Annotated in this window: 38 protein-coding genes and 4 tRNA genes (1 of these 42 cut by a window edge); 12 read left to right on the top strand and 30 right to left on the bottom strand. The window is 57.0% G+C overall.

The genetic code is table 11. The features are described from left to right. Both H598_RS0120265 and H598_RS0120270 read left to right on the top strand, forming a co-directional pair. On the top strand, positions 1–2,434 hold the 3' portion of the coding sequence (locus H598_RS0120265; RefSeq protein WP_156897126.1) for a TolB family protein. It extends 395 nt beyond the left edge of the window; the window shows 2,434 of its 2,829 coding nt (coding positions 396–2,829); its start codon lies beyond the left edge, outside the window; it ends in the stop codon at positions 2,432–2,434. Between the two features lie 108 nt (positions 2,435–2,542). Beyond that, positions 2,543–2,923 carry a hypothetical protein gene (locus H598_RS0120270; protein WP_156897127.1) on the top strand — a complete coding sequence of 127 codons (381 nt, stop codon included), beginning with the start codon at positions 2,543–2,545 and terminating at the stop codon, positions 2,921–2,923. A 39-nt stretch (positions 2,924–2,962) separates the two neighbouring features. Here H598_RS0120270 and fabV read toward each other — a convergent pair whose 3' ends face one another. From fabV to tig, 8 genes are all read right to left on the bottom strand, one after another. Then, the gene (fabV, locus tag H598_RS0120275) at positions 2,963–4,165 is read right to left on the bottom strand and encodes an enoyl-ACP reductase FabV (protein ID WP_028114640.1); all 1,203 of its coding nucleotides are present in this window, start codon (positions 4,163–4,165) and stop codon (positions 2,963–2,965) included. Positions 4,166–4,380: 215 nt separating this feature from the next. Beyond that, a complete protein-coding gene (locus tag H598_RS0120280) occupies positions 4,381–6,240 on the bottom strand; it encodes a SurA N-terminal domain-containing protein (RefSeq protein ID WP_028114641.1) in 1,860 nt (619 codons plus the stop codon). Positions 6,241–6,339: 99 nt separating this feature from the next. Next, positions 6,340–6,416 (bottom strand) — tRNA-Asp (locus H598_RS0120285). A 48-nt stretch (positions 6,417–6,464) separates the two neighbouring features. Further along, on the bottom strand, positions 6,465–6,737 hold the full coding sequence (hupB, locus tag H598_RS0120290) for a nucleoid-associated protein HU-beta (protein ID WP_028114642.1): 273 nt from the start codon (positions 6,735–6,737) through the stop codon (positions 6,465–6,467). 291 nt (positions 6,738–7,028) lie between these two features. Beyond that, complete coding sequence (gene lon / locus H598_RS0120295) at positions 7,029–9,377, bottom strand: endopeptidase La (protein WP_028114643.1); 2,349 nt, start codon at positions 9,375–9,377, stop codon at positions 7,029–7,031. A gap of 151 nt (positions 9,378–9,528) precedes the next feature. After that, entirely contained in the window at positions 9,529–10,809 is a 1,281-nt protein-coding gene (gene clpX, locus H598_RS0120300) for an ATP-dependent protease ATP-binding subunit ClpX (RefSeq protein ID WP_028114644.1), read from the bottom strand. A gap of 71 nt (positions 10,810–10,880) precedes the next feature. Continuing rightward, positions 10,881–11,498 carry an ATP-dependent Clp endopeptidase proteolytic subunit ClpP gene (gene clpP, locus H598_RS0120305; protein ID WP_028114645.1) on the bottom strand — a complete coding sequence of 206 codons (618 nt, stop codon included), beginning with the start codon at positions 11,496–11,498 and terminating at the stop codon, positions 10,881–10,883. A 91-nt stretch (positions 11,499–11,589) separates the two neighbouring features. Then, positions 11,590–12,900, bottom strand: coding sequence for a trigger factor (gene tig, locus H598_RS0120310; protein WP_028114646.1), 1,311 nt, complete (start codon positions 12,898–12,900; stop codon positions 11,590–11,592). Positions 12,901–13,308: 408 nt separating this feature from the next. Here tig and H598_RS0120315 point away from each other — a divergent pair, with 408 nt between their 5' ends. Then, positions 13,309–13,593 (top strand): hypothetical protein, encoded by a 285-nt coding sequence (locus H598_RS0120315; protein ID WP_028114647.1) that lies wholly within the window; start codon positions 13,309–13,311, stop codon positions 13,591–13,593. Between the two features lie 71 nt (positions 13,594–13,664). On the opposite strand, the gene H598_RS0120320 is transcribed toward H598_RS0120315, so the two are convergent. The 3 genes from H598_RS0120320 to H598_RS0120330 all read right to left on the bottom strand — a co-directional run bounded on the left by H598_RS0120320 (position 13,665) and on the right by H598_RS0120330 (position 14,083). Beyond that, positions 13,665–13,740: transfer RNA gene (locus H598_RS0120320), tRNA-His, on the bottom strand. A gap of 7 nt (positions 13,741–13,747) precedes the next feature. Then, positions 13,748–13,824 (bottom strand) — tRNA-Arg (locus H598_RS0120325). A gap of 182 nt (positions 13,825–14,006) precedes the next feature. Next, positions 14,007–14,083: transfer RNA gene (locus H598_RS0120330), tRNA-Pro, on the bottom strand. Positions 14,084–14,293: 210 nt separating this feature from the next. Between H598_RS0120330 and folD the strand changes: the two genes are divergently transcribed. Next, a complete protein-coding gene (folD, locus tag H598_RS0120335) occupies positions 14,294–15,148 on the top strand; it encodes a bifunctional methylenetetrahydrofolate dehydrogenase/methenyltetrahydrofolate cyclohydrolase FolD (RefSeq protein WP_028114648.1) in 855 nt (284 codons plus the stop codon). A 94-nt stretch (positions 15,149–15,242) separates the two neighbouring features. Here folD and cysS read toward each other — a convergent pair whose 3' ends face one another. Continuing rightward, complete coding sequence (cysS, locus tag H598_RS0120340) at positions 15,243–16,613, bottom strand: cysteine--tRNA ligase (RefSeq protein ID WP_028114649.1); 1,371 nt, start codon at positions 16,611–16,613, stop codon at positions 15,243–15,245. Positions 16,614–16,817: 204 nt separating this feature from the next. On the opposite strand from cysS, the gene H598_RS0120345 reads away from it, so the two are divergent. From H598_RS0120345 to H598_RS0120355, 3 genes are all read left to right on the top strand, one after another. Then, positions 16,818–17,312, top strand: coding sequence for a peptidylprolyl isomerase (locus H598_RS0120345; protein ID WP_028114650.1), 495 nt, complete (start codon positions 16,818–16,820; stop codon positions 17,310–17,312). After that, positions 17,302–18,060, top strand: coding sequence for a UDP-2,3-diacylglucosamine diphosphatase (locus H598_RS0120350; RefSeq protein WP_051252912.1), 759 nt, complete (start codon positions 17,302–17,304; stop codon positions 18,058–18,060). The genes H598_RS0120345 and H598_RS0120350 overlap by 11 nt, the downstream gene beginning before the upstream one ends. 270 nt (positions 18,061–18,330) lie before the next feature. Next, positions 18,331–18,930 carry a Yip1 family protein gene (locus H598_RS0120355; RefSeq protein ID WP_028114652.1) on the top strand — a complete coding sequence of 200 codons (600 nt, stop codon included), beginning with the start codon at positions 18,331–18,333 and terminating at the stop codon, positions 18,928–18,930. Positions 18,931–19,013: 83 nt separating this feature from the next. Here the strand turns inward: H598_RS0120355 and purF are convergent, their stop codons facing one another. The 10 genes from purF to fabB all read right to left on the bottom strand — a co-directional run bounded on the left by purF (position 19,014) and on the right by fabB (position 30,531). Further along, a complete protein-coding gene (gene purF / locus H598_RS0120360; protein ID WP_028114653.1) occupies positions 19,014–20,528 on the bottom strand; it encodes an amidophosphoribosyltransferase in 1,515 nt (504 codons plus the stop codon). Positions 20,529–20,582: 54 nt separating this feature from the next. After that, positions 20,583–21,071 (bottom strand): CvpA family protein, encoded by a 489-nt coding sequence (locus tag H598_RS0120365; protein WP_028114654.1) that lies wholly within the window; start codon positions 21,069–21,071, stop codon positions 20,583–20,585. A 135-nt stretch (positions 21,072–21,206) separates the two neighbouring features. Continuing rightward, positions 21,207–21,746, bottom strand: coding sequence for an SPOR domain-containing protein (locus tag H598_RS0120370; protein WP_028114655.1), 540 nt, complete (start codon positions 21,744–21,746; stop codon positions 21,207–21,209). Positions 21,747–21,749: 3 nt separating this feature from the next. Beyond that, positions 21,750–23,003: a bifunctional tetrahydrofolate synthase/dihydrofolate synthase gene (gene folC / locus H598_RS0120375; RefSeq protein ID WP_028114656.1), complete on the bottom strand. Its 1,254-nt coding sequence runs from the start codon at positions 23,001–23,003 to the stop codon at positions 21,750–21,752. Next, a complete protein-coding gene (gene accD, locus H598_RS0120380) occupies positions 23,003–23,869 on the bottom strand; it encodes an acetyl-CoA carboxylase, carboxyltransferase subunit beta (protein WP_028114657.1) in 867 nt (288 codons plus the stop codon). Before accD ends, folC begins: the two co-directional genes overlap by 1 nt. Before the next feature lie 222 nt (positions 23,870–24,091). Then, positions 24,092–24,883: a tRNA pseudouridine(38-40) synthase TruA gene (gene truA / locus H598_RS0120385; protein WP_028114658.1), complete on the bottom strand. Its 792-nt coding sequence runs from the start codon at positions 24,881–24,883 to the stop codon at positions 24,092–24,094. A 260-nt stretch (positions 24,884–25,143) separates the two neighbouring features. Further along, complete coding sequence (locus H598_RS0120390; RefSeq protein ID WP_169629321.1) at positions 25,144–26,874, bottom strand: FimV/HubP family polar landmark protein; 1,731 nt, start codon at positions 26,872–26,874, stop codon at positions 25,144–25,146. Between the two features lie 197 nt (positions 26,875–27,071). Next, a complete protein-coding gene (locus H598_RS0120395) occupies positions 27,072–28,088 on the bottom strand; it encodes an aspartate-semialdehyde dehydrogenase (protein ID WP_028114660.1) in 1,017 nt (338 codons plus the stop codon). Positions 28,089–28,091: 3 nt separating this feature from the next. Next, on the bottom strand, positions 28,092–29,219 hold the full coding sequence (locus H598_RS0120400; protein WP_028114661.1) for a 4-phosphoerythronate dehydrogenase: 1,128 nt from the start codon (positions 29,217–29,219) through the stop codon (positions 28,092–28,094). A gap of 97 nt (positions 29,220–29,316) precedes the next feature. Then, the gene (gene fabB / locus H598_RS0120405; RefSeq protein WP_028114662.1) at positions 29,317–30,531 is read right to left on the bottom strand and encodes a beta-ketoacyl-ACP synthase I; all 1,215 of its coding nucleotides are present in this window, start codon (positions 30,529–30,531) and stop codon (positions 29,317–29,319) included. Positions 30,532–30,656: 125 nt separating this feature from the next. On the opposite strand from fabB, the gene mnmC reads away from it, so the two are divergent. Beyond that, positions 30,657–32,612: a bifunctional tRNA (5-methylaminomethyl-2-thiouridine)(34)-methyltransferase MnmC2/FAD-dependent 5-carboxymethylaminomethyl-2-thiouridine(34) oxidoreductase MnmC1 gene (mnmC, locus tag H598_RS0120410; RefSeq protein WP_035416339.1), complete on the top strand. Its 1,956-nt coding sequence runs from the start codon at positions 30,657–30,659 to the stop codon at positions 32,610–32,612. A gap of 26 nt (positions 32,613–32,638) precedes the next feature. On the opposite strand, the gene H598_RS0120415 is transcribed toward mnmC, so the two are convergent. Genes H598_RS0120415 through prmB form a run of 7 tightly spaced genes read right to left on the bottom strand, consistent with a single transcriptional unit; the run spans position 32,639 to position 39,021 of the window. Continuing rightward, the gene (locus tag H598_RS0120415) at positions 32,639–32,917 is read right to left on the bottom strand and encodes a YfcL family protein (RefSeq protein WP_028114664.1); all 279 of its coding nucleotides are present in this window, start codon (positions 32,915–32,917) and stop codon (positions 32,639–32,641) included. Positions 32,918–32,927: 10 nt separating this feature from the next. Next, positions 32,928–34,040, bottom strand: coding sequence for an ATP-NAD kinase family protein (locus tag H598_RS0120420; protein ID WP_028114665.1), 1,113 nt, complete (start codon positions 34,038–34,040; stop codon positions 32,928–32,930). A 7-nt stretch (positions 34,041–34,047) separates the two neighbouring features. Beyond that, positions 34,048–34,575: an elongation factor P hydroxylase gene (locus H598_RS0120425; RefSeq protein WP_028114666.1), complete on the bottom strand. Its 528-nt coding sequence runs from the start codon at positions 34,573–34,575 to the stop codon at positions 34,048–34,050. After that, positions 34,535–35,743 carry an MFS transporter gene (locus H598_RS27050; RefSeq protein WP_051252913.1) on the bottom strand — a complete coding sequence of 403 codons (1,209 nt, stop codon included), beginning with the start codon at positions 35,741–35,743 and terminating at the stop codon, positions 34,535–34,537. The genes H598_RS0120425 and H598_RS27050 overlap by 41 nt, the downstream gene beginning before the upstream one ends. A 28-nt stretch (positions 35,744–35,771) precedes the next feature. Beyond that, positions 35,772–36,974, bottom strand: a complete 1,203-nt coding sequence (locus tag H598_RS25125; RefSeq protein WP_051252914.1) for an MFS transporter — start codon at positions 36,972–36,974, stop codon at positions 35,772–35,774. Continuing rightward, on the bottom strand, positions 36,971–38,071 hold the full coding sequence (aroC, locus tag H598_RS0120440) for a chorismate synthase (RefSeq protein WP_028114667.1): 1,101 nt from the start codon (positions 38,069–38,071) through the stop codon (positions 36,971–36,973). The genes H598_RS25125 and aroC overlap by 4 nt, the downstream gene beginning before the upstream one ends. A 29-nt stretch (positions 38,072–38,100) precedes the next feature. Continuing rightward, a complete protein-coding gene (gene prmB / locus H598_RS0120445) occupies positions 38,101–39,021 on the bottom strand; it encodes a 50S ribosomal protein L3 N(5)-glutamine methyltransferase (RefSeq protein ID WP_028114668.1) in 921 nt (306 codons plus the stop codon). 121 nt (positions 39,022–39,142) lie between these two features. Between prmB and smrB the strand changes: the two genes are divergently transcribed. Then, positions 39,143–39,670 (top strand): endonuclease SmrB, encoded by a 528-nt coding sequence (smrB, locus tag H598_RS0120450; RefSeq protein ID WP_028114669.1) that lies wholly within the window; start codon positions 39,143–39,145, stop codon positions 39,668–39,670. On the opposite strand, the gene sixA is transcribed toward smrB, so the two are convergent. Next, positions 39,644–40,120, bottom strand: coding sequence for a phosphohistidine phosphatase SixA (sixA, locus tag H598_RS0120455; protein ID WP_028114670.1), 477 nt, complete (start codon positions 40,118–40,120; stop codon positions 39,644–39,646). The genes smrB and sixA overlap by 27 nt on opposite strands. A gap of 337 nt (positions 40,121–40,457) precedes the next feature. Here sixA and H598_RS0120460 point away from each other — a divergent pair, with 337 nt between their 5' ends. The 3 genes from H598_RS0120460 to H598_RS26815 form a co-directional block, all read left to right on the top strand. Beyond that, a complete protein-coding gene (locus tag H598_RS0120460) occupies positions 40,458–43,241 on the top strand; it encodes an insulinase family protein (RefSeq protein ID WP_028114671.1) in 2,784 nt (927 codons plus the stop codon). Between the two features lie 155 nt (positions 43,242–43,396). Beyond that, positions 43,397–47,701, top strand: a complete 4,305-nt coding sequence (locus H598_RS0120465) for an EAL domain-containing protein (RefSeq protein WP_035416340.1) — start codon at positions 43,397–43,399, stop codon at positions 47,699–47,701. A gap of 94 nt (positions 47,702–47,795) precedes the next feature. Further along, a partial coding sequence (locus H598_RS26815; RefSeq protein ID WP_035416344.1) for a hypothetical protein occupies positions 47,796–48,067 on the top strand: 272 nt, incomplete at its 3' end.

The raw sequence follows: 48,067 nt of genomic DNA on the forward strand, positions 1-48,067 counted from the left end.
GTCCCGTCCCTCCCGCTCCTCCCTGACTCAACTGTGGCAAGCACTGTACGTCGACTTCCTGCAGATGCCGCGCTGGGCCTCAGAGGGCTACGCCACCGTTATTGAGCATCAGCACAACGGCAAGGGGCGGCCAGCCAACCACCTGGTCAACGCCATTCTGCAGCAGTGGGCTCGTGAAGGGGCCCTGCCGAGCTATCAGCAACTGTCCGGCGATAACGACGCCTACCTGGGCATGAGCATGGCCTACCTGATGGGCTCCAGCTACCTGCTGTGGCTAGAGTCCGAGTATGGAGCCGACAGCCTGCCCGCGGTCTGGACTCGCATGGCCGCCAAGCAAGGCCGCGATTTTGAGCAGGCCTTCCAAGGGGTCTTTGGCCAATCTCCCCAGCGCCTGTATCGCCGTTTTGTGGCCGAGACCACCTACCAGGCTCTGGCCGCGGAAACCCACATGAGTGACCCACAGGCCAGTCTGTGGCTTGAGCATCAATGGGGACTGTCGCGACCCGCCCTGTCCGCCGACGGCAGCAAGCTGGCACTGCTGTTGAAAGAGCAACACAGCGACGGCCAACGACTGGTGATCTACCCCACCGCCGATGACCCAAAGGCCAGACAACAGTGGCAACAGCGCCAACAGGCGCGGCTGAGGCAAGATCCCGAAGACATTGCCGACATCGAGCCCAGGGTGTTTAACCCTACCCCCCTGCACCAGTTGCCAACCCGAAGCTGGCGCATGACCGCACCGAGGTGGCTCGACGACCACACCCTGATTTTCAGCCAGGCCCAACAGGATGCCGCCAACAACTGGCATTTCGATCTGTTCACCTGGCACCCCGACAGCAATAGAGTGCGGCGCCTGACCCACAACCAAAACCTGGTGCGCGTAGCTCCCCATCCTGACGGCACCCGGGCACTGGCGCTGCAGCGTCAATATGGCCACAACCGCATCGTCGAGATTGACCTGAGCAGCGGCACCCTGACGCCGGTCGTAGAAGCCCAGGGCAATGACCTGCTGGACTTCCCCGCCTATCGCCCCGACAGCGATCAAATCAGCTTCCTGAGGCACCGTCACGGCCAGTGGCAACTGATACTGGACCAGGGCGGTCAACAACAGCTGTTGGCGCTGAGCCAGGTTAATCAGGGCAACTTCGTCAGCTACCCTCTGTGGCTCGATAGCCAGACGCTGCTGCTGACCCTGGGCCAGGCGAATGGCGTTGCCAACTACCGCCTTGATCTTCACCAGCACCAACTCGAGCGACTCACCAGCCACAAGCTGCTGGCTACCGCCGCCACTGCCGATGACCAGCGGCTCTACTTTGTGGTCACCGACAGCCAGGGACAGAGCCTGTACCGACAACCCCTGAATCAGCGGATTGGTAACACCATCGCCCTGGCCGCCCCGAGCCAACCTGCCGATGCAACACCACAGCCACACCTGAGCCAGGATGCCCAACCCTACGGCACTGGTCCGCAATACCGCGCGCTGGCGTTTGGCGCCAACCTGTCGTCCTGGCAACAAGGGCTGGAGTTTGGCCTCAAAGGCGGCGACCCCATCAACCGCCTGCGTTGGCAACTGATGGCACACTGGGACCCCGATGGCCACCAGCAGGGGCTGATCGCCAGCCTGCGCTGGCAAGGCTGGCCCATACAGGTCCACGGCGATCTGTACTATCTGCAACAGGACTTTCAGGGTGTTGACGGCAGCCTGGCTCCCCAGCTGGATGAGCGGCGCAGCGGTGCCCACCTGGGCGTGGCGTGGCAACAACGCTGGAGCGATCTGATGTCGCTGCAGCTGAGTACCGGGGTCACCCTGAGCCAGATAGACGATCAGTCCCTGGGCCGCAATGGCATCGATCAGCGCAGCGTCTATGGCGATGTGGCGGTTAACGGCCGCTGGCAGCGCGGCCGCTGGAATAGCCACTATCAGCTCGCTGGCCGTGCCAGCAGTGGTGAAACCGACCAGCAACAATGGCACCGCTATGACACGGGAGTGGCAGCGGCGCTGGGCTATGGTGACTGGCAGCTGTCCGGAGGCTATCAGCGCCTCAGCCTGCTCGGGGCTCCCAGTCACTATGACCTGCTCCGCCTCGGTGGCAGCGACACCAGCCTGACCCCTTCCTGGCTGCCCTGGGGCCAGCACAGCAACCCCGCCCTGCCCCTGTCTGCCCTGGTGGGTCAGGAGCTGCAGCAGTGGCAAGCCGGATTGGGCTACCAGGCCATACGTGGCTTCTATCAGCGCTATCAGATGGACGATGGCGACAGCCTGCCGGTATACGGCATCGAGTATCAACTGCAGGGGCTGGGGCCCTACCTGGACGATGCCCTGCCGGAGCTGGATGGGCTCAACCTGCGTTTAGGCACCGGCTGGGCCGGAGACAACGGCGTCGACGATCCCCTCGGCTGGAGCGCCTGGGTCAACCTGTTCTACCAACTGTAGCCTTCACAGCCAAGCCCTGGGATTTCTCAGGGCTTGGTCATGAAAGAGGTTGGCGCACCGCCCCGGTCAGGCTACTCTGTGCAGGCGATGCAACCACAGGTTCGAACCATGACGCCTTTTTCCCCGGACGATCTGCTTAATCACTTGTTTGCCCTGCCGACTCAGACTCTTTCGTCCGAGCGGTTGAGTCAGGTGGTCGCCAGCCTGCTCGATCATCACAACCAGCCATGGCAACTGAAACTCGGTCATCAACGCCACCTTGGCGATACCCCGCACTACTGGGTCGAGTGGCAACACCTGGTGGTGGACTTTCGCTATCCTGGCCTCAGCCAGCCAGAGCAAGGGATTCGGCCTATCGCCGAGGTCGAAAGCGATTATCGACCGCTCCATACCGAATCCTTTACGCCTGTGCCCCTGGTGCTGCTGGCCAGCTTCTGCCGCAACGATCACGCCCACTTCGATCACCTTGCCGCCAAACCGCAGCCATAAAAAAACCGCCTGGCGGCGGTTTTTTCACTTGGATTCGACTTAGATATCGATGACGTCGAACTCCACCAGCGGGTTGACGTCAGCCTCGTAGTCGACACCGTCAATGCCGAAGCCAAACAGGTTGAGGAACTCCTCCTTGTACTGAACGTAGTCCGTCAGTTCGGCCAGGTTCTCATCCGTCAGCTTGCTCCACAAATCACGGCAGTGGGCCTGAATGTCTTCACGCAGCTCCAGGTCATCCAGGCGCAGGCGATTGGACTCATCCACCTCGGCAGCGCAGCCATCCGCTTTATACAGGCGTTCACTGAACATGCGATAGATCTGCTCCATGCAGCCTTCATGGACCCCCTCTTCGCGCATCTTCTTAAACACCATGGCGATGTACAAAGGCATCACCGGAATGGCGGAGCTGGCCTGGGTCACCACCGACTTCAGTACCGCCACATTGGCGCTGCCGCCAATGCTGCTCAACTGGCTGTCCAGCGCGTGCGCGGCACGGTCGAGGTCTTTTTTGGCATCGCCCAAGGCACCATCCCAGTAGATGGGCCAGGTGATCTCGGTACCGATGTAACTGTAAGCAACGGTCTTACAACCCGGTGCCAGAACGCCAGCGTCGGACAAGGCGTTGATCCACAACTCCCAGTCTTCACCGCCCATCACGGTTTTGGTGGCGGCAATCTCTTCGTCGGTCGCCGGCTCGATGGACGCTTCAAACAGGGTATCTTTGTTGGTGTCTACGGCGGTGGCGGTGTAGGTCTCACCCTTTGGCTTGAGCACCGAACGAACCACTTCACCGGTATCGGGCATCTTGCGCACCGGTGACGCCAGGGAGTAAACCACCATGTCGACTTGACCCAGGTCCGCCTTGATCAGGTCGATGGTCTTCTGCTTGGCCTCGTGGCTAAAGGCATCGCCGTTGAGGCTCTTGGCGTACAAGCCCGCCTCGTGGGCCAGCTTGTCGAAGGCAGCGGCATTGTGCCAGCCTGCGGTTCCTGGCTTTCTCTCGGTGGCCGGCTTTTCAAAGAACACCCCAATGGTAGCGGCATTGCTACCGAACGCCGCAGCGATTCGAGAAGAGAGGCCGTAGCCACTGGAGGAGCCGATGACCAAAACCCGCTTCGGGCCGTTGGCGATGGCGCCCTTGGCCTGGGTGTAAGCGATCTGCTCTTGTACATTGCGCTCACAGCCAACCGGGTGAGTGGTGGTACAGATAAAACCGCGAATTTTTGGCTTGATGATCATCCGATATTCCTTTGGTTTGTTCCTGCACATTGGCAGGCGATCGCGCCCCGTTCGGGCCACAGTAGAAAATTTTTCAGGCAAGCTTATCCAAAAGCGATGATAACGAAAAGGAAAAGCTGGCACATCCGACCATCCGCGCTGACCCGCAAACGAAAAGCGCAGCCGAGGCTGCGCTTTGTGGTTAACGGGTAACCGGCATCGCCGGGCCGCAAGGCTTACTCAGCTACAGGATAGCTGATATCGGCATTGGCACGCAGTGCCGCCACCAGAGCCTGGTAGCTGCCCTGGCCCATCATGCTGGCCATACGCAGCTTCAGGTTTTCGGCCACCTGAGTGTCGGCATCGCCGGCACTGACCTTATCCAGGGCCACAACGGCGTAATCACCACTACTCATCTGTAGCGCAGCGTAGGAGCTGTCTCCGGCTGGCTTAGCCATGGCAAACACCTGCTGAACCAGCTGGCCATCCACCTCGGCATTGCCCATGCGGCCCATGGCATCGACCGCCACCATGCCGTCCAGCTCGGTGCCAGACTTCAGCTCCGCCAACTTGGCTTCGGCGGCAATCTTGGCCTGGGCTGAGGCTTGTTCCGCCACCAGCTGAGCCTGAATCTGGTCACGAACTTCGGCCAGAGGCTGGGTACCCGCCGGCTTGTAGTCCTTGGCACGCACCACCAGCACGTGGCCACTCTCCAGCTCGATGATGTCGCTGTTCATGTTGTCCAGCACCACCGCATCGGAAAACGCCGCGTTCAGCACTTTCGGGTCGTTAAACGGCGCCGGGGCGTTGAAACGATTGAACAGCTCGGTGCTCTTCACCTCACCACCCACTTCCATCGCGGCATCTTCCAGGTTTTCAGGAACCTGGAAGCTGACGTCGGCCAGCAGTTGTTGCAGCTCGTAGAAACGGTCCTGGGCTTGCTCGGACTTAACCGCGGTCTCGATGTCACCACGAACTTCGTCCAGAGGCGCCACCGCACCGGTTTCTACGTCTTTTGTCAGCACGATCTGATAACCATAGTCGGTCTTCAGAACCTCGGAAACCTGACCCTTATCCTGACCAAACAGGGCCTGGTCAAATTCCGGATCCATCACACCTTGCTCAAACCAGTCCAGCTCACCGCCATTGTCGGCAGAGAAGTCGTCGGAGACGGCCTTCGCCACCTCGGCGAAACTCTCACCGCCGCGGATGCGAGCCAGGGCGTCATCCGCCTTCGCCTTAGCGGCGTCATCGTCACCTTCGATCAGGATGTGAGCCGCCAGGCGGCGCTCCGGCTTCTGATACAGGTTTTGATGACCGTCATAGTAGGCCTGAACCGCTGCGTCAGACGCTTGCACGTCTTTCATCAACTGTTCAACCGTCAACTCAACGTACTCCAGGCTCACCTGCTCGGCAGTGGCAAAGCGGTCAAGGTTCTTGTCGTAGAACGCCTGAATCTGATCATCAGTGATGGCAACATCGGCTTCGAAGTCGGCCTTAGCAATGGTCAGATAACGGAAATCGCGCTGCTGCTGTTGCAGTGATACTAGGCTCAGTGCCTGCTCGGTGGTCACAATTTCACTGCCCAGCAGGGTGCGCAGCAGTTGGTTACGAACCATGTCGCGACCGATCATGGTGGCCAGCTGATCCGGCGTCATGTTGACCTGACGCAATACCGCCTGGTAACGATCGTTGTTGAATACCCCGTCCTGCTGGAACTCTGGCATGGCAACAATGGCTTGCTTAATCTGCTCATCAGAAACGCGCAGACCCAGGTCTTTGGCTTTTTGATCAATCAGACGTTCGGCAATCATCCGCTCCAGCACCGACTGGCGCACACTGGCCATCCAGTTGGCGTCGGCAGACAAGGTATCAAACATCTCGCCCATCTGCTGGCGCAGACGGCCCTGCTCGTTCTGCAGCGCCTTATCCAAATCATAACGGGTAATATCTTCGCCGTTGACGGTCACAGCGTTGACCTGGCCATTGGAGCCTAGGTAGCTGTAAATGCCTGACAACGCGAATGAGAGAATCACAGCGCCCAAAATAATCTTGGCGGCGCCACCCTGTGACCCTTCACGAATTTTCTCTAACATCTGATGTCTCTTCTGGATCGAGCTAGAACGGGTAATACCAAATCGCAGCTTGGTACCTATAAAAAAAGCGCATCGTTGATGCGCCTTTTAATAAAAAACTGGCGGAGTAGACGGGACTCGAACCCGCGACCCCCGGCGTGACAGGCCGGTATTCTAACCAACTGAACTACCACTCCGAAACTAAAAAACGCTCACGATGTTGTCGTTGAGCGCTTTCTGGTTATTTAGTTTACCGCGTCTTTTAGCGCTTTACCGGCTTTAAATGCAGGGATCTTCGCCGCAGCGATCTTGATCTCTTCACCAGTTTGTGGGTTACGACCAGTACGCTCTGCGCGCTCACGTACTTCAAAAGTACCGAAACCTACCAGAGAGATTTTGTCGCCCTCTTTCAGAGTGTCGGTGATTGCTTCAATGAAAGAGTCCAAAGCACGGCTGGCTGCTGCTTTTGAGATATCAGCACCAGAAGCAATTTGATCGATCAATTGAGATTTGTTCATTTCATCCCCTTCAATTCTAATTTTGCGCCGTCGCCATTCCATCGCTAGCGCGGTCTGCGGAGAGTTTTATATCAAGCCTAAATTCAAAGTTCAAGCATTCAGAGAACCGCAATTTCCTAATCAGGATACCGCTCAAAGCCAGTCATGCCGCGCGTTATAGCGCACTGAGCCTTGGTTCAAAACATACACTACACATGCAAATCGAGATTGAAAAGCCCTTTTTTCGGTTTTTCGACCTAAAACAAAAATGCGCCCATAAAAAAGCGCATTTTTGTTGATTAATGGCCAAGATTACGCCACTGAAACAAAGCCTTCCGGCGGATTCTCCAGTGCCAGATTGAGAACTTCGTCAATCCACTGCACCGGATGGATAGCCAGATCCTTCTTCACGTTGTCTGGAATCTCTTCCAGATCACGCTCATTTTCCTTAGGAATCAGTACGGTTTTTATTCCACCGCGGTGTGCAGCCAACAGTTTTTCCTTCAAGCCACCAATGGGCAACACCTCACCCCGCAAGGTAATTTCCCCGGTCATGGCCACGTCGGCTTTGACTGGATTTCCGGTCAGACTGGACACCAGAGAGGTGCACATGGCGATGCCTGCGGACGGCCCGTCTTTCGGCGTCGCCCCTTCAGGAACGTGAACGTGGATGTCCCGTTTTTCATAGAAATCCGGGTTAATCCGCAGCTTCTCAGCTCGGGAGCGCACCACGGTCATTGCCGCCTGAATCGATTCCTGCATCACGTCACCCAGGGAACCGGTGTAAGCCAGCTTGCCTTTGCCCGGCACCGAGGTCGCCTCGATGGTCAACAGGTCGCCGCCCACTTCGGTCCAGGCCAATCCAACCACCTGACCGACCTGGTTATTTTGCTCGGCTTTTCCATAATCAAAGCGCTGAACACCCAGATATTCCTTGATATTATCGCCGTCCACCGTGACCGATTTCAGCTTCTTATCCAACAACAACTGCTTCACCGCCTTACGGCACACCTTAGAGATTTCACGCTCCAGGCTACGCACCCCGGCTTCACGGGTGTAGTAACGGATAATGCCGATGATGGCACCGTCATCGATGGTCAACTCACCCGGCTTGAGGCCGTTGCGCTTCAACTGTTTGGCCAGCAGATGCTGCTTGGCAATGTTGAGCTTTTCATCTTCGGTGTAACCGGACAGACGAATCACTTCCATGCGGTCCAGCAGTGGGCCCGGAATGTTCATGGAGTTGGAGGTGGCCACAAACATCACGTCTGACAGGTCGTAATCCACCTCCAGGTAATGGTCGTTAAAGGCGTTGTTCTGCTCCGGATCCAACACCTCAAGCAGTGCCGAGGCCGGATCGCCACGCATGTCGGAGCTCATCTTGTCGATCTCATCCAACAGGAACAACGGGTTTTTCACTTCAACCTTGGCCATCTTCTGAATCAGCTTGCCCGGCAGCGACCCGATGTAGGTACGACGGTGACCGCGAATCTCCGCTTCATCACGCACGCCCCCCAGTGCCATGCGAACGTATTTGCGTCCGGTGGCACGGGCAATGGATTGCCCCAATGAGGTCTTGCCCACCCCTGGAGGCCCTACCAGGCACAGAATCGGCCCTTTCAATTGCCGCACTCTGGACTGCACCGCCAGGTACTCGAGAATCCGGTCTTTGACCTTCTCCAGTCCATAGTGGTCAGCATCCAGAATCTGCTGAGCGCGGGCGATGTCTTTTTTGACCTTGCTACGCTTGGTCCAGGGCACGCTGATCATCCAGTCGATGTAGCTGCGTACCACGGTGGCCTCGGCAGACATCGGCGACATCATCTTCAGCTTATTCAGCTCCGCCTCGGTTTTCTCCTTGGCTTCGGCCGGCATACCGGCTTCATCTATCTTTTTCGACAGCGCTTCGAACTCGTCGGGCACGTCATCCAGCTCACCCAGCTCTTTCTGGATCGCTTTCATCTGCTCGTTGAGGTAGTACTCGCGCTGACTCTTCTCCATCTGCTTCTTGACGCGGCTGCGAATCTTCTTCTCCACCTGGAGAATGTCGATCTCAGACTCCATCATCGCCATCAGGTATTCCAGCCGCTCGGTGACGTTGCCCATCTCCAGAACGGCCTGCTTCTCTTCCAGCTTCAGCGGCATATGCGCCGCCATGGTGTCCGCCAGGCGGGCCGCTTCGTCGATGCCGTTCAGCGAGGTCAACACCTCGGGCGGAATCTTCTTGTTGAGCTTGATGTAGCCTTCAAACTGACCGATGGCGGTGCGAACCAGCACCTCCTCTTCCTTTTCATCCATCTGGTCGGTTGCCACGTAACGGGCATTGGCCACCAGAAACGGCTCTTCGTCGGTAAAGGTCTCGACTTCCGCACGCTGGCTGCCTTCCACCAACACCTTGACGGTGCCGTCGGGCAGTTTCAGCAACTGCAGGATGGAAGCCACGGTACCCATGCGGTACACGTCCTCGATGCTGGGTTCGTCCAGCTCCGCTTCTTTCTGAGCCACCAGCAGGACCTGCTTGTCCTGCTCCATTGCCGCTTCCAGACAGCTGATCGATTTTTCACGACCAACAAATAAAGGGATCACCATATGGGGGTAGACCACCACATCCCGCAATGGCAGAACCGGGATATGGATAAGGTCGGAGCGCTCTATTGTCATGGCTCTATTCCATTTCAGCTACCAGCCTGTGGGAAACAGGCTTCTGTAATTCAGTATATGGGGGCGTTACAGCCAGTTTCAATCGTTAATTAATACGTAAGGCATAAAAAAAAGGAGCCAAAATGGCTCCTTTTTTCAATGTGCTACCGACTTATTCGGCGGAGGCCGCTTGGGCGTCTGAGCCATCGTAAATCAGAATGGGAGCCGATTCGCCTTTAATCACAGACTCATCGATCACAACCTTGCTGACATTTTCAGTGGACGGCAGGTCGTACATGGTGTCCAGCAACACCCCTTCCACGATGGAGCGCAGGCCACGGGCGCCGGTCTTACGAATCATCGCCTTGGCGGCAATGGCACGCAGCGCATCGTCGCGGAACTCCAATTCGACGTCTTCCAGTGCCAGCAAAGCGCCATACTGTTTCGTCAATGAGTTCTTTGGCTCCTGCAGAATCTGGATCAAGGCTTCTTCATCCAGCTCACCCAGGGTTGCCACCACAGGCAGACGACCGATGAACTCAGGAATCAAACCGTATTTCACCAGGTCTTCCGGTTCAACCTGCTGGAAGGTTTCGGTCAACGACTGGGTGTCGTTCTTGCCGCGAACCTCGGCACCAAAACCGATACCGGTTCCGGTCAGCGCACGCTGCTCGATCACCTTATCCAGGCCGGCGAAAGCGCCACCGCAGATAAACAGAATCTTGGAGGTGTCCACCTGCAGGAACTCTTGCTGAGGATGCTTGCGGCCACCCTGAGGCGGTACCGCCGCCACGGTGCCTTCGATCAGCTTCAGCAGCGCCTGCTGCACACCCTCACCGGAAACATCTCGAGTGATGGATGGGTTGTCAGACTTACGGGAGATCTTATCAATCTCATCGATGTAGACGATGCCGCGCTGGGCTTTCTCTACGTCGTAGTCGCACTTCTGCAGCAATTTCTGGATGATGTTTTCCACATCTTCACCCACATAACCGGCTTCGGTCAGGGTGGTGGCATCGGCCATGGTGAACGGCACATCCAGCAAGCGAGCCAAGGTTTCCGCCAACAGCGTCTTACCGGAACCGGTAGGACCAATCAGCAGAATGTTACTCTTACCCAGCTCCACTTCGGCGTTGTCGCCGCCATGGCGCAGTCGCTTGTAGTGGTTGTATACGGCAACCGACAGCACTTTTTTAGCCTGTCCCTGCCCAATAACATAATCATCCAGGTGAGCGCGGATCTCATGGGGCGTCGGCAGGCGATCACTGTCCCGCTTCGGCACCAACTCCTTGACCTCTTCACGAATAATATCGTTACACAGGTCCACACACTCGTCACAGATGTAAACAGAAGGGCCGGCAATCAGCTTGCGCACTTCGTGCTGACTCTTTCCACAAAAAGAGCAGTACAAAAGTTTGCTGTTTTCACCGTCTCCCTTGGAGATATCACTCATTCAGCTACCTCATCACTGTGCCTGTCGCCCTGCCATACCCTTCAGTGTATGCCACCGGCGACCGCTTTGCTTTACTCTACGCCGCGCTTAGTCAATACCGAATCGACCAAGCCATATTCAACGGCGTCATTGGCACTCATGAAGTTATCACGGTCGGTATCACGTTCGATGATCTCCAGCGGCTGACCGGTATGTTCGGCCAACAGGGAGTTCAACTTCTGCTTGATACCAATGATCTCTTGAGCGTGGATTGCGATGTCAGAGGCTTGCCCCTGGAAACCACCCAATGGCTGGTGAATCATCACCCGGGAGTTTGGCAGTACATGCCGCTTGCCCTTGGCTCCACCGGCCAGCAGAAACGCGCCCATGGAAGCCGCCTGTCCCATGCACACCGTGCTCACGTCCGGCTTGATAAACTGCATGGTGTCGTAAATCGACATCCCTGCGGTTACCGAGCCACCGGGTGAGTTGATGTACAGATAGATATCTTTATCCGGGTTTTCGGACTCCAGAAACAGTAACTGGGCCACCACCAGGTTGGCCATATGATCCTCAACCTGACCGGTCAAAAAAATCACACGCTCTTTCAGCAGGCGGGAGTAGATATCGTATGAACGCTCCCCTTTCGCGGTTTGTTCAACCACCATAGGGACCAGTGCATTGAGTGGAGATTCGAGCAAATGCTGCATATTCAATCCGTTTCCTAACAAAATGGCTCGCATGAGAACAACCCCATACGAGCCATAATATGATTGGCCTGACAGGCCAAGTCAAATCAACTTAAGCGCTAGGCTGTTGTTGATTCATGAACTCTTGGAAGTTCACTTCCTTATCAGAAACTTTAGCATCCGCCATCAGGGCGTCAACCGCTTGCTCTTCCAGAGCAACGTTGCGCATGTTCTGCATCATCTCCTGGTTGTTGTTGTAGTACTCAACAACTTCCTGAGGATCTTCATAGGCAGATGCCATGGAAGCGATCAGGGCGTTTACGCGCTCATCTTCCACTTTCAGTTCTTTTTGCTTGATCACTTCACCCAGCAGCAGACCGACGCGAACGCGACGCTCGGCTTGCTCGGTGAACAGCTCAGCTGGCAGTTCAGGCATGTTCTGCGCCTGCTGGTTGCCAAAACGCTGCATCGCTTGCTGACGCAGAACGTTGATTTCACCTTCAACCAATGGCTTAGGTACGTCAATCTCGTTGGCCTTCAGCAGACCGTCCAGAGCTTGCTCTTTTACCTTCGCTTTCAGAGCCTGAGTCAGTTCACGCTCCATGTTCTTGCGGATTTCCGCTTTCAGCGCGTCCAGACCGCCTTCTTCGATGCCGAACTTGGCAACGAACTCGTCGTTCAGCTCAGGCAGAACCTGGGCATCGACGCTGTGCAGCTTGATAGCAAACTGAGCCACTTTACCTTTCAGGTTTTCAGCGTGGTACTCTTCAGGGAAGGTCACATCGATGCTGAACTCTTCGCCGGCTTTCTTGCCCAGAATGCCGTCTTCGAAACCAGGGATCATGCGGCCGGAACCCAGAACCAGTTCAAAGCCTTCAGACTTGCCACCTTCGAACGCTTCACCGTCGATGGAGCCTTCAAAGTCCAGCTTCACCTTGTCAGAATCCGCCGCTTCGCGCTCAGCCGCTTCAAAGGTCGCGTGCTGGGTGCGCAGAGTTTCGATCATGGTGTCAACGTCGGCGTCGGTCACCTCGCAGACTGGCTTTTCGATTTCGATGTCGCTCAGACCCTGAAGTTCAACTTCTGGGTACACTTCAAACAGAGCGGCAAACTGCAGGTCTTCACCTTCGTTGCTGGCAATCACCTCAAAACGAGGGGCGCCCGCAGGGTTCAGCTTCTGCTCAACAATGGCTTCAAAGAACTTCTGCTGCATCAGTTCGCCCATGGTTTCCTGGCGAATTGCGGCACCGTAGCGCTTCTTAAATACAGAAACTGGCACCTTGCCAGGACGGAAACCGTCCAGACGTACGCGCTTGGCTTCGGCCTTCATTTTTTCGGTTACTTTAGGCTCGAATTCAGCGGCCTCAACGGTAATAGTCAGGCGGCGTTCCAGGCCTTCAAGGGTTTCAAAAGAAACTTGCATTACGTTACCTCAAGTACTCGTGTTCTTGGTGACCAGCCGTGTCGTCAGCTGGCAAAAAATATGCCGCGGTATAGTCAATGTAAACCGCGCGTATCAGGAGTGCTTGCAGACGCAATGATTGAAAAACCAGTGATTGCATAGAAACGGCTTTAAAATCGACTCGGAAACTCCGAAAACGCCTGCCACTACCTGCCTAAGCCAATAGTAGGACGCGCCATTATAGCCATAGGTATTGACGGAGTCGAGATGGCATTGTTAAAGGCGGGATAAGATCCCTTTCCTGCCACCATTTGCTCATTTGTTGTGCAACACTTACCGAAGCAAACGGCCACGGAAGGGCGTTCATAGGGAAGGCAGAATGCCGGCATCAACCCGAATCGAAAGGCAGCCCAGCAAAGGAGCTCCGCAATGAAAGCTCAATACTGTCACATCGGCCAGCAGATGATAGAAGTCACCTGGTCGAACGGAGTAATGACCATCAAGGGCCACGGCGCCCTGTCCGACAAGACCGTCGACATCCCTTATGAAGAGGCACTTCAGGCGGCGACGGCTTACGTTGAACAACACGGCGGAGAATTGCCAACCCTGTACCGCGCCGGTTGGATCTCAGCAGAAAACCGAATCAGCCAAAAGGGCATCTACTCCAGCAACCCCGATTTGCAGGTCCGTCAGGACAGGGCCGAAACACCTTAGGGCTCTGTATCGGTGGCGGAGCACCGAGCTGAAACGAAAAAAGCCCCTGCAAAGCAGGGGCTTTTTAAAGATGGGGTGGCTGATGGGGATTGAACCCACGACAACCGGAATCACAATCCGGGACTCTACCAACTGAGCTACAGCCACCATTATATGGCGCACCCGGCAGGATTCGAACCTGCGACCAGCTGCTTAGAAGGCAGCTGCTCTATCCAACTGAGCTACGGGCGCAAGATACAACCTTACCGGTGTATATTATTGTGTTTGATGCCGACAAACCAGATCGTTCATCCCACACATATAAAGTGGTCGGTGATAGAGGATTCGAACCTAAGGACGACCTCTGCTCCGCACTTTCTAATAGCGACGATGCGCTACCAGCCCGGGCCTAAACACCAAACACGGTATTAAAGTGGTCGGTGATAGAGGATTCGAACCTCTGACCCTCTGGTCCCAAACCAGATGCGCTACCAGGCTGCGCTAATCACCGACAAAGTGTTGTTGTTTCGAGGCTGAGCCCCGTCAACGGAGGCGAATATTAGCGGCGGCTCCCAGTCAGGTCAATCACTTTTTTGCAAATGCCGCCGCGATTGGACAAATGCTGTACGTGAGACACACTAATACCATGACAGTGATCCGTTTTGCTGGCAAAATGCGCACCAGCGTCACTTAATCTCAACTACAAGGGAAGTTTGTAGGGATGACAGCATCACTAATAGACGGCAAAGCCATTGCCGCATCAATTCGACAGAACATCGCCTCTCAAGTCCAACACCGAACCAGCCAGGGGCTACGTGCGCCCGGGCTGGCCGTCATCCTGGTCGGCAGCGATGCCGCCTCTCAGGTCTATGTCGGCAACAAGCGCAAAGCCTGCGAACAGGTTGGCTTTGTCTCCAAAAGTTTTGACCTGCCAGCGGATACCACCCAGGACCAGTTGCTGACCCAGATTGACCAGCTCAATGCCGATGCCAGCATTGATGGCATCTTGGTGCAGTTGCCGCTTCCGGATCACATCGACAGTGCTACCGTGATTGAACGGATTCAGCCAAACAAAGACGTCGACGGCTTTCACCCCTATAACGTCGGCCGCTTGGCTCAGCGTATTCCGGTGCTGCGCCCCTGCACGCCTTTGGGCATCATGCAGTTGATCAAATCCACCGGTGTCAAAACCCATGGCCTGCACGCCGTGGTGGTCGGCGCCTCCAATATCGTCGGCCGGCCGATGACGCTGGAGTTGCTGCTTCGCGGCTGCACCACCACCACCTGCCACCGCTTTACCGACAATCTGCGCCACCACGTCGCCCAGGCCGACCTGCTGGTGGTCGCGGTGGGCAAGCCAAACTTCATTCCCGGTGAATGGGTTAAACCCGGAGCCATCGTCATCGATGTCGGCATCAATCGTCAGGCCGACGGTAAACTGGTGGGAGACGTCGAGTTTGACGCTGCCAGCCAGCGCGCCTCGCACATTACGCCGGTTCCCGGCGGAGTGGGACCGATGACCATCGCCTGCTTGCTGCAAAACACCCTGTTCGCCTGCGAGCAGTACCACAGTTAACCGGGGGCTGAATGTCGGCACCGCTGACACCACCCAACCCTGGTTCAGCCAATAAAAAAGCCCGCTTTCGCGGGCTTTTTTTGCAGGTGAGTGGTTACTTACGGCGCCATGAAGTCCCACCAGCACCATCTTCCAGCACGATCCCCATGGCGGTCAGGGCATCCCGGGCCTCATCGGCCTTTCCCCAGTCTTTGGCCGCTCTGGCGTCATTGCGCTGCTGAATCAGTGCCTCAATCTGAGCCACTTCGTCATCGTCACCGCCCCCCTGCAGGAACTGCTCCGGCGGCTGCTGCAAAATGCCCAGCACCCCGCCCAAGTTACGCAGGGTAGCCGCCAGCCCGGCAGCGTCACCGGATTGCTCTTTGGCGATATTCAGTTCACGGGCCAGCTCGAACAATACCGATACCGCTTCTGCGGTATTGAGGTCATCGTCCATGGCAGTACGGAAACGGGCCAGGTACTCTGGCAACACCTCACCCTGCTGCGGTGCATCCCGCAGCGCCGTGTACAGACGCTCCAGAGAGGCATGGGCCTGATTCAGGTTCTCTTCCGAATAGTTCAGCTGACTGCGGTAATGGCTGGACAGCAGGAAGAAACGCACCGCTTCGTGGTCGTACTGCTTGAGCACATCACGAATGGTAAAGAAGTTGCCCAGGGACTTGGACATCTTTTCTTTATCAACCTGCACCATGCCACCGTGCATCCAGTAGTTGACGTAGTTGTTATCATGAGCGCAGCAACTCTGCGCCACTTCATTCTCGTGGTGGGGGAACATCAGATCCGAGCCTCCACCGTGAATGTCGAACACCTTACCCAGATGCTTGCCGTTCATGGCGGAACATTCGATGTGCCAACCGGGTCGGCCCTGGCCCCATGGTGACGACCAGCTTGGTTCACCTGGCTTGGCGCTTTTCCACAGTGCGAAGTCCATGGGGTTGCGCTTGTCCTCTTCCACATCCACTCGGGCGCCGGCCTGCAGTTGCTCCAGATCCTGACGGGACAACTTGCCGTAATCGGCAAAGGTCTTCACCTCAAACCAGACGTCGCCCTTGTCGGAAACGTAGGCATGGCCCTTGTGCACCAGCACGGCGATCATGTCGATGATCTCCTGCATGTGGCCGGTTACCGTGGGTTCGATATCGGGGCGCAGCAGACCCAGGGCATCAAAATCCTCATGCATCGCCTGAGTGAAACGCTCAACCAGCGCTTCGCAGCTTTCACCATTTTCGGCGGCACGACGAATGATCTTATCGTCCACGTCGGTGATGTTACGCACGTATGTCACGTCCATGCCCAGCGAGCGCAAATACCGCACCGCGATGTCAAACGCCACATAGGTACGCCCATGACCGATGTGACAGTAGTCGTAGATGGTTACCCCACACACGTACAGGCCCACTTTGTTAGGCTCGATAGGGGTAAAGGTCTCTTTCTGTCGGGTCAGCGTATTAAATATCTTTAGCATTGTGGCGCTCGTTATACTGTTTGACGGTACGTAAAAATCAAAGGCCCAAGTCTATCACGAGTTCAGGGCTTACGGAGCGGGTTTTTGTTATCACTCAGATCGATGGCCAGCATGAACAAGAGTTGGTCGACTCGCCCTCACCGGCTTCCTAGTCCCTTGTGGATAAGGTAAAATTTGCCAACCATAACTGAAGAGGTCCCAATCATGGTGACACTGACTACCAATTTCGGCGACATCAAGCTGGAACTGTTTGCCGACAAGGCGCCCATTACTGTTGAGAACTTCCTGTCTTACGTAAAAGACGGTTTCTACGACAACACCATCTTCCACCGCGTCATCGACGGCTTCATGGTTCAAGGTGGTGGTTTCACCCCAGACATGCAGCAGAAAGAGAATGGCGGCGGCATTCAGAACGAAGCCAGCAACGGCCTGTCCAACAAGACCGGCACCATTGCCATGGCCCGTACTCCGGATCCACACTCCGCAACGGCTCAGTTCTTCATCAACGTCAATGACAACACCTTCCTGGATTTCAAGAGCGAAACCTCTCAGGGTTGGGGTTACTGCGTATTCGGTCAAGTGGTTGAAGGCATGGACGTGGTCGAGAAGATCAAGGCGGTGAAAACCGGCAACCACGGCATGCACCAGGACGTGCCGCTGGAGTCCGTGGTTATCGAGAGCGCCAAGCTTGAAGACTGATAACCTTCAGAGGGTCGCTGCCAGCGGCCCTCGCACCCTGTTTATCGGCGACCTTCACCTGAGCGCCGAGCGGCCGGACATCACTCACGCCTTCGCCCGCTTCCTGGCCAAAGAGCTGCCAGGAGCCGATGCCCTGTATATTTTGGGGGATCTGTTCGAAGCCTGGATTGGCGATGATGACCTGACTGAATTCAACCTCGAAGTGGCCTCACTGCTGCATCAGGCTCGCCAGTTTGCGCCCATCTACTACATTCACGGCAACCGGGACTTCCTCATTGGACCGGCTTTTGCCAAACGAGCCGGCCTGATACTGCTACCGGAAGTGGATACCCTCAACCTCTATGGGGTACCGACAGTGATTCTGCACGGCGACAGCCTGTGCACCGCCGACATCGAGTATCAGAAATTTCGCCGCCTGCGTAACAAACCCTGGTTCCGGCTGATGCTGCTGTCTCTGCCATTGAAGTTAAGACGAGCACTGGCACGGCGAGCCCGGGCGAAAAGCAAAGCCGCCACCTCGAGCAAGGATCAGAGCATCATGGACGTCTCCCCAGGGGCGGTCGACAAACTGATGCAACAGACCCAGACCCGCCGCATGATTCACGGCCATACCCACCGCCCCGCGGTCCATCAGCTCAATGAAGCCCGGCAGCGCCTGGTGGTCGGTGACTGGTATCAGCAGGACAGCGTGTTGCTGGTCACTCCGGAACAGTGTCAGCTGTCCAGTCAGGCCCTGCCCGCCACCTGATCGACTCGCAAGCTATTGAATCAAACTCATAACCGGTCGCCAACAAGCGAGACTTTTCGTGATCCAAGTCAAATTCTTGCTTGACTCAAACGCCGCAATCCCTAATAACTAGTACTACCTGCTCTAAAATTGATCAGTCCATCCGCGGTTGACGCCACTGGCAATGGCCGCACCCGGTCGACGATCACCGACAGAGCGAGTAAGCAGTAGTTGTATCGTCTGAAGTTCCGACGACTAACGCACATTGACGTTTAGCAGGGGATAATAACTATGATACTCAATCATTTATGGGGACTGTATACCCATCCACGTGAAGAGTGGCAGAGCATTGAACGCACCCATGAAGGGATAGGTGCCAGCCTCACTCACATCCTGGTCATTGCACTGATCCCCGCCATCTGTGGCTTTTTCGCCAGCAGTTACATTGGCTGGAGCATCGGTGCCGGCGAGCCCATCAAGTTAACTCAGGCCAGTGCGGTGAAAATGGCCTTCGCCATGTATTTCGCCCTGATCGCCGGCGTATTTCTGCTGGCCTATCTGGCGCACTGGATGGCCAAAACCTTTGGCGCTGACCCCACCACCACCCAGGCGGTGGAACTGGCCGCCTACACCGCCACCCCGTTGTTCATGGTTGGCTTTGCCACCCTGTACCCGGAGCTGTGGTTTGTGATGATGGTCGGCTTGGCGGGCATCGCTTACTCGGTTTACCTGCTCTATTCCGGGGTGCCCATCATCATGAACATTCCCGAAGAGCGCGGCTTTATCTATGCCAGTTCGCTGGTAACCTGCGGGCTGGTGTTACTGGTGGCAATACTCGCCGCCTCGGTGATCATGTGGAACCTGGGCTTTGGCCCATCCTACGTCGCCTGACCCGGCAACGACGGTATAAAAAAAACGCGCCTGCAGGGCGCGTTTTTTCGTTGTCGCCCCGGCAGGGGCACGGCCATCGCCTCCTAGGGGTGGCAGACGTTATGAATTTCCAGGTTGCTGCTCTGCTCCGAGTCTCGCAGGGCTTTGGCATCGTCACTGCGAGAGGCGGTGAGCTGATCCAGGTAGCTCTGATCCACATCCTGAGTCACGTATTCACCATTAAACACCGAGGTATCGAACCGATTCACGGTCGGGTTTTCCTCGCTTACGGCCGCCACTAGGTCGTCCAGATCCTGATAGATCAGGCCGTCGGCTTTAATCAGGCTGCACACCTCTTCCACATCCCGGCCATAGGCGATCAGCTCCTGTGGACTCGGCATATCGATGCCATAGACATTGGGGAAACGAATCTCCGGTGCGGCCGAGGCGAAGTACACCTTACGGGCGCCAGATTCACGAGCCATTTCGATGATCTGCTGTGAGGTGGTGCCTCGCACCACGGAGTCATCCACCAGCAGAACATTCTTGCCCTTAAACTCCTGAGCAATGGCATTGAGCTTCCGACGTACCGACTTCTTACGCTCCGCCTGCCCCGGCATGATAAAGGTACGACCCACGTAGCGGTTTTTCACAAACCCCTGCCGGTAAGGCAGATCCAGTTCATTGGCAATCTGCAGCGCGATGTCGCAGGAGGTTTCCGGGATTGGAATCACCACATCAATGTCATGATCTTCCCACTCCCGGGCGATCTTAGCCCCCAGTTTTCGGCCCATATTGACCCGACTGGCGTACACCGAGATGCCGTCAATGGTCGAGTCCGGACGCGCAAAGTACACAAACTCAAAGATGCACGGACTCAGCAGCGGTTGCTCGGCACATTGTTTGGTAAACAGATGGCCCTCGACGTCAACGTAAATCGCCTCGCCGGGCGCCACATCCCGAATGTACTCAAAGCCCACCGCATCCAGAGCCACACTCTCCGAGGCCACCATGAATTCCTGACCCTTCTCCGATTGACGCTTGCCCAGCACCAGCGGGCGAATGCCGTTGGGGTCACGGAATGCCACCATCCCCTGCCCGACAATCAGGGCCACGCAAGCGTAAGCGCCGCGCACCTTCTTATGCAGTTGGCTAACGGCGCTGAACACCTGCTCGGCATCCAGTTGATAACCTGGCATCTGCTGAATCTCGTGCGCCAGTACATTCAGCAACAGCTCGGAATCCGAGTTGGTGTTGATGTGGCGACGCATCTTGGCCATGGAATCGCTCAGCTCATGGGCATTGGTCAGGTTGCCGTTGTGAGCCAGTGTGATGCCAAAGGGGGAGTTGACGTAAAACGGCTGCGCCTCGGAGGAGCTTGAGGATCCCGCCGTCGGGTAACGCACATGGCCGATGCCCACGTTTCCCTGCAGCCGCAGCATGTGTTTACTTTCAAAGACGTCCTTAACCAGACCGTTGGCCTTTCGCAACCGGAACGCTTCCGCATCCACGGTGACGATGCCGGCCGCATCCTGGCCGCGATGCTGCAACACAGTCAGCGCGTCATAGATGGTCTGGTTGACGGAGGAATGAGCAACAATTCCGACGATACCACACATTATTGTTGATCCTTATTCGGTAAGATGTTCATAGTTAGTAGGGTCATGGTTTTATTATATTTTTGGTAAAAAACTGGAGCTTTGCTCCAGGTATTGGAAGAACCATTGAATGACGACTTTGAATTCGGGAATCAACACCGAATCGTGCCACCAGCCCGAGGACGCCGCCCCGGTAAAACTATCGAGGAAAAACAGTACCGCAGCCACCACCAGGGCGCCACGGGCAGCACCAAACACCGCACCCAGCACCCGGTCGGTTCCGGTCAAGCCGGTTCGGTCGACCATCTGGCCAATGAGGTAATTCAGCAGGCCACCGAGAATCAGTGTTGCTACAAACAGAATTGAGATGGCGGCGCCATTTCTCAACATGGGGTCGTCTATCTGGCTCAGGTAAACCGCAAGGTCTTCATAGAAGCGGCTGGAGACCAGAAAGGCCAGCACCCACACCACCAAAGACATCGCTTCGCGGGCAAAGCCGCGAACCAGACTAATAAGGACAGAAAGTCCAATGACAGCCAGTATGGCGTAATCAATCCAAACCATCACAGCGAGTATCGCCTCCGAATCTACGTTTGGGCGGCAATTTTAACAGAGCGCCCGCCCTTTCACATCTAAATTTGATCGACTGTTACTTGCACTAAAAAGCCCGCATAAATGCGGGCTCTGTGCTGAATCAGACTAAATATCGGTGGCCTTGTATCGCACCAGGCTGCCATTGAGCTCGGTCAATTTGGCCAGGCGCGCCTTTTCTTTCATCAAGGCGTCTTTGGAGATGTCCGGCCCGACGAAGACCCGGTTCAAACGCCCCTCCACCGGTCTGGCCGGCACCGTATAGGCTCGAAACCCCTGGTCACGGAGTTGATTCACCAGGTTATTAACGTTCTTAGCGTTCTTAAAGGTACCCAGTTGAATGGTCCAACCCTGGCGAATCTCGGTGGCCGCCGGTTTCGCGGCAGGCTTGCTGGCCGGTTCAGCCGCCGGGGCATTGCTCGGCGTCGGTTTAACTGCCTCTTTTTGCACCTTGGTGTCACTCAGAGCCACGTCATCGAACGCCTGCTCCGGCACTGGCTCGGGCAGCGACACCGGTCGCAGTGGAATGGTGGCAAAATTCTCCTGCACCCGCTGTTTTTCACCACTGAGGAGATCGGGAAGAAAGATCACCGCCAGTGCGGTCAGCACCAAAGTGCCAACAATCCGATTCTTTAACTGAGCAGACAAGCCCTATTCTCCTGCGATTGCGTGTTGCGCCTGAGCCACAGTGTAAAAGGAGCCAAACACAATGACTAGATCTAATTGTTGCTGCTGCGCCCGGGCCGCCGTCATCGCCTCGGCAACCGAGGCATAGTGCGGCGCCCCGCCGACGGCCCTGGCGATGCGCTCACCATCACTGCCCCTTGGCACCGCCAACGGAGCGGCGAACCAGCCATCCACCACCGTCATCAGGGGCGCCAGCGACGCTTCGATCTCCTTGTCCTCCAGCATGGCGCACACCGCCAATACCCGTCCCGGCCCCTTCATCGACGCCAACCGTTGGGCCAGATAACGCGCCGCATGAGGGTTATGGGCCACGTCGGCGTAGACCGGCGGTGACAGGCTCAGAGGCTGCAGCCTTCCCGGCAGAGACGCTGCCGATAAGCCGGCCGCCATCGCTTCGGGGCCAATGTTGGGCATCAGGCGATCGATGGCCGCCACCGCCGTGGCGGCATTCATGGCCGGCAGCGCCGGCAGCGGCAACTGTTCCAGGTGACGACCGGGACGACGAAATTGCCAATGGTCAGCCTGATAGTCGGCGTGAAACTCGTGCCCGACTCGTATCAGTGGCGTCCCCAATTCACGGGCGTATTCGGTCACCGAAGCCGGCAGTTCCGGTTCACCAATCACCGCAGCGACTCCGGATCGAAAGATTCCGGCCTTTTCGCGGCCGACGGATTCACGACTGTCGCCAAGGTACTCTTGATGGTCGAGATCGATGGAGGTGATCACCGCCAGATCGGCATCAATCAGGTTGGTGGCATCCAGCCTCCCTCCCAGACCCACTTCCAGCAACACCACCTGCGGCTTGTGCCGGGCAAACAGATACAGGGCGCCAAGCGCGGAAAACTCGAAGAAAGTCAGCTGGGTTGAGCCTCGAGCCAGCTCAATGGCTGCAAAGGCATCCCGATGAGACTGATCGCCCAGTTCGTTGCCATTGAGGCGAACCCGCTCGTTGTAGCGATGAAGATGAGGGGAACTGAAGACACCGGTGCTGACACCGGCCTGGTGCAGTATCGATTCCATCATGGCGCAGGTGGAACCTTTGCCATTGGTACCGGCAACGGTGACGACGGTGGAATCGGGCAAGGCATCCAGCCCCATGGCCTCGGCCACCTTACGCAACCGGCTCAATCCCATGTCAATGTCAGACGGGTGAACCGCCAGAATAAAATCAAGCCAGTCCTGCAAGGACTGGCTTGAGAAGGGTGCCGCATTGGCCATTATTCGGTCTCTTGAGGCGCCGCGTGGGTGAACTTGCCCAGAATTCGAGCCAGGGTATCGCGCATTTCGCGACGATCGACGATCATGTCGATGGCCCCTTTCTCCAACAGGAATTCACTGCGTTGAAAGCCTTCCGGCAACTGCTCGCGAACGGTTTGCTCAATCACCCGGGGGCCGGCAAAGCCGATCAGAGCCTTAGGTTCAGCCACATTGATGTCACCCAGCATCGCCAGGCTGGCAGAAACCCCACCCATAGTAGGATCGGTTAATACCGAGATGTAAGGCAGGCCTCGCTCGCTCATCTTCGCCAACGCCGCCGAGGTTTTGGCCATCTGCATCAGCGAAAACAACGCCTCCTGCATACGGGCGCCACCACTGGCCGAGAAACACACCAAGGGCAGATTTTTGTCCAGACAAACCTCAACCGCGCGCACGAATCTGGCGCCGACCACGGAGGCCATGGAGCCGCCCATAAAGGCAAACTCAAACGAACACGCCACCACAGGCTGGCCTTTCAGCATGCCTTCTGCCGCGATCAACGCATCGGATTCACCACTGGCTTTCTCGCCCTGGCTGATGCGGTCTTTGTACTTTTTCGAATCCCGGAACTTCAATACATCCTGCGGCGCCAGATCGGCACCGATCTCGTGCATGGTCTCTGCATCAAAGAACCCTTCCAGCCGCGCTCGGGCCCCAATTCGCATGTGGTGGTCACACTTAGGACACACTTCCAGATTACGCTCTAACTCTGCTCGGTAGAGGATCTGGTCACAGTTACCACACTTGCTCCATACCCCCTCTGGTACGGAGTGGCGACGGGCCGCGACTGTTTTACTTTTCGGCAGGATTTTCTCTAACCAACTCATCGTCGCTAGTCCTGTAAATGAATGGCCTGATTAGGCCGTTATCTGCTGCAAACAGGCCATTATCTGAATAATAGTAGCCTGTTTTCGAATTCTTTTTTTGGCACCTGGGCTCAAACTGAACAAATTAAACCACAAAGGTCACACTGACGATACTGAAAACTGGTCTAACCCGATAATTCTCAGGGAAAATGCGGCTAAATTCACTGTCTGGTGGTTAACTCGCTACAACGGGTCGGGTAAAAAAAGTGGTCCCGGTTCGCTCACCGGAATCGCAAATTCCTCCGGGTAGTCCACCTGAACCAGATACAACCCCTCAGCCTTTGAGGTCGCCGAGGCCAAGTTCCGATCTTTGGCCGCCAGTAACTCGGCAATCCACTCTACCGGCTGCTCTTTTTTCCCCACGGTCATCAGCGATCCGACAATGTTGCGCACCATATGGTGAACAAAGGCATTGGCCTTAATGTCGACAATCACATAGCGGTTACGACGGCTGACGCTGAGGTGGTGCACGTTCCGCCACGGCGACTTTGACTGACACTGAATCGCCCTGAAAGAGCTGAAATCCTGTTCACCCAGTAACAACTGACCCGCCTGGTGCATTAAGGTTTCATCCAGTTCGTGGTAATAGTGACTCACGCCACTGCCCAGAATGGCCGGTCGATAGCGGTGGTTATAGATGATATAGCGGTAGCGTCGGGCCGTTGCTGAAAAACGAGCATGAAATTCATCGCTGACCGGCTTAGCCCAGCGCACGGCAACATCGCCAGGAAGGTTGGCGTTCAGCCCCAGGGTCCAGGCTCGCTCGGGGCGAACCGCGTCGGTATCGAAGTGCACCACCTGGCCGGTACCATGCACCCCGGCATCGGTCCTGCCGGCACAGAACACCTCCACCGGATGATTGGCAACAACCGACAGGGCTTCCTCCAGTCGCTGCTGAACGCCAACCACTTCCCGCTGGCGTTGCCAGCCAAAATAGCGACTGCCGTCATACTCAATTCCCAGTGCGACTCTCATACCCGTACTACCTGCTGTTCAAAAAGGGGCGCATTATACCAAATTACGGCAATTTTACCGCTGCCACCGTGCGGCCGAGCATTGTAATACCAAACCCGGGTTCGATCTGGTCTGCGTTGCTGAAATTTGTCGTCATCCAATACCGGCACACACCCTAAGCGACCGATCCGCCAGCCCAGGGCCAAACTGTGAATCGGCCCTCATGCCAATGCCCCAAAAAAAACGGTGGCCAGCGCCACCGTTGTTGATCATTTGGTCACTTACAGGCGGTCCAGCAACTCCTGGGCTTCCCCCTGCTGAGCGCTGGCGCCTTTTTCGATCACTTCCCTCAGCAACGCCTTGGCACTGTCCTTGTCATCGATCTCGATGTAGGCGCGGGCCAGATCCAGTTTGGCGCTGTAGCCACTAACCTCGTCATCCACGTCTACCCCGGACTGTTCGCCAATCAGACTGGTCAAATCCGGGTCTCCGATATCCAGATCCAGCCCGTTATAAGGCTCGACCGGCGCCTCCTCGCTGTGAGATTCATCCAGCAGTTTGTCGATGTCGATAAACTCTTCGTCCCCGGGTGGGTCCAATGACACTTCCGGCGCGTTATCCAGGCTGAGATCCAGACCGCGATCCATCGGCTCGGGCTCTGCTGCCGACACCGAAGGGGCCGGCTCCTCAGCCTTGGGCTGTGGCGCGCTATCCACCGGCGAATGGTCCTTGAGCAAGGCCTCAATGTCGTCTTCCGCCATGGCCATGCCATTGTCGTCGGCCTCGTTCATCAACTCGACCATGTCGGCACTGTCATCCAGAGCCACCCCAAGTTCAGACATCACGGTGTCTACGTCAGGCTCAAGTTCGTTGATGGCCATGTTGGCCAGCAACTCATCATTGAAATCTGGCTCCTGAGGCTGAGCATCGCCACTTTCCATGGCCTGATGCTCCTGCAATAACTCCTCCAGCGACTGCACCGGCTCTTCGGCCTCGGTGGCAGAAGGCTCCAGTTGAATCGCCGCCGCCTCCTGAGTGTCCGTCGGTACCGACGCTGCAACGCTCGACTCCGGCTGGGCTGCGGCGGTGGCTGGCTGAACCGGATCCGAAACCTGAGCAATGCTGCCATCAGGCTCCGGCGCCCGGCGACGGATGTACAACCACACCAGTGCCAGCAGGAACAGGGTGGGTACCACGGCGGCGATGCCTACCAGCCAGGGTTTGGCCCATAGCTGCTGCCAGATACCGCTCTCTTCAATATCCTGAACCGGCTCCACCACCTCGGCGGAATTGGTGCTGGTCATGGGAGAAACCAGTTGCTGTTCCAGTTGCCGATTGACCGTCTGCTGATCATCCAGGGCACTCTGCAGAGTCAGCACCTGCTGATTCAGCTCGTCCAGGCGGGCCTTCAACAGCTCATTCTGCTCCAACATCGCCGCCATCTCATCGATGGATTGACCCAACTCCTGTCGCAGACGCCCAATCTGTTCCGCCGATTGCTGCTTTTGCAGGTTCAGTTCATCGTTCAGACGGGCCAGTTCTTTATTGACTGCCGGAGCCGCGGCCGCTTGCGGCGCCGGCAATGGAGTAACGGTGGGTGTCGGCGACGCCTTGGCTTTGGCTTTGGGTGCCACAGGTGCCGAGCCCCAACGCTTGTCATCGGCAGACGCTCGCCCCTTTGCCTCAACGGGATCGATGGCAAGAATCACCGACTCATCCGGTAGGGTAAGGATCATCCCTTTTTCAAGGGCATTGAGGTTCTGACTGCTGAACGCCTGGGGATTGGCCTGGTACAGCGCCAACATGGTCTGATAGACAGTGGCGCCTTCCGGTTGATGAGCTTTGGCCAGACGCCATAAAGTATCGCTGGGGGAGGTCGGCCCAATGGTAACCTGTTTCAGTTCACCCTGAGGTCCGGCAACGGCCAATCCTTCGCCAACGGCATGTAATGAGTACGAGCAGGCCATGGCCCCACTCAACAGGGCAACCAATACCCTTTGCTTTCCAGTCATATTGCAGGCCCGCATATCTCTGTCTATGGTTTGATTTTTAAATGCTGCGATCTCAACACTATATCTCATCTGTCATAAGGACGACAGCAGTTGCTTGGCTGGCAGCAGCCCGAAGTGATCAAGGCCTCGCTGCCCCCCGCCATAGCAAACAGCCGCCCCGAATTCGGAGCGGCTGCGGCGGGCATTACCGGTAGTGGTTACAGATAATCGCTGATCAGCGTTTCGGCAATCTGCACCGCATTGAGGGCGGCACCTTTACGAATGTTGTCTGCCACCACCCACAGGTTCAGGCCACAAGGATGGCTGATGTCCTGGCGCACCCGTCCTACAAACACCTCGTCCTGGCCAGTGGCATTGCCGACCTGAGTGGGGTAATCCTGGTCTTCTTCCATCAACACCAGTCCTAGAGCCTGGCTCAGCAACGCCTTGACCTCATCCACCGATGTCGGCTGACGGGTCTCCAGGTGAATCGCTTCACCATGGCCGTGGAATACCGGTACCCGCACCGCGGTGGCATTCACCGCAATGCTGGCGTCACCAAAGATTTTCTGAGTTTCCCAGACCATCTTCATCTCTTCTTTGGTGTAGCCGTTGTCCATGAAATCGTCGATTTTCGGCAGCACGTTAAAGGCTATCTGGTTATCGAACACCTCATTTTTCGCCGGCAAGCCGTTCAGCAACTGAGCACACTGCTTGGCCAGTTCCTCGATGGCGCGGCGCCCGGCACCGGAGACCGACTGGTAGGTGGCCACGTTAATCCGGTCGATGCCGTAGTGCTGATGAATCGGATGCAGCGCCATCAGCATCTGAATGGTGGAACAGTTTGGGTTGGCAATGATGTTGCGATTGCGAAATTCCGCCAGCGCGTGGGCGTTGATCTCTGGTACCACCAGGGGGACATCCGGCTCATTGCGGAAGTGAGAGGTGTTGTCGATGACCACGCAGCCGGCCTCGGCCGCCAGCGGAGCATACTGAGCCGACACCTCACCACCGGCGGAGAAAAAGGCCAGCTCTACCTGGCTCCAGTCAAACTCCGCCACATCGGTAACCGTCAGGCTCTTACCTTTAAACGCCTTGGTGTTGCCGGCACTGTTGGCACTGGCCAGCAGATGCAGCTCGGCAATAGGAAACTCCCGCTCTTCCAGAATCTGGATAAGGGCTTCACCAACGGCGCCGGTAGCGCCCAAAATTGCGACATTAAATGCCTGTGCCATGGGTTATCTCTCTTTATTAAAACCGAGTTCAGACCACAGGTCCGGGGCCGCTTGCCCCGAGTGACCCACGGTTAAGGATAGAAATTCTCTGCGATTGAGGTGGGCTTTTCGCTGCCGATCAAAGCCACCGGCTTGGGTCTGCCACTGCCGAAAACGGCGATCTTCGCTGTCGATGTCGTACACCAGCCGGGCAACACGCGCCAGCAGAGACTGATTCATCGGCGTGCTCAACCGCAGCGAAGCAATCTCGGCAGTCGGCACAAACTGGGTAAAGTCTGCCACCGGCCCCAGGTCCAACTGCTTTGCCAGCACCTGAAGCAACATCCAATTGCCCCGCAGTTTGGCCTCGACGCTGTAGCCGGCGATGTGCGGAGTGGCGAGGTCGGTGACCTCCACCAGTGCCGTCATCGGCGACGGTTCTCCCTCCCACACATCGAGAATCAACTTAAGATCCGGTCGCCGTAGTTTCACCGCCAGCAGGGCCTGGTTATCCACCACCTCGCCCCGGCAGGCATTCACCAGCCAGGTATCCGGCTTAAGCGCCGTCAAACGCGCCTCATCCAGCAGATGCCAGGTGGGGTGGTCGCCATCCCGGACCAAAGGCACATGGCAACTGACGATGTCTGCCTCGGCCAATGCCGCCTCCAATGACTCAAACTGGCGGGGGTCCCCCGCCGCCTGCAGCGGCGGGTCACACAAAAGAACCCGCATCCCCAACGCTTGCGCACGTCGGGCCGTGGCAGAGCCGGTATTGCCGGCGCCGATCACCGCCAGGGTCTTGCCCTCAAGGGAAACCGACAGCCGCTCAGCCAGGGTCAGCAGCGCCGTCAGAACATACTCGCCCACCGCCTCGGCGTTACAACCAGGGGCATTGCTCCAGGGAATGCCTCTGGCTTCCAATGCTGCCACGTCGATGTGGTCAAAGCCGATGGTGGCGGTACCGACAAATTTCAGTGTCTTGGCGGCGTCAATCAACGCCTGATTGACCTGAGTGACACTGCGCACCAGCAGGATATCGGCGTCGCGCACTTGATCAGGGCCAATCGCCCGTCCAGGATAACAACGAATCTCTGCCAGATGGCCAAACATGGCATCCAGAGCCGGCATATTCTCATCAGCTACGATAATCATCGGGGTAGGAGGAGTTGCGGTAACAGGAGGGGGAGTGTAACAAAAGCAGAGCCGGGACGCAGTATCCCGGCTCTGTGGATTATGGGATTATGAACGCTTAATCCTGGTATTTACGCATGATCAGCGTGGCGTTAGTGCCACCAAAACCAAAGCTGTTGCTCATGACGGTGGTCAGCTCGCGCTCCTCGGTCTCGGTGACAATGTTCAGTCCCTTGGCATCCTCATCGAGGTTGTCGACATTGATGCTGGGTGCCACAAAGCCATTTTCCATCATCAGCAGGCTGTAGATGGCCTCGTGCACACCGGCGGCGCCCAGGGCATGACCGGTCATCGCCTTGGTGGCACTGATGGCCGGGCTGTTGCTGCCGAACACCTCTTGAATGGCGCCCAGTTCACGGGTATCGCCAACCGGCGTACTGGTGCCATGGGTGTTGATGTAATCGATGTCGCCACCGGCCTGGTCCAGGGCCAGCTTCATGCAACGCACCGCCCCTTCACCGCTGGGCGCAACCATGTCATAGCCATCGGAGTTAGCGCCGTAACCAACGATTTCAGCGTAGATTTTGGCACCACGGGCCAGAGCGTGTTCCAGCTCTTCCACCACCACCATGCCACCACCACCGGAGATCACAAAGCCGTCACGGTCTGCATCGTAGGTACGGGAGGCCTTGGTCGGATCGTCGTTGTACTTGGTGGACAGCGCGCCCATGCCATCAAAGCCCATCGCCAGAGTCCAGTGCAGCTCCTCGGAGCCCCCGGCAAACACGATGTCCTGCTTACCCAGTTGAATCTGCTCGACGGCATGGCCAATGCAGTGAGCACTGGTGGCACAAGCGGAGCTGATGGAGTAGTTAATGCCCTTGATCTTAAACGGGGTCGCCAGACACGCTGAGGCGGTAGAGGACATGATCCGCGGCACCAGGTAAGGGCCCACACGGCGCACACCTTTGCTGCGCAGCGTATCGGCAGCCTGCACCTGATTCAGGGAAGAGGCACCGCCACAGCCGGCAACGATGCCGGTGCGAAGGTTGCTGACCTGGTCTTCTGGAAGGTCGGCGTCTTTGATCGCCTCTTCCATGGCAATGTAGGCGTAGGCCGCCGCATCACCCATGAAACGCAATTTCTTGCGATCGATGTGTTCAGCCGGGTCGATCTTCAGATCACCCCAGACGCGGCTACGAAGACCCAGCTCTTCAAACTGATCTGAATAGCTCAGGCCACTTTTGCCGGCCTTCAGGGCTGCCGTTACTTCTTCGGCGTTATTGCCAATACTGGAAACAATACCCAGTCCGGTAATTACAGCTCGCTTCATCATTTTTTCCTGTGTATGAAGATCCGTTAAACTGACGCCATCTTAGCCTGTTTTGTTTGCGAAACTGGTCGGCTTTCCCTATACAGCGTTACAATGGCGACAAAAGAGCGACAGTGAGACCCAGCGTGACTCCCATCCTTCCCGCCAAACTGGATTGGCGCGATTCCGACACTCCGGTATCGATCGAATACGACGATGTGTACTTCTCCACCGTGGACGGCATCGACGAAACTCAGTATGTGTTCCTGAAACATAACGGGTTTCCCGAGAGATTTATAGCCCACCCCCACACCACTCTGGTGGTGGCGGAAACCGGCTTTGGCACCGGCCTGAACCTGTGCCTGCTGTGGCAGGCCTTTCGCCAATTCCGTCAGGCGCACCCACAGGCCCGCTGCCGACGGCTGCATTTTGTCAGCATGGAGAAACACCCGGTCACCGACGCCGACCTGCGCCGGGCCCACAAATACTGGCCACAGTTGCAGCATCAGACCCGACAACTGCAGCAGGCCTACCCCGCCCCGATCGGCGGATGTCATCGCATGGAGTTCGACCAGGGCGAGGTGGTGGTCGACCTGTGGCTGGGGGACGTCAACGAGATTCTGCCATCGATGGTAACGGACAACAGCGGCCTGTTCGATGCCTGGTTTCTCGATGGCTTCACGCCGAGCAAAAATCCCGCCATGTGGCAACCCGAACTGTACACTCAGATGGCCAGGCTCAGCCGTCACCAGGCCACCTACGCCACCTTTACCGCTGCCGGGCACGTACGCCGCGGGCTGGAACGCGTTGGCTTTTCGGTCACCAAGGACCATGGCTACGGCGTCAAGCGCGAGATGATCAGCGGCCAGCTATTGAACGCCAAGCCCGTCGCCAAAACCGTCTCCGAAGTGGCCATCGTCGGTGCCGGTGTGGCGGCGGCACACCTGGCCCTTAGCCTGGTTCAGCGAGGCATTCGTGTCACCCTGTACAGCCAGGGCCAGGCCAGTGCCGATGGCGCCTCGGGCAACCGTCAGGGGGCCATCTATCCACTGATGAACCTGGCCGAGGATGGGCTAAGTCAGCTGTACCAACAAGGCTTCCTCCTCAGCCGCCAGCGCCTCAACCGCACCGTGGCGGCCGGGCATAGCATCGACCATGACTGGTGCGGTGTGGTTCAGCTAGGTCAGAACGACAAAGATCAGGCCAAACTGGCCAAAGTGGCGACCGCGGGCTTTCCGCCAGAACTGGTGCACGGCATCGACCGCCAGCAGGCCAGCCACATTGCCGATCTGCCGCTGGACCGGGGCGGGCTGTTCTTTCCCTTCGGCGGTTGGGTCGCTCCAAACCAGTTGATTCCGGCACTGCTCGCGCAGGCCGGTCAACTGGGACAACTGCAGTGCCACTATGACCACCCATTGAGATCGCTGACCGCCAGCGACAACGGCTGGCAACTGGATTTTCACAATGGCCAGCAAACCCACCATGACCAGGTCGTGATCGCCATGGGGCACCAGAGCCACCAGTTGGCACAAACTGCGCCACTGCCCATTCAGGCGGTTCGAGGCCAGATCAGTGCCCCCCAAACCACCCCAAGGCTGAACCAGCTAAAAACCGTGCTGTGCGCCGACGGCTACCTGATCCCACAACTGCAGGGACGGCTCACCAGTGGCGCCAGTTTCGTTAAGCGCAATAGTGATAGCCGTTGGCAGCAACAGGATGTGGCGGAGATTCGCCAGCGCATGCACGCCAGTTTTGGTCAGTGCGGCTGGGCCCAAGAGTTGATGTTTGATGACAGCGGCCGCGCCGCCGTGCGCGGCTCGGTACGGGACCACTTTCCTCTGGCCGGCCCGGTTCCGGATTGGCCGCAGATCATCGACCGACAGTCACAACTGCGCCAGCAGCCACTGCCCTCCCAGCCCGGGCTGCACCTGCTGGCCGGACTGGGCTCACGAGGACTGTGCAGTGCCGCGCTGATGGCCGAATCGGTGGTTTCCAGCCTGTGCGCCGAACCCAGGCCCATCGATCAGGCGCTGCTGGCGCGCGTGGTTCCGGGACGCTTCTGGCAGCGGCGGCTGAACAAAGGCCATCCGGTTCCGGAATAAAAAAAGGAGGCGCCGGCCTCCTTTTTTTAGTGTCCGAGTTGCTGCAACCGCTGCAGCAACTGAAGCCAGGCCTGGCGCACCAAATTCAGATCATCCGGCGCCAGTTCTGTGCTGGCTGCGCTGATGCGCTTCTCCATGTCTTCCGACAACAGGCTAAGCAATTGCGGCTGCTGTTCATCCAGCTCATTAAGGCTCAGTGCCAAGTGCCCCTGCAGGTAGCCACTGGCAAACACCTGGTCGTCGGTGCCCTGCTCGACCATTTCGGTCATCCACTGGTCGGCCTGTTGTTCTAACCTGTCTAACATTCACCCTATCCTACGTTAACCGGTACAGTACTTCATCGTGAAAGCCGGTGATGATGGGATACCAACCGGCCAGCTGAGCGTCCAGCTCAGGGTCGCCAGTATCTGCGATCATCGGCCTTCCCTCAAGCGCTTTCAGCTTCGATTTGGTGGCCAGAATTAGAATGTTGTCGCGACCGATGGCGCGTATTACCTCGGGGCTGAGCTGCTGGTTGCCCCGGCCAAACAGGTGGCCCTGGCCCCCGATCAGGGTCACCACCAGTCGACTGGGCACCTCAGCAACCAACTTAAGTAACTGAGCAGCTGTCAGATCCCGGCCAATAAGCTGGCCATCGCGCACCACATCAACCCCGAGCAGAGTGTTGTCCAACCCCTGCATCGCCATGGCGGCGGCCACCGTGGAACCGGAGCCCATCACAAACTGTCCCCCCTCCTCCATCCGCTCCTGCAAATCGGCACAGATGTCATCCAGTACCAGTTCATCCACTTCGACGCCCCCCATTTTCACCGCCTGAACAAACTGCAGTGCTTCGGGAATCCGCATCTCACCATAATGACGAGCCTGCACCCGCCCCTGACGAAATGCCGCTTCATCGATGTCACGCACTTCGGCCATCATGGTGCTCACCAGCTCGCCCCGGCTCATCATCGCCACCACCTCGCCGCTGGCTTTGGGAGTAATGCCGTAAACACCGGAATGAATCTTCACCCCCGCCGGCACCCCCAGTACCGGCTGCCGCTCGCCCACCACCGAACAGATGTCGCGGGCGGTGCCGTCACCGCCGGCAAACAACAGCAAGTCGACGCCGTGTTCCATCATCGCCCGCGTGGCCGCTTGGGTATCCGCCGCCTCACTGTCATCACCACTGCGATAAAGGCAATGGTGGGGAATCCCCAGCCCGGTAAGCAGATCTCCCCCCATGGCCCCGCCGGCGGCGACCCAGTCAATGGCGGGCCACTGCGACTGGCACGCGTTCAGTGCCGCGGCCATTCGCTGCTGTGCCTTGGGGATCGCCCCCAGGGCCAGCGCCTGTTGGCTTACATTGTCGCTGCCTTTCAGGGCGACACTGCCCCCCAGTCCAGCCACGGGATTGATAATGACTCCGAGTCGAAATGGTCGATTCATCCTTGCCTCAAAACTCAAACCGCTGGGTTGACAGCGCCGGTGTACGGTAGTGACGACGAACGTCTTCGATTAACGCTCCCGCCCGTGGCGGAAATCCCTGAACCAGATAGCGGCGCGCCTGCGTCTGCACCTTGAGCTGAAAGGCGCGGCGATCCACCTCTATGCCTCCCAGGTTGTCGACACTGACATTGAATCGGCGTCCCGCCGCCAGATGCAGGGCCCACTCGATGGCCTGAGGCTTCACCTCGACTCGCTCAAACTCCGCTTGCTGCTGTGCATCACGACCATCGGGGTGATACCAGTAGCCGTAATCCAGCCGCAGTCGGCGCGTTGGCCCAGCCAGGGTCCAGTGCGCCAGTTCGTGCAGGGCACTGGAGAAGAAACCATGAGCAAAAAAGATACGGTGGAAAGGACACTGCTCGTCGGCTGGCAGGTAGAGGGGTTCGCTGCCCTGATCGATAAGCCGGGTATTAAACTGCTTACCCAGGCCCTGATTAAACAGTCGAATCAGCACCTGGTTCTGATTGTTGCTCACCTCGCGATTCCATCCTCTTGTTGTCGTGCAATCCCTTAAACCCCAGCGCAACCAGCAAAGCCGTCGTGGCCAGCCCCATGGCCAGCCACCAGATCTGCTCGGGTTGGCGCAACCACAACTGACCACTGAAATACACCCCCAAAGCCCCGCCGCCACTGAAGGACAGGCTGCGATAGAGCGCTTGCACCCGCCCCTGAATACCGGGACGGAACTCATGGTGAATAAACTGCATGGCGCAGACATGGGCCAGAGAGAAACTGGCCGCATGCAGCAAGTTAGCTGGCAATTGACCCAAGGGAGAACTCATTTCGGCAGTCAGATACCAGCGCAGTATTGCCAGCATACCACAGGCGATCATCAGCCATTCCAATGACACTCGCTTTAGTAACCGAGGGGTCAGTGTGAACAGCGCCATCTCTGCCACAACACCGGAAGCCACCAGCATGCCTGCGACCCCCTCGCCGATCCCCAAGGATTGCAAATAGAGCACATAGAAGCCGTAAAAGGCGCCATGGCTGGCATTGAGACAGAAGGCAAACAGCATAAAGGTGCCGACCCGAAGCCAGTTGACGCCACCCCAGTTATCGACGTGGGCCTGGCGAGTCTCCTCGTCACTGCCCCTGAGCGGCAGGGCAAAGAGCAGCATGACCACCAGCAGTCCACAACCGACCCAGGGCATCAGGGTGACACTCCAGCGCTCGAACAAGCCGCCGGCCAACATCACCATCAGCAGAAATCCCAAACTGCCCCAGGTCCTGATTCGGCTGTAGAACTCGACCCGGGGGCGAAGGGCGCTGAGGGTCAATACCTCCAACTGGGCCAGGATGCCACTCCAACTGGCACCAAACAGCAACAGGGCGACGGCCGTGGGCCAGAAGCCCTCGGCAACAAACAGGCCGGCAAATCCCAGCAATGACAACCCCACCCCCAGCTTGATCATCAGGGTGCGTCGCCCATACCGATCGGCCAGGGTGGCCCACAAGTAGGGGGCAATCATGGCAATGGCCATCTTTGCCGCCATCAGGGTGCCAATGTCAGAAACGGAGAAGCCTCGGAGCTTCAGAAACACCGCCATAAAGGGCACGGTCAACGCCTGCATGGCAAAATAGAACAGGTAGTTGGCTGCCAGGAACCGCCGTTGAGGCAGCCAGAATCCGTCGTTTCTCATTCTCACAGGCAAAGGTTACCGACCTGGATTAGGCCGTGGACTCCGTGCAGGACTGCGGTTGCTGCTGTTGGTCTTCCGCGATCCGCTTATTGTACCCCAGGCTTTGAGACAGCAGCGCCATCACCAACGACAGCGCCGCCAAGGCCATCGCCAGTTGCCACACCCGTTCCGGGTGCTGTTGCCACAAATGGCCACTGAGGTAGATTCCCAGGGCGCCACCACCACTAAAGGCCAGGCTGCCGTACAGCGCCTGCATTCGCCCCTGAATGCCGGGCTTGAACTCGTGATGAATAAACTGCATGGCACAGGCATGGGCCAGGGCAAAACTGGCGGCATGCAGCAGTTGCGCCGGCAACTGCCCGGCGACCGTGGTCATCTGCGAAGTCAGATACCAACGCAACAGGGCCAGGGCCCCACAGAGGATCATCAGCCGATCCAAGGCAATTCGTCGCAACAACCGCGGCATCAAGGCAAACAGCGCCACTTCCGCCATCACCCCACACGCCAGCAGCACCCCGGCCATGGACTCGCTGATCCCCAGGGTCTGAAGGTACAGCACGTAAAACCCGTAGTAGCCGCCATGGCTGGCATTGAGGCTGAAAGCAAACGCCAGATAGAGGCCGACTCTGGGCCAGTGAATGCCGGACCAGTCCGCGGACTGACGCTGCGGTTGTTCTCCGGCACCACGCAAAGCCAGGGTAAAACCGATCATCGCCGCCAGCAGCGCCACCCCCAGCCAGGGCAACAATCCGGCATCCCAGCGTTCGAACGCCCAACCGGCGGCAACCACCATCAACAGGTAGCCGACACTGCCCCAACTGCGAATCTTACTGTAGAGTTCGGTTCGAGGTTTCAAAGAGCTGAGCGTCAGCACCTCCAATTGAGCCAAAATGCCACTCCAGCTAAAGCTGAATGCCATCAAGGCCAGCGCCGTCTGCCAAAAACCCTGGGCAATAAACAGTGCGGCGAAACCGGCCAACGCCAGAGCCACCCCCAGCTTGGCCACTAAGGCACGGCGACCGCTGTAGTCGGCCAACGATGCCCACAAGTAGGGGGACACCATGGCGGTGGTCATCTGTGCCGCCATCAGGGTGCCGATCTCCGGCGCCGAGAAACCACGCAGATCCAGGTAGATGCCCATGAAGGGCACAGTCAGCCCTTGCATGGCGAAATAGAACAGGTAGTTTGCAGCCAACAGCTGTCGCTGTGGCTGCCAGAAGTTCAAGGTCATTGATCGTTCATCGACAGAGTCGGGGTAGACACGGTCACGGCACCATTCTGGCCGCGTTGACGCAGGGCGTGATCCATCAGGGTGATCGCCATCATCGCCTCGGCGATGGGTACCGCACGAATGCCGACACAGGGATCGTGACGGCCCTTGGTCACCATCTCGGTGGCCTTACCCTCGACATCGATGCTGTTACCCGGCACCATGATCGAGGAGGTAGGCTTGAGAGCCAGGTGGGCGATCACCGGCTGGCCGCTGCTGATCCCCCCCAGTACACCACCGGCATGGTTGCTGGCAAACCCCTCCGGCGTCATCTCGTCCCGGTGCTCGCTGCCCTGCTGCTCAACCACGTCAAAACCATCGCCAATGGCGACCGCCTTAACCGCATTGATGCTCATCAGGCTGTGGGCCAGATCCGCATCCAAGCGGTCAAACACCGGCTCACCCAGCCCGACCGGTACCCCGGTGGCCACCACCGTCACCTTGGCTCCGATGGAATCTCCCCGCTTCTTCAGATCCCGCATATACTGATCCAGCTCATCCAGCTTGGTCACATCCGGAAAGAAGAACGGGTTGTTTTCCACCTGGGTCAGGTCCACCTGCTTCGCCTTAATCGGTCCTAGCTGTGACAGGTAGGCCCGCACCTCGATGCCGTACGCCTGAGCCAGGTACTTCTTGGCAATGGCCCCGGCCGCGACCCGCATGGCGGTCTCCCGCGCCGAACTGCGGCCCCCGCCGCGATAGTCACGGACACCGTACTTGTGATGGTAGGTGTAGTCGGCATGACCCGGACGGAACACCTGGGAGATGGCCGAATAGTCTTTGCTGCGCTGATCGGTGTTTTCGATGACCAGGCCGATGGGGGTACCCGTGGTCTTGCCTTCAAAGACCCCGGATTGAATCTTAACCTCGTCGGCTTCCCGGCGGGCGGTGGTATAACGGGAGCTGCCCGGGCGACGGCGATCCAGATCCAGTTGCAGATCCGCTTCGCTCAGTTCAATCCCCGGGGGGCAACCATCAACAATGGCCCCCAACGCCAGCCCATGGCTCTCACCATAGGTGGTTACGGTAAACAGTTTTCCTATTGTATTGCCAGCCATCGCGTTGGGGCTCTCCCTCTTGTCAGTAATTAAAAGCTGTCCTGGTGCTCCACCAGTTGTTCCCGAGTCAGGGCGAATACGCCGTCGCCGCCATTTTCAAACTCGAGCCAGGTAAAGGGGACGCTGCTCATCTCTTGCGCCAGCGCCACCCAGGAGTTGCCCACCTCAACGATCAGGACACCGTTGTCGTTCAGGTGGTCGGCCGCTTCCCGCAAGATTCGACGGGTGAGATCCAGACCATCAACGCCGGACGCCAGGCCCAGCTCAGGTTCATGGTGGAACTCTTCGGGAAGATCCGACATATCCTCGCTGTCCACATAGGGTGGATTGGACACAATAAGGTCATATTTCTGACCAGGCAAGGCATCAAAACAGTCAGACTGAATCGGGAAAACACTGTGCAGGGCGCCGTGGCGCTCAATATTGATCTGAGCCACGTCCAACGCATCGCTGCTGATGTCGACCGCGTCCACTTCCGCTTCCGGGAACGCGTAGGCACAGGCGATGGCGATGCAGCCCGAACCGGTGCACATATCCAGGATCCGGTTAACCGGCTTGTTGTACATCCAGGGGGTAAACTGCTTATCAATCAGTTCGGCGATGGGCGACCGCGGCACCAACACTCGCTCGTCGCAGTAGAACTCCAGGCCGGCAAACCAGGCACTGTTGGTCAGATAAGGCACCGGAGTGCGCTCATGCACACGGCGAATCACCATTTCGGCAATCTTCTGCTTTTCACTGCTGGTCAGGCGGGCCCGGCGAACTTCGTGGCCCAGCTCCAACGGCAGGTGCAGAGCATGCAGCACCAAGGCCACCGCCTCATCCCAGGGATTGTCGGTACCGTGGCCATAATAGATGCCGGCATCATTGAAACGGCTGACCGACCAACGCAACATGTCTTCGATGGTATGCAGCTCGGTGACCGCTTCATCAATAAAAATTTTATCCACCAGATAAATCCTGTCTGTCTCTACTGCGCCACATTGTAAACCCTATCGCGTTAAAGATCTGATCTATCTGTTCCCTGCCCTGCATCGCTTTTGCCACGATGATTGGGTTAAAATGCCGTCCATGAGTAAAGACAATCAAAAAGGGTCGTTTGCCGAGATGATGTCGGGGGTCAAGCCCCTGAGTCAGGACAAACACCATCACCCCAAAGCCGCCCCGAAACGCATTCAGGTGGAGGAGAAGCAGCAGCGGCAGCTTGCCGACAGCTACTTTTCTGATGAATTCCAACCGGCCATGCCCGACAGTGGTCCAGTCCGCTATCTGCGCCAGGGCGAAGACCCGTTCGAACTGAAAAAGCTGAGACGGGGCGATTACCCTCCGGAGATGATGCTGGATCTGCACGGCTACCGTACACAGGAAGCCCGGTTTGAGTTAATCGCCTTGATTGAAGAGTGCAAAAAACACCACGTGCATTGTGCCTGCATTATGCATGGCATCGGCAGCGGTGTGCTCAAGCAGCAGATCCCAAGCTGGCTGGCCCAGCACCCGGAGGTGATCGGCTATCACCAGGCACCACTGGAGTGGGGAGGCAATGGCGCCTTACTGGTACTGGTGGATATCGGCTCAGAGGACGGCGGGCACCGTCGGTGACTGCAGAGCCAGCAAACGGCCACTGCCGTCACTGACCTCCACCGAGGCCACGGCGGCAGTGGCAAACAGCGGCGGCTCAATGCCGGCAACGAACTCGCGCAGTAGATAAGCCAGCAGGGGCATATGGGCCACCACCAGCACCGCATCGGTGGCACTCAGTTCGGCATGTGCCGCAATCACATCATGGCTCACGCCGGGATCGGCATTGGGCACCAGTTCATCCAGAGTGATCACCTCGACGTCCTCGGGCAGCGACGCTTGCAGACAGCGCCAACTTTGCTGGGCACGGACATAGGGGCTGACCAGCACCAACCGGCAGTCACCAAGCTCTCTGGCCAGTCGGGCCCCCATGTGCAGAACCTCTCTCTGACCGAGATCGGTCAGGTTCCGCTGACTGTCTACCGTGGCGTCAAATCCGGCTTCGCCATGACGCATCAAATAAAAACGCATGCTAACCCCAAAAAGTCATCCATTCCGTCGGCTTAACCCGGCGGCTGTATCTTGCCGAAACGATCCGATTCGATGTTCTGGAAGCGGGCATTGTATAGAAAGCCCGCTGCAAAGTTAACCACCCTTCGGCAGGGCCGGCTATCGGAAAAAAGACATCACGTAACAAAGTGATATCTTTTGGTTTTCACCGCAAAAAAGGTTTAAGCTAACAAAAATCATACGTACGCAGCCAGCTTTAACTAGGCTTATAACTACCACAAAAAGCACCTAGATTGCCCAACGTTGTCTCCGGCGCAATACCCAAAGCTCGGCCGTACGCCTATAGGATTCAACATTGATGCCAGAACTGATCGTCAGCCCCAACGATAACAAAAAATACGCTCAGGTCACGCTAGACAATGGCTTAAGGGCCTTACTGATCGCCGATTCCACGGCCACCAAGTCCGCCGCCGCACTGGCCGTTAATGTCGGCCACTTCGACGATCCCGACGATCGGGAAGGAATGGCCCACTTCCTCGAGCACATGCTGTTTCTCGGCACCGAAAAGTTTCCCCACCCGGGAGAATACCAGCAGTTCATCAGCCAGAACGGCGGCAACCACAACGCCTGGACCGGACCGGAGTTCACCAGCTACTTTTTCGACATCAACCACGACCGCTTTCAAGAGGGGTTATTGCGCTTCAGCCAGTTCTTTACCGCGCCGTTGTTCGATGCTCACCTGGCGGACAAAGAGCGCCAATCGGTGGATTCTGAGTTTAAGATGAAACTGCGGGATGACGTGCGCCGCCTGTATCAGGTGCATAAACAAACCGTAAATCCGGCCCACCCCTTCAGTAAGTTCTCCGTCGGCAACCTGGACACCCTGGCGGATCGTAACCAGCGTCCGGTTCGGGAGGAGTTGCTGGAGTTCTACCGCACCCAGTATTCCGCCAACCTGATGACCCTGGTGTTGGTGAGCAATGCCGACCTCGAGCAGATGCGGGATTGGCTGCAGCAGTACTTCAGCGCCATCGTCAACCGGGACATTCACAAGTGCTACCCGGACATTCCGCTGTACACCGACAAAGAGATGAACATCGAGGTGCAGGCCACGCCCCTGAAAGCGCAGCGGCGACTCACGGTGACCTTTCCGCTTCCCGGAGTGGACAAATGGTATCACCTCAAACCACTGACTTTTTTAGCGCACATGTTGGGTTACGAAGGTCGGGGCAGCCTGCTATCACTGCTGAAACGTCAGGGACTGGCCACCAACCTGTCTGCCGGCGGCGGCATCAATGGCTACAACTTTAAAGATTTCAACATCAGCTTTCAGCTGACAGAGAAAGGGATCGGCGAACAAGACACCATCATCGGACTGATGTTTCAGTTTATCGAAGTGGTGCGCCAACAATGCCTCGAAGACTGGCGCTATGAAGAGCGCAAAACCCTGTTGGATTTGGCGTTCAAGTATCAGGAAGCCAATAAACCGCTGGATCTGGCCAGCCACCTGGCCATCAACCTGCAGCACTACCCGGCCGAGGACGTGATTTTTGGCGACTACCGCATGGACGCCCTGGATCATCAGCTGACCGCCTCACTGCTGGACACCATGGTGCCCGATCAGTTGCGGATTCAACTGGTATTGCCAGAGCTCGATACCGATCGGCACGCCAAGTGGTACAACACCCCCTATCGCATCACTCCGATCACCGCCGCTCGCCGACAGCGCTGGGCCAGTGTCCCCCGCTCCCACGAGCTGGGGTTACCCGGCCCCAACCCCTACATCCTGGGCAATATTCGCCCCCGACAGGAGCAGCCGCAAAGCACCGGTCCCGAAGTGGTTTTCAATCAACAGGGGTTTCGTCTCTGGCACTACAAAGACAATGAGTTCAATGTGCCCAAAGGCCACCTGTTTATCGCCCTGGACAGTGAACAAGCTCACCGCACCACACGAGCGGCGGCTCTGACCCGACTGTACATCGCCATGCTGCTGGACGATCTCAGCGAGCGAACCTATCCGGCCGAGATCGCCGGTATGTCCTATAACATCTACCCCCATCAGGGTGGACTGACCCTGCACCTGACCGGCTTTACCGGCAAGCAGCAGGCACTGCTGACGCTGCTGTTGACCCAGGCCAGAAAGCGGAACTTTCTGCCCAGACGCTTCAATGACACCAAAGCCAGGCTAATGCGCAACTGGCATGCGGTCCGCAACGCCCGGCCTATCTCAAAGTTATTTAACAGCCTCACCGCCACGCTGCAGCACCGCAGCTATGAGCCCCTGAGGCTGGCCGCCGGACTGGAAACCGTTACTCTGGAGGAGCTGCACGGTCACATCAGTAAAATCTATCAGCAGATCAACGTGGAAGCCTTCGTCTACGGAGACTGGTTGAAAGACGAAGCCGTGGCCCTGGCCCAGGACCTGAATCGCCAACTGGCGCTGGTCAGCCAACCCGGAGAGGAGGTGGCCAGGGAGTTGGTGCGCATCGACAACAAGGGCACTATCCTCAGGGAACTGCCCGCCGAGCATCAGGACAGCGCCATATTGGTGTACTACCAATCCAGGCAGCACAGCACCGACAAGGCCGCCATGTTCAGCCTGCTCAACCACGCCATGTCATCGACCTTCTTCCACGAACTGCGAACCAAGCAACAACTGGGCTACATGGTCGGCACCAGTTACGTGCCGCTGAACCACTACCCGGGACTGATGTTCTACATTCAAAGTCCGGTGGCCAGCCCGCTGAAACTGATTGAAGCCATCGACCAGTTCATTGCCGATTTCAGCTACGCGCTGATGCAGATCACGCATGAACAGTGGCAAGCCACCAAACAGGGATTGATTCAACAGATTCTCGAGCCGGATGCCAACATCAATGCCAGGGCCCAGCGCCTGTGGACCAGCATCGGCAACCACGACTGCGACTTCGATCAGCGGCAGAGAATCGCCGACAAGATCGCCTTGTTGGAGCGCGCTGACATGATTCGTTTTATCGTCAATCGAATGAAAGCCAAGACCCCGGACAGGCTGATTCTCTTTAGTTGTGGCAACCAGCATCAGGATAACTCTCCCATTACCGGCTCCAGCAGCATCGAAGACCTGAATCAATTTAAATCGGAAGCCGGTCGCTTTTCTATGTAACCCGCTCTGTGATGCCGCTGTAATTCAACAGCTTAACCGCAGTATCTGCGGTTGCTGTCACCTCGTAACAGATGCTATTGTAAAATAGTTGTATACAGTGTTAGGCGGTCCAAATAGGGCCGTTTTCTATATCATAAGAACGTATAAATACAGATATGAAGCTAAAACTGGTCGTCGCCCTTATCCTATCCCTTGCCCTGAGTTCCATGGCGAGCATGGCGGCTTCATTGCAACCGGTCACCAAACTCCAGCACCTGTCGATGGCGAAAGGGCTGAGCCAATCGGTGGTCACCGCCATTACCCAAGACAACCAGGGCATGATGTGGTTTGCTACTCTCGATGGCCTAAACCGCTTTGATGGCAACGAATTCAAGGTGTTCCGTCATGAGGAGGGCAATCCCAACAGCCTCAGTTCCAACACCATTCACGACCTGGTGTACGTCGCCAAGCAGAACGCGCTCTACATAGCGACCCAAACCGCCATCAGCCGCTATGACATCACCTCTCAGCAGTTTTCCACCATCGACATTCCCTCGGGGCTGACCACCAATCACCTGACACTGTACAAAAACCACATCTGGCTCTCCAACACTCAGGGACTGTTTTCACTGAACATCCACTCCGGCGTCATCGAGCAACTCAGCGCCGGCGAAGCGATCAAAAAAAGCCTCCCCGGAAAAACGCTGAACCTGGCCCTGACCGCCTCCGGCCAGGTCAAATCGAATCAACCGGGCGGCAACGAGCAATGGACGCCGCTGACGGATGGCAACTTAAACGTTATCGACATCGATCGCGCCATCAATGAGTGGTTCCTGTTAACCGCCAACCAGGTTTTCAGCTTAAGCCGCAGTGGCGAATTAACGGAAATATTGACTGGCGAACAGTTTGAAAAGCTGGATTACAACGAGCGGGAAAGCACATTGCGGGTGGTCTCAGAAACCGGAATCATCGCCGTTGACACCTCAGAACACCCTTACAAGATCCGCCAGTTTCACACCGAGGATAACAACAAACCCATCATTAGCCTGTTCACCGATTCAGGCAATAACTTCTGGTTTGGCACCAATGGCAACGGCCTGTTCAGAAAGAGTAATCAACAGAAAGTGGTTGAAAAGTTTGCCAATGACAATGGCAATGACGTCTGGGGGGCTCACCAGTTTGGCCAGGAGTTGGTGGTTCTGGAAGATGACCCCGAGGTTCACTTCTATAATGAGCAGTTTGAGCAAACCCGCAGCCTCAACACCGCCATTGCCGGCCCCAAAACCGTGGCCACCTTTGGCGACAAACTGCTGATCAGTGGTCGCCAGACCCTGGTCATTGTCGATGCCAACTTCAATACCACCACCCTGAAGCACGATGCCACCTTCAGCTGCATCATTCCTGATATCTATCAGGGCAAGGTGTACCTTGGTACCGTGGATCACGGCTTGATGATGCTCAACCTCAACAGCCCCTCCCCGGCCATTGTTCCGGCTCCGCTGGATGAGCAGTTTAAACACCCCATTCTCAATGGCGCAGTCACCAAAAGCAGCCTGGTGATCGGTACTCAGAATGGCGTCATTCAACTGGTGAAACTGGACGACGAACTGATTCGAAATGGCGAATTCCTCAAGGGACGCATCATCTCCGGCACAAAAATCGCCAATGGCCAGATCTACGCTCAAGCACTGGATACCGGCATGTTTGAGATAAACAGCAGCGGCCACATCGAACAGTTCAGTAAACTGAACAAGAGCGTGGCCTACTCCTTTGAAGTCACTCCGGAACGCATCATCAGTGCCACCTCCGGCGGCCTGGTGGTGGTCGATCGCAGCAGTGGCGACACCGTCAACATCTACGATACCAAGCTCGGAGCCCTGTCCGAGTTTAACGGCATGGCCAGCGGTAAATTCAATGACAAGTTGGTCTTTGGTGGCAGCGGCGGACTGAACCTGGTCTCCGACATCGACAAAACCCAGCAACGGGCGACCGCTCCGGTAATCACCTCGTTTCGAATCTTCAACCGAGAAGTGCCGGTGAGTGAGAAGTTGAGCAAGAACATTTTGGTGGCCAAATCCATCACCCTGAAAAGCAGCGATTACCCATTCTCTTTCGGCTTTTCCTCGCCCACAGAGGCATTGGATTACAACATCTCCTACCTGTACCGACTCCATGGCCTGGATGACAACTGGCTGGAAACCGCCAACAACTCCCGCATCGCCACCTACACCAACGTGCCCTACGGCGAGTACCGGTTCGAGATAAAAAGCACCAATGGCCTCGGCCACGACAGCCCGGTTCGCAGTCTTGAGGTCACCATTCTTCCCCCATGGTGGTTGTCGACCTCGGCCAAGGCAATCTACGCCATGGTACTGATGGCCATCATCTACCTGGCCTTCCGCTCCATTCAGCAGCGACGTCGGGTTCAGGCGCGCATCGCTCAGAGTGAGGAGCGCCTCAAGCTGTCTCTGTGGGGCAGTGGCGATGAGATGTGGGACTGGGACATCGATTCCGGACGGATATACCGCTCCAACATCTGGGGCACCCTGGACTTTCCTCAAGATGGTCAACGCAGCACCCCCACCGACAACGGCAACATCCACCCCAATGATCGGGAGCGTGTCCGCGCCGCCCTTGAAGCCCACTTCCGTGGCGACATCGATCATTTTGAGGCGACCTACCGGGTTCGAGACAAACAGCACAACTGGATCTGGATCCTCGACCGGGCCAAGATTGTCGAACGTGACGGTGACGATCAACCATCGCGAATGACCGGAACCATTAAAGACATCAGTAAAATCAAAGAAGCGGAAGAGCGCCTGACCATCTTTGCCCGCGCCCTGACCAACATCTCCGAAGGGATGTTCATTCTGGATGCCAATTTCAACTATCTGGAGCTGAACGACAGTGGCTGTCAAATCCTGGGGCACAAACGCCAGGCACTGATAGGCACTCCGCTGTCACTGGGAGATCTGGACACCGATTACTTCCAGGAAATCTCCAACATCGTCAAGATTCAGGGCAACTGGGCCAGCGAACTTGAGCACCGCCGCCCGGATGGCCGGAAAATCCATCTGGATGTGGTGATCGATCTGATCAAGGCCGAGGACAACCACCCCAGCTATTTTGTCGGCATCCTTACCGACATTACCCACCGCAAACAGAATGAGGTGGAGCTGCGGCGACTGACCAACAACGACGTGCTGACCGGACTGCCAAACCGCACTTACCTGCACATCAGCCTGGACGCCCGCATCAAGCGCCAAAGCGAACACTGCCTGTTTGTGTTTGATCTGGATAACTTTAAGCGCATCAATGAAACCCTGGGCCACGATGTGGGAGACAGCTTGTTGTGTCATGTGGCCAACCGCCTCAACAGCAAACTGCCCAACGACTGCGAACTCTACCGCCTCGGCGGCGACGAGTTTGCCGTCATCGCCGACAGCACCTCGTCGGTGAAGAATGCCAGTAAGATCGCCAAGCGGATCCTGACCACCTTTGAACAACCCTATCTGGTAGACGAAGAGGAGATCGTCGTCAAAGCCAGCATCGGCATCGTCAGCTACCCCGAGGATGACGTCGAGCCTCATGCACTGCTGAGAAAAGCCGATCTGGCGATGTACCACGCCAAGAGTCAGGGAGGGCAGCGTTTCCAGTTCTTCAACGACTTTATGAATCAGGACGCCATTAAGCGCTTCGAGGTCGAAAGCATGATTCGCCAAGCCCTGAAGGAGCACTGGTTTGAATTGCATTATCAACCCAAAATGGCCCTCGGTTCCGACTCCATCTTTGGCATGGAAGCACTGGTTCGCCTCAACCACCCCAGCAAGGGTCTGCTGTTCCCCGACCAGTTCATCGACCTGGCGGAGGAGACTGGTCTGATTATCGACATCGATAACTGGGTCTTAAAGCAAGCCTGTCTCACCGCCGAGCAATGGCGGAAAAAAGGCCTGCTGCGGGGCCGAATGGCGGTGAACCTCTCCAGCCAGCAATTTAGCTCTCCCGGGCTGTGCAAGCGCATTCAAGCGATTCTGGACGAGACCGGCCTGCCCGCCCACAACCTGGAACTGGAGATCACCGAAGGCACCGTCATCGAGCGGCCAGAAGCAGCCATTCAGATTATGAAAGACCTCAACCGGATGCAGATTCATCTGGCATTGGATGATTTCGGCACTGGATACTCTTCATTGTCTTACCTGAAGCGGTTCCCGATTCATACGTTAAAAATCGACAAATCCTTTATCGATGACATCGCCACTTCCGATCGCGACATGAAAATGGTCGACTCCATCATTACCATCGCCCACAACATGAACTTGCAAGTGGTGGCAGAAGGGATTGAAGAGCAATCGCAACTTACTGTTTTAAAGGCTCTTAAGTGTGAATTAATTCAAGGCTACCATTTCAGTAAACCGCTAAAAGAAAGTCATATAGAACAAAAGCTTAAAAATGAGAAATCCAAAATCTCTTTGAAAAGCTAGGAAATTTACCACAAAACAACATTGGCACAACCATTGCTAAACCCTTGCTGTCTATTTTTAACATTCAGCAAGGGCAACCACTATGACTACAGCAATGAAGCTTCTGTTATCCACCTTCGTTACTGCTACCTCTTTCTACGGTGTCGCATCCATCAGCCATACCCCTGAGCAGGCCAACGCGCTGCAACAGATCGCCGGAAGCGTGCCATGGATAAAGTTGTCCGAGCAAAACCAGCAGGTCGCGGGCAGCGTTCCCTGGATCAAGTTATCCGAAACCACCAACAAGCTGGCCGGCTCGGTGCCATGGATCAAGCTGTCCGAGCAAAACCAGCAAGTCGCCGGCTCGGTGCCGTGGATCAAGCTGTC

The sequence above is a fragment of the Ferrimonas kyonanensis DSM 18153 genome, from assembly GCF_000425405.1.
GTDB classification, from domain to species: Bacteria; Pseudomonadota; Gammaproteobacteria; order Enterobacterales; family Shewanellaceae; genus Ferrimonas; species Ferrimonas kyonanensis.

Bases quoted from the DNA above. Each gene is read 5' to 3' on its own strand.
- accD (WP_028114657.1), bottom strand. From the start codon at position 23,869: ATGAGTTGGTTAGAGAAAATCCTGCCGAAAAGTAAAACAGTCGCGGCC.
- purF (WP_028114653.1), bottom strand. From the start codon at position 20,528: ATGTGTGGTATCGTCGGAATTGTTGCTCATTCCTCCGTCAACCAGACC.
- lon (WP_028114643.1), bottom strand. From the start codon at position 9,377: ATGACAATAGAGCGCTCCGACCTTATCCATATCCCGGTTCTGCCATTG.
- folC (WP_028114656.1), bottom strand. From the start codon at position 23,003: ATGGCCAATGCGGCACCCTTCTCAAGCCAGTCCTTGCAGGACTGGCTT.
- clpX (WP_028114644.1), bottom strand. From the start codon at position 10,809: ATGAGTGATATCTCCAAGGGAGACGGTGAAAACAGCAAACTTTTGTAC.
- truA (WP_028114658.1), bottom strand. From the start codon at position 24,883: ATGAGAGTCGCACTGGGAATTGAGTATGACGGCAGTCGCTATTTTGGC.
- clpP (WP_028114645.1), bottom strand. From the start codon at position 11,498: ATGCAGCATTTGCTCGAATCTCCACTCAATGCACTGGTCCCTATGGTG.
- H598_RS0120355 (WP_028114652.1), top strand. From the start codon at position 18,331: ATGATACTCAATCATTTATGGGGACTGTATACCCATCCACGTGAAGAG.
- H598_RS0120460 (WP_028114671.1), top strand. From the start codon at position 40,458: ATGCCAGAACTGATCGTCAGCCCCAACGATAACAAAAAATACGCTCAG.
- fabV (WP_028114640.1), bottom strand. From the start codon at position 4,165: ATGATCATCAAGCCAAAAATTCGCGGTTTTATCTGTACCACCACTCAC.
- H598_RS0120345 (WP_028114650.1), top strand. From the start codon at position 16,818: ATGGTGACACTGACTACCAATTTCGGCGACATCAAGCTGGAACTGTTT.
- cysS (WP_028114649.1), bottom strand. From the start codon at position 16,613: ATGCTAAAGATATTTAATACGCTGACCCGACAGAAAGAGACCTTTACC.
- H598_RS0120465 (WP_035416340.1), top strand. From the start codon at position 43,397: ATGAAGCTAAAACTGGTCGTCGCCCTTATCCTATCCCTTGCCCTGAGT.
- H598_RS25125 (WP_051252914.1), bottom strand. From the start codon at position 36,974: ATGACCTTGAACTTCTGGCAGCCACAGCGACAGCTGTTGGCTGCAAAC.
- H598_RS0120365 (WP_028114654.1), bottom strand. From the start codon at position 21,071: ATGGTTTGGATTGATTACGCCATACTGGCTGTCATTGGACTTTCTGTC.
- hupB (WP_028114642.1), bottom strand. From the start codon at position 6,737: ATGAACAAATCTCAATTGATCGATCAAATTGCTTCTGGTGCTGATATC.
- H598_RS0120420 (WP_028114665.1), bottom strand. From the start codon at position 34,040: ATGAATCGACCATTTCGACTCGGAGTCATTATCAATCCCGTGGCTGGA.
- H598_RS0120400 (WP_028114661.1), bottom strand. From the start codon at position 29,219: ATGATTATCGTAGCTGATGAGAATATGCCGGCTCTGGATGCCATGTTT.
- tig (WP_028114646.1), bottom strand. From the start codon at position 12,900: ATGCAAGTTTCTTTTGAAACCCTTGAAGGCCTGGAACGCCGCCTGACT.
- H598_RS0120315 (WP_028114647.1), top strand. From the start codon at position 13,309: ATGAAAGCTCAATACTGTCACATCGGCCAGCAGATGATAGAAGTCACC.
- folD (WP_028114648.1), top strand. From the start codon at position 14,294: ATGACAGCATCACTAATAGACGGCAAAGCCATTGCCGCATCAATTCGA.
- fabB (WP_028114662.1), bottom strand. From the start codon at position 30,531: ATGAAGCGAGCTGTAATTACCGGACTGGGTATTGTTTCCAGTATTGGC.
- H598_RS0120270 (WP_156897127.1), top strand. From the start codon at position 2,543: ATGACGCCTTTTTCCCCGGACGATCTGCTTAATCACTTGTTTGCCCTG.
- aroC (WP_028114667.1), bottom strand. From the start codon at position 38,071: ATGGCTGGCAATACAATAGGAAAACTGTTTACCGTAACCACCTATGGT.
- smrB (WP_028114669.1), top strand. From the start codon at position 39,143: ATGAGTAAAGACAATCAAAAAGGGTCGTTTGCCGAGATGATGTCGGGG.
- sixA (WP_028114670.1), bottom strand. From the start codon at position 40,120: ATGCGTTTTTATTTGATGCGTCATGGCGAAGCCGGATTTGACGCCACG.
- H598_RS0120395 (WP_028114660.1), bottom strand. From the start codon at position 28,088: ATGGCACAGGCATTTAATGTCGCAATTTTGGGCGCTACCGGCGCCGTT.
- H598_RS0120390 (WP_169629321.1), bottom strand. From the start codon at position 26,874: ATGACTGGAAAGCAAAGGGTATTGGTTGCCCTGTTGAGTGGGGCCATG.
- H598_RS0120280 (WP_028114641.1), bottom strand. From the start codon at position 6,240: ATGTTAGAGAAAATTCGTGAAGGGTCACAGGGTGGCGCCGCCAAGATT.
- H598_RS0120415 (WP_028114664.1), bottom strand. From the start codon at position 32,917: ATGTTAGACAGGTTAGAACAACAGGCCGACCAGTGGATGACCGAAATG.
- H598_RS27050 (WP_051252913.1), bottom strand. From the start codon at position 35,743: ATGAGAAACGACGGATTCTGGCTGCCTCAACGGCGGTTCCTGGCAGCC.